The organism is Pseudoalteromonas porphyrae (assembly GCF_001298125.1).
Classification (GTDB): Bacteria; Pseudomonadota; Gammaproteobacteria; order Enterobacterales; family Alteromonadaceae; genus Pseudoalteromonas; species Pseudoalteromonas neustonica.
The window spans coordinates 1-57,671 of sequence record NZ_LHPH01000009.1; the positions used below are offsets into that span (position 1 = coordinate 1).

Sequence of the window (57,671 nt, forward strand, 5' to 3'; positions counted from 1 at the left end):
AACGCTTGATTGGCTTGGATAACCAAAGAGTGGTAGAAGGTATTTACCATATCCAAACACTTAATAATTATATGATGCGCTGGAAGGCATGGTTAAGACGTTTTAATGGCATTGGTACAGACTACATTGAGAATTATTTAAGCTGGTTTAGGTTTATGGAAGATAACACTGAGTATTCAGATCAAACATGGATAAAAGAGGCATTATGATATGAATTTTTAATACCCACACTCAACTACAACATAGCCTATTACATACAGTTCAACTAAGGTTGATATTTTATGACTCGCGCAAGAAAAAAGCTGATTGATTTAGCATCGACATCTTATTATCACTTAATCTCACGATGCGTGAGACGTGCATTCTTGTGTGGTGATGATAAATACACAGGTAAAAACTTTGATCACCGTAGGGCGTGGTTGGTAGAGCGAATTAAGTTATTAAGTAGCGTGTTCGCTATTGAGATTGCCGCCTACGCGATTATGAGCAATCACTACCACCTTGTTGTGAACGTCAATAGACGTCAAGCACTTGATTGGTCAGATGATGAAGTAATTGAACGCTGGTATCAACTTTATAACGGCCATGTTTTAGTCGACCGCCATTTAAATGGTGAGCAGTTAGATAAGCCGAGTTTGCTCTTTTTCAATGAGATCATCGCTAAATGGCGCGCAAGGCTTTATGACATCAGCTGGTATATGAAAAACCTCAATGAGTACATTGCCCGCGAAGCCAATAAAGAAGATAACTGCACGGGCAAGTACTGGGAAGGGCGCTATAAGTCACAGGCATTATTAGATGAAACCGCAGTACTCAGTTGCATGGCCTACGTTGATTTGAATCCTATCAGAGCAAACATAGCCGATACGCTTGAAGACAGTGATTTTACCTCAATTCAAGAGCGTATAGCACATTTCAAAGCCTTTACCACAGACACGGTCAAATCAAATAACCCCCTCAAACAAAAAGATACTGTTCAACATGAAAGTCAACCAGCGCAGTTAAAGCCATTTGGTGGTAATCATATTAAAGGCACGATCCCCTTTGCCTTACTGGATTACATTGAATTAGTCGACTGGAGTGGCCGCCAGATAGATCCAAAGAAAAAAGGGCATATCAACAAAAGCATTCCAAAAGTGCTCCTAACGTTGAATATAGAAGAACCGCAATGGCTTGAATCCATTCAACGTTTCAGGCAGCAGTACTCAAATTTTGCAGGCAGCAAACAACGGTTAAAGCAGCAAGCCGCCAGCAACGATGTAAAATGGTACAAAGGCGCAGGCTGAACAGTTGCATCTTTATTGGTTTGTTTAAAAAACACCTTATTAAACAAAGTGATGATCTAGCTTTGCCTTTATTTACCCAAAATTCCTTCAAATCAACTCAATTCTAAGTTCTGTAACTAATAGTGTGGAAAAAAGAATGATTCGGTTACCTACGATGGTAGAGGTGCAAAATTTTCTGGCAAAATATATGCCTGTCCTTTTTTACTCCGTGAGAAAAATATCCTTGCTTAACGGTTAAACATTAGGTTTAATGAATAGATAATAAACGCTGAGCAATGCAGGGATAGCTTAGATACGATAGACACGCCAATGAAATTGGTTTGATATCGCTTAGGCCATAAAAAACCTTTCTTTATAAGTTAAGTCCATAGCATAAACAACACCAACTCTATACACCGAGCAGGTAGCGCCTCAGTCCAACAAGCGATTATGCAACACAAACTGCGTGTTGCATAAATACTCAAATGTTATATGCAACATGGAGAGTTTTGTATTGAATCATCTACCTTTAAAAGAAAAGCTAGCATTCATTTTATGTATTAGTTTTGCTACTTTAATCCTAATTACTGGTATTTACGATTTTTTGATTGTCGAATTCATAGCTAGGGATCTAGTAATGACTATTGGCGTATTTCTTATGCTGTTAAGCGCAGGCTTAATGCCGAAATTATTCTTCTCGCCATTAACTAATATTTTAAAATCAGAAAGCATCCCAACGATAGGGAATCCAAGAGTCCAACAGTGGCTTTCATTGTCAGGAGTATTTATCTGTTCACTCGGTTTGGTTTGGCGATTGTTGCTATAACACATATGAGCCTTAACTCTGTCAATAGGCATTAGTGTTCTTTTTGACCGTTTTTATACAGTGACGGTCAACTTCAAATCAATAAACAAATTCGTTTACTTCGTCTGTCGATGCGGCTGTTAAGCAAGTTGCTTACGGCAAACACATATAGAGGCTCTCTTATTGCGATCTCATCGCAGCCTATTTTTTTCCATATCCTTATGGATTTGTAGGGGCACTACGACTAAATGGATTTAGAAGGTAGAGCGAAGCAGGATGCCAGAGCCGAGACACTCATCGGTTAACCTAATCATGGCACTATTCAAGGCGGCTGGTTTCATCATTATGATCCAGTTAGTTTCAGGCTCAAGTCAGGTGTAAGCGACTTTGTTTATTGTATTAATGCACGCATACTGAGCGTCTAATCAAGGCAAGTGGCTTAGGTCTGTAGGTATATAATCAGGTTAAACCTTGTTGGTTATTAACTCACCCAATTAATTGATGCTCAGCCTTAAATCCAGTTAGATGTTCAGCTCACTCAGTACCGTGACTAACTCTTTAAGAATTTTGCTTCATCGAATACCGTCTCTTTTTTAAGCATATAATAAACACAGCGACCAAGCTTATGCGCAAGCGCTGACAGTGCTTTGGCTTTGCTCATTCGTTTTTGTAGTTTTTCAAGGTATTTATTGGCGTTGTGATTGTGACGCAGCAGTAATACGGCAGCTTCCGAGAAAGCCCATTTGAGATGTGCATTGCCAATTTTATTACCTTGGGTGCCGTAGGTTTTGCCGGCAGACTCTGCTTTGCATTTGACTAACCGACTATATGAAGCGAACTTTTGTACGCTTGAAAAGCGATTGATGTCACCAATTTCGTAAATAATGGTGAGTGCAAGAATGCGGCCTATACCATTAATTGTTTGCAAAATATTAAGGTGAACAGGGTTGTGCTGTTTAGCCATTTGTTCAATACAATGCTCTAAAGGCTTAAGTTCCTTGTGATAGCAATCGAGTATGGCCATGTTTAAATTAATAGAGCGTTGTACAACGGGGTCAGGAAAGTAGTAGCGCATCTTTTCTCTGTCGCAGACGTTCTTTAAATTGACATTGTGGGCAGGTAAATTGTGCTGGCTGTCTAGTTTATTGTCTGTTTATTTCAATTATGAGTTTCGTAAAGCTATTTACTACTAACACCTAAAAACAAAGCTCTGAGAATTATTTACACTGTTATTCGTAAAAGTTGCAATTAATTGATTTTTGTGTGCAGTTTTACATACTGATATATTAGTTTATATTTTTTAAGTTGTTGATTTTATAATATTAGTTCTGTTTTTTCATTTCTGGTTCAACATTTGCTTCTAATAAGTTCATACACAATGTTTAAACTTAAAAAGGAGTTATTATGAGTAATGTTATAACGGGTTTATTTGAGAATGCTTCAAAAGCAACATTAGCAATCTATAGATTAGAGGCGCTAGGTGTTTTAAATTCAGAAATTAGCATTGTTGCCAACGATTCTTACACAAAAGATGATTTTGCTGTTGATGAAGGCACAAAAGCTGCTGAAGGCGGCATAATTGGAGCTGCATCAGGCGGCGTATTAGCGGCAATTGTTGGTGGTTTGACTGCTGTTGGTGTTGTGGCTAGTGGCGGAACTGGATTGATCGTTACTGGTCCTGTAGTGGCGGCTCTTGCTGCTGGCGGTGCTGGTGCCGCTGCCGGTGGTACAGTAGGTGCTATCATTGGTGCTTTTATACCTGAGCATGAAATCAAATATTATGAAGATGCCATTGCCAAGGGATCAGTTCTATTAGGTGTTAAATATACCAGTGAGAACAAGAGTGATATTGAGGACGCGCTTAAAAATGCAGGTGCTGAAAACGTATCTACAGCATAAGGTAAGTACATTTTTTGCGTGCGAATAGCGTGCATATTACCTAAGGATGCGGAGGAGCTAGTTATAGCTCCTCCGCTTTTTTTATTGTTTATAAAAAATAGAGTAACGATATAAAAAGAGCATGTTGACTCTCCCATCTAATGTTACCTCACCATTGGATGATATTTACGCTTATTATTTGATTGCAAAAAAAAATTTACATAAGTTAATCTGTTAGGGTGGTTTATTTTAGATTGATTTATTTAATGCAATTATCTATATTGGTCCGGTAAGTGTTACATAAAATAATAAAAGTAAGCTAAAGCAATTTGGCATATCTAATCAATGAGTAACAAAGCCCATGGATACTAATACTTCACTTTCGCAGTCCGCCAAGCATTTGAAAAAAGTTATTCCTATGATGTCGAGCTTTAAAATACCGTTTACCCCAGTCAATTATGCGATTTGGTATTGTTATGTATTAGGCCGTAACTTAGAGTTTAACTTACGCCTTGATAATATATTAAAAAGCTACAAAACCTGCCCAGCAGATAAAGCTCGCGCATTATTTGATGAGTTTTTATCAGATAAAGATCTCGCTTTGTTTTATGAGATCTCTACGAGCTTTCAAGACACTATTGAAGATGTAAAAGAAGACATTGATAAAACACTTGCAACTTCTCAAGGGTTTTCGGCATTTCTATACCAGTGTAATTCGGGACTGCAGGGCATTAAGAATAATAGTGTTGAGTCATATGATGAAGTGCTTGGTATTGTCGATCAACTCACGGAAGAATCAGTGCTTATGCAACAAAATGCGTATTCATTTCAGAAAAAGTTAGAAAGTGCCTACGCAGAGATATCAAATTTAAAACAAACACTTTTAAGTACTCAAGAGGCTGCTAATACTGACTCGTTAACGGGGTTGTATAACCGAGGTCGATTTGACCTTGATATCGCTCATTTTTGTAATGAGGAAGCGCCATTAGGAATGAACCATGCATTGATATTTATAGATATTGATCATTTTAAAAAATTTAATGATGATTTTGGACATCAAAAAGGTGACGATGTACTCAAAGTCGTTGCTAATAAAGTACTTAATGCATGCGGTGATTCGTTTAAAGGATATCGATATGGTGGTGAGGAATTTTGCATTTTAGGTGATTTTTCAGGTATTTCAAATGCATTAAACTTTGCGGAAAGACTTCGTAAATCAATTGCAAAGCTCTGTGTTAAAAGTAAGAAAAGTGATAAAAAACAGCGAGCTATATCAGCCAGTTTTGGTATTGCATTGTTCGAGGAGGGTAATACTACACCGGCTTTTATTGAGCGTGCGGATAAAGCATTATATTTAGCCAAAGCATACGGAAGAAACCGTGTAGAAATAGCATAAAATAGTTGTTGCCTTAACTCAATGTGAGTCAAATACTATTACATAAGCGAGGGGAATTTTGATTACTTTGGCAAATATTCAAAATGGCGGAGTACCGTCTTGTTAGAGTAAATAAAAGCATTAACTCAACGTCACATCTGATTATTAATTTATTACAGTGATTTCCAATTAATGGCTTCATTAAGAGATTGAGTCAAAATTGGTGATCAGTTATGGTTGATACATCAATAAAAATAAATTTTAAATGAGTAACTCTGTAGGCTCGTTAAATAACTCAAGGAAGGTTGACTATGTTTCAAGGTTTTTTCAAAAGACGTAAAATCAAAAAATACGCTAGAAGCCTGCCTTTAGTCTTGAAGGCACAATACGGATATAAAAAATATTATACTCAAGCGCAGGTAGATAGTGTTATCAAACGAAAGAGAATTGGTAATCACAGTAGTACGGATGTGATCGATAACTGCTATGCATATGCAATGTATTGTTCCCCAGCAGAATTTAAAAATATTTATGATAGTGCTGGCGAGTCTTGCGATTATATTGCTATGCGTAGTGATGTATCTGATACTTTATTTAACGGAGTATCTGATTTTTCATTCGCCACACTTTTAGCCGAATCATCAAATTCAGCGTTAAATTCTTCGGGGAGTTTTGGAGGCGGAGATGGCGGTACAGATGGCGGCGGGGGAGGTGGTGATTAGTCGTCACTCAGTAATATACCCAAGCCACCTCAAGATGCAGTTTCAGTTGGAGTTAAAAGCGATTTAGGCAAGGCATTGATTGCAAATAATGGTTGTTCCCTTGTTAAAATCAATAACGCTGTATAAATCGCTTTTAAACCAACCCGTTGGGCGTTTCACAGGCGCTTACTCTCAGCGTTGTTACTTTTTAAAAGGGATGACCATTGTTGCAAAGTAACGCCTTGATATTAAACACCTGTGAAACGCTGAAGTCTGTATCTTGAGGCGGCTTGGGTATATGATACTCCTTGTTTTTTAAGGAGTTGGTACTTCGGGCTTTCGGGTTCGTAAGCCCAAATCTCATGCTACTTTTTATAGCGACAAAAAATGGCTCTGCGTAGTCTAAGTCAATAGTAATTATTACACTCCATAGGTAGGAGCAAGTTTTGTCTAAATTATATTTATTTTTAACGGTGCTTGGCATTGCTATTCCTTTTGGTGCATTTATTCCTTGGTTGGTAAATAATGGGTTAGATTTTACGGCTTTATTTTATGCTGCAGTCATTAACCCAATTAGCATTTTTGCTTGGTTAGATGTGTTAGTTGCTGCTTTGGTATTATTAATATTTATCGCTGTAGATGGTAAAAGAAACAAAGTTAAATACCGCTGGTTGGCAATTCTTGGAACGTTATCTATTGGCGTGTCATTTGGCTTTCCTTTGTATTTATATTTAAAAGAAAAGCAGTATTTAGATTTAAAAAAGGCCTAAGTAGGTGTGGGGGGGTAGTTGGGTGAGTTTTTATATTTTTACTCCACAGGTAAGCAAACCTCTTAACCTGAAATTAGGCTGAGAGGTTTGTATTATTAAATTAGCGCCCGCCGGCATCTAACCTTGAGCGTTCGGTATTTTCTACTAAAACACCAGCCCCTAGTTTATTTATTTTTTGCCATGTACTTTCATCTATCTCAATACCAAAATCGACTGATTTTTCTTTGTTTTTTTCAATTTGCTTAGGTGTAATAATCAAGCTATCACTGCTTTGCAACGACGAGGTTAGGTCAACACGTGAGCTGCATATAATGGTGAGTGCTTGCTTATCTTCACCATTGGTTATGAGATTAGTAACTGCTTGACTATAACTTGGGTAGCGTTTGCCTGAGCAAATAGCTGCGGTGTGCTCGGTGACGGTATCGCTGCCATTTTTCCAATAAGCGGCTGCGCTGATCCCTCTACGACCTCGGTCTGTTAGTGCTTTGAGAACAAACATCCGGTTATGGCAGTTATGTACTGTGACTGTTGCAATTCCTACCTCAAGTGCTTTTGCATGAGCAAGATCAACGGCGGCGGCAATGCAATTAAGTGCGCTGCGGTGATGAGCATCGATGATGGCTGAGGTGCTATCTTCGTAAATTACATTGCTTAATGGTTTGTCAAAATCATTACAAATGTAGGGGAGCGCATGTTTAAGTTCAGTTAAACCATTTAAACCATGTTTTTCTAGCCATAGCACCATGTTTGCAGCGTCTTCGTAATTGCCAACAAAATAGCCGCTTGCTTCAAAGCACCTGCGTAAAGAGGCTTTAAATTCATTCATTGAAATATTCACAGTATTTTCCTCATTGCTTTGGGATCAATGGCATAAACCAATCATCACTAAATGGTTTACCGATGTCTTCAAGTAATGGTGCACCTTGAAACATAGTGTTTCTAACCCATAATCGTGAACGAGGGTCAAACTTACTTACACCAAAAAAAGCGAGTTTGCAGCGCAGTAAATGCATTGGCAGTACGTTTTTATCAAGTAAATTTGCCTGGATATCACCATACACACAACGGTCCATACCTTGAATGCGTCTAACAATTCCGCGTAATTTTGGGTGAGCAACCATGAAGCGGGCGGTTATCTGACTTGGGTTTGCTGCAATGTAGTCAACCAAGATGTTATAGCATTTTCGTACAGCGTAACCGACGGCTAATGCCATGGCTTTCTTTTTACCTTCTACGTCAGCAATACTGCCTAGGCGCGGCTCCATTTTTTCTTCTGATCGATACCAGTAGGTTTCGCGCGCGCCTTCTGCGTCAAAGTCAATCGCCAACGCCCAGTCATAACGGCGTTCAATTACCGCTTTTAATTGGTGTAGTGGCATCAGTGGATCTAAATCAAGGTTTTCATCAGCGCAGTGAAAATCTTCTAGATCATCAACCAGTTCAGGGTAAAGTTCGAGCATAACTGAGACAAGGATTTCTTGGCTTTGCAGCGAGCAGTGCTGCTCACTAAAGGCAATTAATTCATTCCAGCTAGTAAAATTAGTGACTACCTGCTCAGTTAGCTTATTCATTTCTTGGGCGAGTATGATGTTGTGTTGAGTTTGCTGCTTATCTTCGGTGATTGTTTCATGTGTATGTTGCGCACAACGTTTTAGTAGTTCAAGCAGTGTTGTTTTGATTTGTGATGTAATAGCACCGAGTGAGCGAATACGGGCGAGTGCTAATTCGCGCATTTCAATCCATTGGTTAATTAACACAGGATGATTAACTAAGTAGGGTGCCATGCCAAGGCCAGTTGAGTTACCTATGCCAAAGTAACGTTTAATATCGGCGCGCATTGGTGTGAATGTTTGTTCGTTACGGTGACGTGCAATATGCTCCACTTGTAGCAAACTAAAGTTACGTAGCATAAAGCAAACAAACATTTCACTGGCAAATGGACGTGCGAAATCGCGATGTTTTTGTTGTACTTTTTCCCAATCAGCCATACCTAGCTTACCACTACCGTATACGGCTGTAGTACGATAGAGATAACCCACTTCGGCAATTTTACTTACATCGGGTTGTTGTCCTGTAGCCAATTGATTTACTACGTAATCAAAATTGCGAGCGCTGCGGTTTGCACGTGATAATACAAATACACGGGAGTCTACGCGTCCAGCCTCTTGTTTTGGTACATTTTCTTTTAACTTTGCAATGTACTCAGGATTAACACGGCCTTCAACTAACGCCATGGTTAAATCCCACTTCGTTGCAATTACGCGGTCGTTGCGTTCTTCAGGTAATAATAAGTCTGAGAATAATACAAAACTAAACAGCCCATCAGGCGCGTTCACTTCATAAACAACAGTACCAAACCCGTCGTTGTTAAGCTCAAAAGTGGCCAATTCAATCTTCCACCGTTCACGAAAAATTCTACGTACTAAAGTACGCATAAAACTTAACCGGCTTTGGTGCAAAGAACCCAATCGTTCAAGGTTCATTACTTGGCTTGGGGGGCGAAGTGGTAGTGCGTTATCACCCCAAAGTGAGGCGCGGATATCTGCATGTTTAGTCATGTTAATGATCTCTTTTATACAGTTTTAATACCTAAAATCTTTTTATAATAGCAACTCAGTTATGGCTGTTAACCACCTTCGTTTTTATTTATTAAAATGTTTAGGCAATGTGTGTTCAAAACTGGTTTTTATATAAGTGGTTCTTCATTTTTGAACCAAAATTTACATTGTTACAAGTCAAAAAAGTCTATCTGTTGATAAGTAAAACTTATTGCTTGAATTCAAGTCTTGCTAAAACACATTAGGGCGTGTTGATCTTTCGTGATTAATTTTGCAGCCGTATGTTTGGTATTTAGGCAAGGTATAGCCTATGTAGTGTGGTTGTTCCCCATAAATAGGCGGTAACGCAGTATAAATGCCAAACATGCGCTGCCCAAAGGGTTCTTCCTAGGGGCGATTGACTCTTTGTTGATCGATTTTTACTTAGCCCGCTAGGTTACAAACCTCGCGCCGCGATTAAATCGCCCCTAGATTGAACAAATTTCAATCCACAAAGGTCAACACGCCCTAGCATATAGCCTATAAAATGGAATTTGATAGGCCTGCTTTATTGTTGCGCCGCCCCCTGTTTTAAAATGAAATCAGCGAATGCTTGAGCTGCTGGTGAAAGTGATGAGTTTTTAAGTTGCACGATACCAATTTGACGTATCACATGAGGTGTTTTTAAGGGAATAAAACACAGTGTTTTATTGTGCTCTGGAAACGCAAAGCGTGGCAATGTTGTAATACCAATACCTGCTTCGAGCATGGCGATTAACGAGAGCATATTGGAAATATAAAATTGTGAACCGTCAAGTAAAGGAGCTGCTTCGGTTTCTTCTAACAAGCGCGATGTGCCATTACTAATTAAGCGTTGATCATGTAAATCCTGCCAGTGCAGCTCGCTATTATTCGCAAGTGGGTTTTCGTTGTGGCATACCACGCCAATCTCGTCCTGCCAAATTGGAGTAAATAAAATATTATTATGTTCGTGACCATGAGGGAGGCTGGCAATACCAATATCCACTTGTTGCTTTTCAATTTTTCTTAGTACTGCTTCTGAGTTGTCATCGTAAAAACTGATATGAAGATCCGGTGAATCAGCAACAAATTTAGACAATAAATTAGGCAAGAGCCGACATGCAATAGAAGGTACAGAGGCGAGCCGTAAATGCCCTGATTTATTGTTTCGCATTAACATCATGTCTTGCGAAATGCTGTCGTGATGAGCAATTAGCTCCTTTGCTTTAGGTAAAAAATGTTTACCAAAAGGGGTTAACTCCGTCATCGTACTTTTAGTGCTACGCTTTTCAAAAACGTCGGCGCCTAATTTATTTTCAAGGTCGCGTATTGATAAGGAGATAGCAGGCTGCGTACGACACGCCTTTTGCGCAGCATAATGAAACCCTTTTAATTCAGCAACCCAGACGAAGTGACGAAGTTGAGCAATCTTAAATTCAGGTAACACGATAAGTTTTCCTTATCAAAAGATATTAATTATTAATTTTAGTTATTAAAGCATGCTTCTTATACTGAATCCAATTAATTAATGGAGGTATTTATGTCATCAGTTTCAGTTTTTTGTAATTACATCGCAGGTCAATGGGTTGAAGGTGCAAGCTCTATTGCTAATGTTAGCCCAGCAGATTTAAGCGACACGATTGGACATTATGCCCAAGCCGATAAAGCCCAAACCGAGGCTGCCCTTGATGCCGCAGTCGCTGCTCAGCCTAAATGGCAAGAAAGTGGCCTTGAAGAACGCTACCGCGTATTAATGGCAATTGGTGATGAGTTAATCGCTCGTAAAGATGAATTAGGTAAGTTACTAGCACGAGAAGAAGGTAAAACATTGGCTGAAGGTGTTGGTGAAACCTATCGTTCAGGGCAGTTTTTTCATTACTATGCAGCAGAAGTGTTGCGTCAAATGGGCGAAACTGCTGACTCGGTTCGCCCTGGTGTTGAAATTCAAACGCACCGTGAACCCGTGGGCGTTGTGGGTATTATTACACCATGGAACTTTCCAACGGCAACCGGAGCATGGAAAATTGCGCCTGCATTAGCATTTGGTAATGCGATTATATTTAAACCTGCAAATCAAGTGCCTGCAAGTGCCTGGGCGCTAACTGAGATTATTTCTCGCCAAGGTTTACCATCAGGTACATTTAATTTAGTAATGGGCCCAGGTGCTGAGGTGGGTGATTTACTTATTCATTCCAAAAAAATTAATGCTTTAACATTTACCGGCTCTTTGGAAACTGGCCGAAAAGTAGCAGCGGCAACCGCAGTCAACTTAGTCAAGTGTCAGCTCGAAATGGGCAGTAAAAATGCATTAGTAATATTGGATGATGCAGATTTAGACAATGCTGTGGAATGTGCAGTTGGCGGCGCTTTCTTTGGTACAGGGCAAAAGTGCACCGCGTCTTCACGATTAATTGTAACTGAAGGGATCCATGACCGCTTTGTAGCGGCTGTTATCAAAAGAATGGAACAGTTGGTTGTTGGCCACCCACTTAAAGAGGGCGTGCATATTGGCGCGGTAGCCGATGCCCGCCAAATGGAGCAGAACCTTCGCTATTTAGACATTGCTAAAAATGAAGGTGCTACCTTGGCTATTGGCGGTGAAGTTGTGACAGAGGATACCGAAGGTTACTACCTAAAACCGGCATTATTTATTAATACTACAAATGATATGACCATCAACCGTGAAGAAGCATTTGCGCCTATTGCTTGTGTGATCAAGGTTAAAGACTATGAAGAAGCGCTTGCGACCTTAAACGATACAAACTACGGCTTAACCGGTGGAATTTGTACTCAGTCTCTTAAATATGCGACCGATTTTAAGCGTCGCGCACAAACAGGATGTGTAATGATCAATTTACCCACTGCGGGTACTGATTACCATGTGCCCTTTGGTGGCCGTAAAGAATCTAGCTTTGGGGCACGCGAGCAAGGCACGTACGCTAAAGAATTTTACACTGTGGTTAAAACCACTTATATCCGTTCATAACCAAGGAAAGTGCTATGCATGACAACCTAATAGTTATTGATGGCTTGCAATATTCTAATTGGAATAGGGCTATCTTTGAACAGTTAAAAAGTGGCGGTGTAACAATGGTCCACGTGACCATTGTTTACCACGAGCAAATTCGCGAAACATTGCTTCGAATAGGGCAGTGGAACCGTCTTTTTGAGCTGCACCACGATTTAATTATGCCGGTTAAAAGCACGGCTGATATCTACTTAGCAAAAAAGCTAGGCAAAGTAGGCATTATGTTTGGTGCACAAAACTGCTCTGCGATTGAAGACGATATTGCAATGATTGAGATCATGCGTGAGCTAAACTTGATGATTATGCAGTTAACTTACAACAATCAAAGTTTATTAGCTTGTGGTTGTTACGAAGCCGTTGATAGTGGTGTTACGCGCTTTGGCCGGCAGGTTATTAAAGAGATGAACCGCGTAGGGATGATTGTTGATATGAGCCACAGCGGTGAGCGTAGTACGCTTGATGCGATTGAAATATCGCAGCGACCAATTGTTATTTCGCATGCAAACCCCAGTAGTTTTCATGCTGCAAAGCGTAATAAATCAGACGAGGTATTAAAAGCATTGGGAGAGTCTGGTGGGTTACTGGGCTTTAGTTTGTATCCGTTTCATTTAAAAAATGGCCCAGATTGCACTCTCGATGAGTTTTGCGACATGGTGGCTAATACCGCTGATCTAATGGGGATTGATCATATTGGAATTGGCACCGATTTATGCCAAGAACAACCGATCTCGATTTTGCAGTGGATGCGCAACGGTCGCTGGTCAAAAGAAATGGATTATGGGGAAGGGTCTAAATCAGATGCTGATTGGCCAAAACCTTTGTCTTGGTTTAAAGATAGTCGCGACTTTCCTAATATCACTCAAGGTTTACAGGCGCGTGGCTTTCATGATGAAGAGGTAGCAAAAATAATGGGCTTGAATTGGTTGAATTTCCTTGACCAAGGGCTACAGGCACAAAAGGTATAAAACGGATTTGGTGTAAGGAGCAATAGCATAGTATCAACGTAACATCTTGATAAATTATAACTAAAAGAGATCCATCAGGAGACGATAATGAATACCTCTAAAACAGCAATAGAACAGAGTGAGGAAGATAAAACCAAAATTAAGTTTTTGGCGAGTGTCGATATGCCCGTGTTTTTAATTAGCGGCGGGGTGTTGGTGCTGTTTGCAGCGTTAGCACTTTACGATATTCAGCTTATGTCGGGTTGGATCAACGCGGCTTTTACTTTTTCTACTCAGACCTTTGGTGCTTTTTGGCAAGTACTTTTACTTTTAACTTTTGTGATTGGTATTTTCTTAGCCGTAGGTCGAACGGGATCAGTTGTTTTAGGGGGATTAAAAGCGCCTGAAATTTCTACTTTTAAATGGATTTGCATCATTATGTGCACACTTTTGGCTGGTGGCGGTGTATTTTGGGCTGCCGCCGAACCCATGGCACATTTTACTTCGCCGCCACCACATTTTGGCGGTGAAACAGGCACCAAAGAAGCTGCTTATAATGCGTTAGCGCAAAGCTTTATGCATTGGGGGTTTTTAGCGTGGGCAATTCTAGGGAGTTTGACTGGTATAGTTTATATGCATTTACATTATGAGAAAGGCTTACCGCTAAAGCCACGCACTTTATTATACCCGGTGTTTGGTGATCGCGTAATGACAGGTCCTTTTGGCGCTATTGTTGATTCGTGCTGTGTGTTAGCGGTTGTTGCGGGCACTGTTGGGCCGATTGGCTTTCTTGGTCTACAGGTGAGCTTTGGTTTAGAAAAGTTATTTGGAATACCTAACACTTATACAACGCAAGTTGCTATTTTATTTAGCTTAATCGGTATTTACACTTTATCGGCAGTCAGTGGTGTTACTAAAGGTATTCAATTATTGAGCCGTTTTAATGTGATTCTAGCTGTGGCGCTAATGGTGTTTATTCTTGTGATGGGACCAACCGCTTTTATTGTTGATAGTTACTTGCATTCTTTTGGTCTGTATCTAAATGAATTTATCCCTATGGCGACCTTTCGTGCTGATAAAGGCTGGTTAGACTGGTGGACAGTGTTCTTTTGGGGTTGGTTTTTAGGGTATGGCCCTTTAATGGCGATGTTTGTTGCACGGATCTCTCGTGGCCGAACGATTCGTGAAATGATCTTATTGATTTCTGTTGTAGCCCCTGTGATCACGTGTTTTTGGTTTACTATAGTGGGTGGTTCAGGCTTGTTTTTTGAGCTGACTAACCCTGGTGTTATTTCTGTGCCGTTTACTGGTTTTAATCTACCTGCCGCCTTATTAGCAATCACAGAGCAGCTACCCATGGGCTTTGTTATCTCGGTATTATTTTTAATACTCACCACTATCTTTGTTGCCACAACGGGCGATTCGATGACGTATTCGGTGTCAATGGTTATGACAGGCACAGATCACCCGCAAACCTCAATTCGCGTATTTTGGGGAATTATGATGGGGGTAATGGCAGCCTTATTAATTTCAATTGGCTCAGGCGGTATTTCTGCATTGCAGTCTTTTATTGTGGTCACGGCGGTGCCAGTGTCGTTTGTACTATTACCGTCACTTTGGACAGCGCCACAAATTGCTAAAAAAATGGCGGATGAACAAGGCTTATAAACTCAAATAAAAGAGGCAAATATAACGGCCTCTTTTATTAATTAAATAATTACAAAGTCCTATGTTGTCCTAACAGCATGGGCAAATAACCAACCACAACCAACTGTAATGTTAATTACTTACTTAAATAACCAGAGCAGAAATTAAAATGAAAACACCTGTTAAAACTAATTTATTTGCATCAAAGGCGCCGTTAGAGTGGGCTATTATTGCAAATGGCACATTATCGACGGCGCAAATCCCGATTGATTCACAAGGCAACGTTGTCGATGGCGGTATTACAGCACAAGCCCGCCAAACAATGGAGAACTTTAAGCATACAATTGAAGCCGCAGAGTTGACGATGAATGATGTAACGCAAGTACTTATTTATGTTACTGACCGTTCACAACTGCCAGCGTTTAATGCGGTTTATGCTGAGTATTTCCAAGCGCCATACCCAAACCGCGCCGCAATGATTGTGGCAGGTTTAGCGCGTGAAGAAATGTTATGTGAAATTGTTGCCTACGCAGCTGTTCCTTAAAACGCATAATTAGGCCTGCCCCTACAGGCCTAATACCTACAGAACGTCAAAGTACAGTACTCCCCCGTCTTACTTGCTCAATCAGCAAATTTTTTAAAAGGATAATGCATGCGAACCACGTTTATATCTTTCTCGCTTTGTTTACTAGCTGCTTTATCTTGTTATTAGGGAATGGTTTGATCAATGTGCTATTGCCTGTTCGAATAGGGCTTGATGGTGTTGATTTAGACACAATTGGTATGGTGCTGTCGCTTTATTTTGTTGGGTTGTTAGTGGTCGCTATTTACAGCACTAATTTAATTCGCCGTGTGGGACACATTCGTATGTTTGCCGGATGTGTTGCATTAGGGGCTGTGAGTATTCTTATTTGCAGTATTTACCCAAGGCAGCGCCTATGGTGTGCGGTTGCTCCCCATAAATAGGCGATAACGCAGTATAAATTCCAAACATACGCTGCTATTTCAACCATTATTGACTTTGATCTTCGGATTAACCATGTAGAGGAAAAAATAAAATAAAACTAATTATTTTTATTTAAATGTAAATTATTTAATTTAATCTAATATATTATATTTCTGGTTTTATTAATAAGGATTACTTATTAATTTATTAAATTTATTGATTTCACTATTTGTCTTGTTGTTCTTATTATAATCAACGTAATTAATAATAAAAATGAATGGTTGAAACCAGCTTGACTAAGTCTTGTTTGGAAAATAATTTTAACACTGGGGAAATATTATGAAATTAGTAACACAACTTCTATTAGTAGCAACACTTGTAACACCCGCAGTAGCAAAGGCAAATAGTGACCTATTCAATTGGTACGGTAGTATTCGTGTACAAATACAAGACACTAATAAAGGCAATGTAGAATATAAAGACAATTATTCTCGTTTAGGTGCGTTTGGTAGCGCTGAAATTATGGATGGTATAAAGGCTACGTACAACTTTGAATTTAGGCTGTTTACAGATGATGGTTCATTTGCTGGAAATGATACACGGGCTCGTCTTGCTAACGTGGGTTTAGAAGGTAAGTTTGGTTCTATTTTAATAGGTAAGCAATATTCACCGCATTGGAATTTTACAGATAATGCCATTGATGTTTTTGCAGATATTGACGAATCAGCAGGATGCACAAACGAATCAACAGGCGTTATTTGTCATACTCATCGCTATGGTTTGTGGGCCGTAGATGCCGCTGGAAATGGGCATTATATCGAATATTTGCGCCCTGATCGTGCTGTTACGTACATGACACCTGATATGAATGGCTTTCAAGCAGCACTCATGGTGGTTACTAATAATGGTGACGTAAAGGCAAACCTTGCAGGTGATAAAGATGAAAGTATCGTTGGTTACAATTTAGCAGCTAAATATATTATAGGCGATTTCACTGTTTCAGCATCGCGTTATGACCTAACAGGTATGGTAGGAGATAATAAAGTAGATGCAGTTCAAGTTGCTTACAATCGTGGCTCGTTGAGCCTAGCTGCCCGCTATCAGGACTCCAGTGATGTTCGTTTTTACGCTGGTTTAAAAGCAACGGGTGAAATTGTTAACGAAAAAGTGATAGAGGTATATTCGGGTTATAAAATAGGGGATTTTCAGCTTCAAGCAACGTATGCCGATGTAGCAATGGACTCTGTTAGTGGTTTAACAGTCGATACTAATCAAGCCATCTTTGATGTGATATATAATCATAAAGCGGGGAGTTTTTATATTGAATATAGTATATGGGGAGATGAAGCTGAAAAGGTCTATGAAGCTGAAGATAAAATTTTAATAGGTTATAGGTTTGACTTTTAATATTCTTAATAATTTAAAATGGCAAGTCACCGCTTAAATAAGTGGTGATTTTTATTAATGAAATCAATAAAAACGATAAAGATCACGGGTTTTTTCAATCCTTTTTTATTGGTTTAATTATGAAAATTGATCTTAAACATAATTGTTACACTTTTTTACTTTTTTGTTCTTGTTAAAGGTAAGTTTAAATGTAAACTCTGCAAAAATGTTAACTGTTGGTATATTTATAATGATGAAATTTAATGTAAGTTTAATTTTTTTAGGGTTGTTAGTAAGTGGTTGTACAAGCGAAACTGAATCTGATCTTTTAAAAACAAAGGCAATTCAGGCTGAGTATCGAATTAGCTCTGATGGTGAGCGCACTAAAATAAACGCGGAGCTAAATACAGGTAACTCATTTGGGTCTAATATCCGCTTGTCAAATGGTGATAAGTTATATGCTGAAGCCGCAGGTAAACGCATTACGCTTACAGAAGACACCGACTTATTAGATATTGATTACGAAGGGAAGTTTGATATAACGCAAGGGAATACAAAATTTAGTATCGATTTGGTTAGAAAAGATGAGAAAAATGCGGAGTCTGAGGTTGAGTTACCACTTAATTTTATCATCCTAGCACCGAGTAATGGTATATCAATTAAGTACAATCAACGTGTAACTGTTCAATTAGATGGTTTAGATCCGGCCAGTAAAACAGAGCTTGTTTTAAACTACGGGTGTGATGATTCAAATGGCGGCACGTTTACAGGATCTGCAAGTACCACAATTGCAAATGTTGCCAGCTTTGACTTTAATTTAAGTGAAAAAGACATTTTAGATGCGAATGCGCAAAACAGTTACAAAAACTGTGAGGTAGATGTTGTCGTAAATAGATACAGAGAAGGCACAATATCAAAAGAACTTGCAGACTCAAGTTTTATTAGCGCCTATCAAGTAAGAGAAATAAAAGATATTAAATTCACCTTTTAATTCATTATTAGGGCGTGTTGATATTTCGTGATTGATTTTACAGCAGTCTATTTGGTATTTAAGCAAGGCAGCGCCTGGTGTGTGGTCTGTTCCCCATAAATAGGCGATAACGCAGTATAAATGCCAAACATGGGCTGCCCTTTTAGTTCTGCCTCGAGGATACCTACATGAATGTAGGCAAGGGGCGTGATCAGGACACACAAGCTTTGCCTCGTTTTTACTTATTCTCACATGGATGTGAGCCAGTAGAATAACGCAGGACTAGTTATCGAGCCCACTCGGTTACAAACCTCGTGCCGCGATTAAACCGCCCCTAGATTGAATAAGTTTCAATCCACAAAGGTCAACACGCCCTGTGATACTTGTTTAATATACTCACTAAATTTTTGAATATAATAGGCTTACTTAAGAAGTCGTTCATGCCTGCATCAAAGCAACGTTGACGATCTTCTTCCATAACATTGGCTGTGATAGCTATTATAGGTGTGTGTGTGTATGCAGCAAGTAAGCGAATAAGATGTGTAGCTGTGATGCCATCCATTACGGGCATTTGCATATCCATCAAGACTATATCGTAGTGGTTAGTTTTACAGTTGTTGAGTGCTATTTCACCATTCTCAGCGGTTTCTATATTTTTAATGTTTAACTCAGCCAACAAGCCCTTTAGTACAATTTGATTTATAGGACTATCTTCAACAATCAGAATCGTAATATTATCTGGATCAAAATTTAGCTTAATATTAGTGTCACTTTTCTTAAAAGGCTCTGCTTTTGATGCGAGGTCACACGTAATATTAAAATAAAAAGTAGACCCTTTATTGATTTCACTATTGACCTCTAAAGTGCTGCCCATCAAGCTCAGGAGCTTGTTTGAGATTGTCAGGCCAAGCCCGGTTCCACCAAAGCGACGGGTTATGGAAGAGTCAGCTTGTGAAAAAGCATCAAATAATGAACTGATATTGTCAGGCGCAATACCTATACCGGTATCAGAAATGCTAAAAATGAGGTTAACACTTGATGTGCTTTTGCTTTTTAGTTCAATTGCTAAGCTAACATATCCAGATTCAGTAAATTTAACGGCATTACTAAGTAAATTGATTAAAACTTGTTTTAAGCGCGTTTCATCGCCATTAAGAAAGTCGAAGGAGTTATCAATAGATTTTGGTATAAGCAGCTTAATTTGCTTTGAATGTACAAGCGGATTAAACATTTGCTCTAGTTCATTTAATATTGAACTTAATTGAAAAGTGCTTTTTTCTAGCTTGATATTACCAGAATCAATTTTACTCAGATCAAGTATGTCATTTAAAATAACGAGTAAACTTTTACTGGAGGAGTTGACTAAATTAAGCATTTTTTGTTGTTCAGGCATTAATTCTGTGTTTTCAAGTAACCGTACCATGCCCAATATGCCATTCATTGGGGTGCGTATTTCATGACTCATGTTTGCTAAAAACTCAGACTTTATGCGTGATGTTTCTTCGGCTTCTTTTTTTGCTAACAGCAAGTTTTCGTTTAATACCCTAAATTGGTTGGCCGCTTCAGCTAATACGCCAATTTCATCATTACGGTGTGTTTCTGATATATTGATCGATAAGTCGCCCTGAAGTAAGCTTTTAAAATCGTTTGTTAGTCCTTTTATTGCTCTTATGATGTGTAAGTGAAAAAATAGAGCAAAAATAAGAAACAGTACAATAGACAAAAACAATGATCCTTTAATTATACTCTCAGCTTGAGTGATACTTGATTCGCTGGTATTTTTAATCTCCCTTAATAGATTTATTGACTCTTCCCTTAATTGCGCAGCTAAAGCGCTAAACTCCATGGTGTCTCCAGCAATTACAACATTTACTAATGTGAGATAGTTACGGTTTGCTTGAATACTTTTAGTGAAGGTTTTACTAAATTGTACTTTAAGCTCGCTGATCTGCGTTAATACCTGCTGGTTTTGCAATGTGATTGTCTTTAATTGCACTAATAAGAGATCAATATTTTTGAGATTTTTTACCACTTCTTGGCGTTTCTGATATTCCCTATTATTCAAAAAAAGAAACGCATTTCTATTAAGCGTATGCCATGCGTTGGTTAAATTAGCGACGAGTAATTTACTTTGTGTTGTTGTACTTTCAGCCATAACTTGAGTTAGTGTATTGATTGCTAATTCATAAATCGCTGGTAGGTCTTGATCGATCAACGTTGCTTTTTCATTGTAGCGCAGATTAACAACATCTAAACTTTTTCCAAAGTGTACGACTAATGCCTGCATTGATGATAGCAAAGAGGTGATTTTTTCATTTTCGACTTGTAGCTGTGTACTTGCAAGTCGTTGTTTAATGATGGCGTAATTTTTTTCGATTTTATCGAAGATAACTTGGTTACCAGAACTACCAAAAACGGATGTATCGCGTTGTATTTCTAAAATGTCTTTGTTGATCTCAAAAACGTTGATTGAAAGGTTGGTAAGATTAAATATTTCGTCAACAGACTTATCGACAATTGCGATACGTTTTGTGATAACAATATATACAACTAACTGAATTATAATAAATAAAGCTAAAACTGAAAGTACTTTAGCCGCGATAGAGTTAGTCAATTTTGATAGCATGAATATCCCTTATGCATTAAGTAGTTCATACCATTTATCAAGGCTATAGTCATAGTTATCCATAACGGTATTCCATACTGCAATATTCGAGAAACGTTTTTCGTAACTGCCGCCATCACGCAATTGACCTTGTTTAACTGAGACTTTACCATCAGTGCCTAATAAGTCTGATGTAGCTTCTTTTCCTTGGTACCAGTAATCCCATTCAGGCTTACTCATTAACTCTTTACTTCGTTCAGGGTTAGAGATGTAATAACCTTGCCTAGCTATAAACGCACCAGGCCAGCCTGAAAGCCACCAATTCATATAATCGTAAGCAGCATCTTTAACATGCCCCGTTGTATTTGCTGATAGGCACATAACGCCGTGCCATGCCCTATACCCCTCTTTAGGAGATGCATACACAATTGGTAGCCCTTTGCTTCTACAAGCACTTACACCGGGCGAAAACATGCTTTGAAGGTGCACTCGTTTATCTACCATATAATCAACAGATTGTGGTACTGAGGTCCAAAACCCTGCGAAATGTCCGGACTGTTTTTTGCTGATAAGTATTTTAAACAGGGTATCTATTTCGGCTATTGTCATATTGCCTATATTTTTGAAGGTCATTAAGCCTTGTGCTTGTGCGGCTAGCGCGGCATCAAAAAGACCTATAGTTGGTGCATTAACAAGTGCAACACGCCCTTTATTTTTATCATCTAATAACCACCCCCATGATTCAGTTTGATAGGGGACTCCTTGGGCTATAAAGTTAGTGTTATAACCAAAAGAATCTACATTATGCACATAAGGCATAAAACTGATTTGTGATGTGGGCGTTGTGCCTAGGCTGCCATCACTTTGGACAAAGAGAATTTTATTAGGTGCATCACCTGCGCCTATGTTTGCGTCAGGGGTTAATTTCCCTGTTTTAGTCAAAGAATTAATTTCATTCCAGTACTTTAATCTATCAATCTCTAAAGGCTGTATTGCCCCAGCTTGCCATAAAATATTGATAGAGTCTGACCACTGCTCATATAAATCGAAAGAAGATGGATCCGCGGCAGCTTTTTGTAAAACCGCAGCACTGCCTTTTGGTGTAAATTCAAGATTTATCCCCAGTTCCTGCATGGCTTTTAGGCGTAACTCCTCTTGCAAGGTGACATGTGTGCCCATTACGCGCAGAGTTATAGGCTTTTTAGCAAAAACATAAGGGGCTTTAAAAGCAAGTGCGGTTGTTGCTGCACCAACGGTCAGCGTGTTAAGAAAGTGCCGGCGAGTAATTTTTTGTTTAGTCATGTTTTCGCTCAGTAGTTATGTTTTTTTAAGTATAGTTAACATTAGATATTAATGAGATAATTTAATAGTAATAACCATATGAAATGAGGTTGTTTTATATGGACTTTGAGAGTTATTGACTAAACAAACAATGCAGTGGACTTTAATTGCATGACGTTTACGTATATACCCAAGTGACCTCAAGATGCAGGATTCAGCGTTTTACAGGGGCTTAATATCAAGGCGTTACTTCGCAATAATGGCGGTCCCTTTTAAGGAGTAACAACGCAGAGAGTAAGTGCCTGTGAAACGCCCAGAGGGTTGGTTTAAAAGCTATTTATACTGCGTTATTGATTTTGATAAGGGAATTACCATTGCCTGCAATCAATGCCTTGTCTAAATCGCTTTTAATTCCAACTGAAACTCACATCTTGAGGTGACTTGGGTATATTTAGTTAATTTATATACAATTCATTGCATAGACTCATTATGACAGCTAATCTTCTAGGTATCCAAGCAAGACAGATATAATAGGGCTTATAGATGAGTGAATCAATAGATTGCAATAGGGAATGTTGCAATAATTGTAGTGATATTAACGATTTAGACTTTGATTTTACAATGGCTTTTCAGCCTATTGTTAACTGTAAAACTAAGCGTGTTTTTGGTTATGAAGCGCTTGCTCGTGGTTTAAATAATGAGTCAGCTTATTCTGTTATTTCTAAAGTTAATGACGATAACCGTTATTTATTTGATCAGCTTTGTAGAGTGAAAGCAATCGCACTTGCCGCTGAACTTAAACTTGATGGCATGTTGAGCATCAATTTTTTACCAAATGCAATTTACAAACCTGAGCGTTGTATAAGAACGACACTTGAAGCCGCTAAAAAACATAATTTCCCTACTCAGAACATCATGTTCGAATTTACTGAAGTTGAAAAAATTGAAGATACTAATCATGTAAAACGTGTGGTTGAATACTATCAATCACTTGGGTTTAAAACAGCAACCGATGATTTTGGTGCTGGGTATTCGGGTATTAATTTATTAGCAGATTTTCAAACTGATATTGTTAAGTTAGACATGGGGTTGATTAGGGGCATAGATAAAGACCACAAGCGGCAAATTGTTGTTAGGCATTGCTTAAATATGTTAACTGAATTGAATATTTTAGTTTTGGCGGAGGGGATCGAAACGATTGAGGAGTATCAATGGCTAAGTAATGCTGGGGTGGAATTAATGCAAGGGTATTTCTTTGCAAAACCCGGCTTTGAAAGTTTACCTTCAGTGAGTTTTAGTTAAGTTTTAGGTCGAATCAATTTTTTTATACCAAGGTTTAATGACTGTGCAGGCAGCTCCTGATGTTATAGTTTATTACAAGGGCATGCCATTATTGGTACAATGAATTAACATCATTCACTTACGAGTAGCCAGCAGGGCGGCTATCTTGCATTAATAGGTCTAGTTTTTTTTGCGCTTTTTTATAGTTTTCTAAATCGACAATTTCAATCATTTCACATTCATCTCTTACCATTTCAGCAATGAGGCTAGGGTAATGGCGGCAATCTTCAGGCCTATCTAAATAAATGCTGCAGGTGTACTTGTTAGGTGCAGTTGCATTTTTTTTTGGTTCAACCTCAAGGAAAGGGCATTTTGATAATTTTTCGCCTGATTTAGGGTCAAACCATATCTCGTCACCTTTGACGAACTCAAAAATATCAGGATTAAATATTTCCCAAAGATCGATTTCTTCTTTTGTCGCACACAAATCTCCACCGCCGTATTTTATACAACATTTACCGCATTGGTTACAGTCTTTCATAGTTCACTGATTATCAGGCTATACAAATACACATATTAGCATTGATAGTCTTTATTTAGCATTACTGAATCACTTGACTAGCTCCAGCTTAGGTTGTAGCAAGGACTGGCGATTTTGATACTTTGGTATATTGTTAATGCAGGGTTTGGTTATATTAACCTAAAGTATCAATTTTATTCTCGATAAATGGAAATTAAAGGTCACTTATGAGGCTTGTTTTTTGGTTGTTTTTTGTTTTTAATTGTAGTGCTTTTGCGCAAGATCATATTGAAAAACTTGGCGTGTTTAATATCTATCATGATTCAGACTATTCCACCCACAACCCATCCGCAGTTGCTATGCAGATGGGTTTTATGACAGCACTTAATGAAGTTGGCAATACAGTTAACGGCTATCAAATTAATTTTTTAGAAAAAGATAATCGTGGGAATAGTAACCGTAGCTTTTTGACGATGAAACGTTTTTTAAACGACCCCAAAGGCCTCGCTATTCTTGGAGGCTTACATTCCCCACCATATATAAAATATAGAGATTTTATTAATGAAAATGGGTTGTTGCTACTTGTACCGTGGGCTGCGGGAGGGCCAATTACTCGCTATCCAGACGTTAAAAATTGGGTATTTAGATTATCACTAGATGACACTAAAGCTGGCATGAAAATGGTAGAGTACGCAACGCAAATATTAAAGTGTAACTCAGTTGATTTACTTTTAGAAAATACACCATGGGGGATATCTAATCATAAAACCATGACGAATGCCTTGGGCAGTGCGATACCTAATAACGTTTATTGGTTTAATTGGAATGTAAAATTATCTCAGGCCAGCATTTTACTAAAAGAAATTGAGCAATCAAAAAGCGACTGTGTGCTGTTCGTTGGCAATGCTGTTGAAGGAAAGTATTTCGTTAAGGCAATGGCAAATCTACCAAAAGAAAAACAAAAGCCGATAGTAAGCCACTGGGGTATCACAGGCGGTGATTTTTTTAACTCAGTCAGTGGTGAATTAAATAATGGGTTACCGTTATATTTTTTACAAAGTTGCTTTGATTTAAATCGACCCGATTTGGACCTACATACACAGCAGGTGTTAGACATAGCTGCAAAGTTATTCCCTGATGAATTTAAACAAAAAAAGCATTTATTAGCGCCCGCAGGCTTTGTACATGGCTACGATATAGGCAAAATATTGATAGCAGCGATGAGTGATGTTGATTTGGTTGCACAGGTAAATACCGTAAGAGATAGAGTTAGAAAGAAGCTGGAAGAGTTAGATAAACCCATTACAGGATTAATGAAAGTTTATCAGAGGCCTTATTCAATATGGAGCGAGGACAATCCTGATGCGCACGAAGCACTCGGTGCAGAAGATATCTGTATGGCGCAATTTAATAACACCGGACAAATACACATCATTACCCCACAGCGTGAACTATAAAGTATGCTGGTGGCTATAAAAAAAATAATGACTATGTCATCAAATAAATCATTTTATGCTTTTTTAATTACTAGTTTATTACTGTCTATTTTAGTTAGTACTTACTTAGTTGGAAGCAGAGCTGAAGATTCAGTCAATAAGCTGTATAGCAAAGCCAATCAAGTTGAGTCAGAGTTAGCAGTTAGTTATCTACGGCAGTTTTTAGATACCCGCCAGCAAATACTACAGGATTTATCTCGCCATCCGATTTTATCAAACAGTGTAATGGGGACAGATCTATCTCAAGCATCCGTGGCTGATTTTTTGAATGACTACAAAATATTGGGCAATACAGAATCAATAAAGCTTATTAATATATTAAGAGTGCCTATTTATGAAAACTTTCCCGCGATAGATATAACGGAAACTGAGGACGAAAATAGCTGGGTTCAAAAAATACTCGATGAAAAAGCAGATCAAGCGATTATATTGTCAACGCGCAACAACGAAAATTTCTTTAAAATTGCAGTGTCAGTTAAATACAGTGACTTTACTGAAGGGGTCTTATTGGTCGAGTTTAGCACAAGCTTAGAGGAGCTTTTATCTTCAGCAATTGAGAGTAATGCTTATGGTTTAACCTTGCAGGGACCATTGGTTTTATACTCGAACTTAGATGCTAATAAAGAATATTTGAGCATTAATAAGCAATACATAGGTGACACCGGGATTCAATTAGAATATTTAATCAGCACAAGCGTTTTAGAAGAAAAAGTATCAGGCTTTACGCGAGATATTTTTTTAGCTGTGATTGTTAGCCTCATATTATCCTTTGCAATTTTATTGATATTTGGTAAGCAACTTTTACTTAATCCATTTAAACGCTTGGAGCGATCGCAGCAAGTCTTAGCCGAAAGTGAAGAGCGGTATAAGTTATCAATCAGTGGCACTACAGACGGAATTTGGGATTGGGATATAGCCAATAAAACGGTTTATTACTCCCCCCGCTTTCGAGAACTATTAGGCTATCAACATCATGATATCGAAGGGTTTCCAAATAAACTAAAAAGTTTTAAACAAAAAATACATGAATTAGATAAGAGCAGGGTGTTAGATGTTTTTACTTTGCATTTAGAGAATAATCAACCATGTGACATTGAGTTGAAATTGTACACAAAAACACGTGAAATAAGACACTTTAGGCTTAAAGGCATTGCGTTAAAGAACGATAAAAACAACGCTATTCGTATGGCGGGTTCACTTACTGACATAACAGAACAAAAGACTGGGCAAGAGGCATTAAAGGCTGCAAAAGAGCAAAATGATTTATTAGCGAATGCGATCGAATCATGCAATGTGGGAATTTGCATAGCCGATGCAACTTTAGAGGGCTCACCGCTTGTATTCATTAACAGTGCGTTTTCTCGGATCACGGGCTATGGTGATGAAATTTTAGGACAAAGTTGTCGATTTCTCCAAGGAGTCGACACTTGTGCTGAAACGATTAAAGAAATCAAAGAGGCGCTGCAAGCTAAAAAAATTCATCGTGTAGAGATTTTAAATTATACAAAAGAAAATAAACCATTTTGGAATGACTTACAAATATCTCCCGTATTTAGCAATGAAGGTGTACTTAGTGCATTTGTTGGAATACAGCAAGACATTACTGAAAAAGTAGAAGCTGAAAAAGAACTTGTTGAAGCTAAAGGGCAGGCTGAGTTGGCTAATGTGACAAAGAGTGAGTTTTTAGCAGCAATGAGTCATGAAATACGAACACCGATGAATGGTGTACTCGGCATGTTAAACTTATTGAAACACTCAAAGCTGAATGAAGATCAATATTATAAAGTAAAGGTTGCTTCCAGTAGCGCGAATTCTTTACTGACTTTGATAAATGATATTTTAGACTTTTCTAAGGTTGATGCAGGAAAACTTGAACTAGAGATATTAGAGTTTGATATTCGAGATATGTTAGGTGAGTTTGCTCAGTCTGCGGCGGTGCCCGCACATGATAAAGGTCTTGAATTTATTTTAGATATGACTCAGGTAAATGTTTCGTGTGTTCAAGGTGATCCAGGGCGGTTACGACAAATATTAACTAACTTAGTCAGTAATGCAGTTAAATTTACTGCTTCAGGGGAGGTATTAGTTGAGGTCATACTAAGTGAAGTGGATATAGAAAACTGGCAACTCAGATGCAATATTAAAGATACTGGCATAGGCATAACGCAGGATCAGCAAAGTAAGTTATTCAAATCATTTTCACAGGTTGATGCATCAACAACGCGAAAATTTGGTGGTACAGGGCTCGGCTTAGCGATCGTTAAAAAATTATGTGTGCTTATGAATGGGGATGTGAGTGTTGAAAGCGATGATGGAAAAGGTAGTTGTTTTAGTTTTTATGTACAACTTTCAAAATCTGATAAGGCACAGCCCATAATACCTAATGTGGATATCAGCAAATTAAATATACTGGTAGTTGATGATAATTGCACGCACCTTAATGTATTAAGCTCACAGCTTAAACATTGGGGGGCGAATGTTAAGGTGGCGATGTCTTCAGCTGATGCATTCACGGTCGCAAATACCTTCTATGAAAAAAATAAGCGTACTTTTGATATTGGTTTTCTAGATATGGATATGCCGGGTATGAATGGTATTGAATTAGCAAAAGGGTTGCTTGCTAATGAGAGTCACAAAAGTATTCAATTGATTGTTATGACGACAATAAATGATAAGGGCGATGATGCATACTTTGAAAAAATGGGTTTTTCAGGTAGCTTTAAAAAGCCAGCAATAACATCTGATTTATTTGCGGTATTTGCGAGCACGGTAGGCAGCGGAGCTTACTCTGATAGAGCGAGCCAGTTGTCACAACAATTCACAAAAACACTGCGCAGCAATGGCGCTGTGGAAAATATAATATGGGAACCTTCAATTCGAATTTTACTTGCTGAAGATAATCAAGTTAATCAGATTGTTGCAATAAGTATGTTGAACAAACTAGGATTACATCAAATAGATGTAGCAGCAAATGGCGAAGAAGTGATTAGTTATCTAAAAAACGCCCAGCGATTTGAACAATATACCGCAGTGATTATGGATTGTCAGATGCCAGTAATGGATGGTTACGAGGCTACGCGGCAAATTAGAGAACTAAAGTGTGGAGAAATATACGCAAAAGTTCCAATAATCGCGATGACAGCAAATGCCATGGTAGGTGATAAAAGAAAGTGCATTGAAGCTGGGATGGATGATTATGTGCCCAAACCCATTATGCAAGATAACTTACTCGAAAAACTGCTTTTATGGTTACCCCATTCCTTAAAATGAAAATAAGGTAAGCTAACATACAAGCAGTGCTTGAGCTGATTTTTGAACGCCCTCGTTTAGAATACATTCTGTATTTAAATGTTGATTTATTTATATGCAATTTAGTTATTTAGCGCTAAGTTTATAGAGTCAGATCACACGCTATGGCACTTTTTATATTTTTTATTGCTACCACATGGACACTCATCATTACGATTTACTTTTATATCAGTAACAGGGAAAATTTCGCCATCTAAATAGCGCCACAGCTTATTTTCTTTGATAAATTGTGATTTTTCATGTAATTGACAATACAAATTTTGATAAAAATAACTAGCGCAAAATTCAACATAGCCTGTTTCTTCGTTGTGGTCAGTACTAATGACGCTTAATGATATAAAGCGACAACTATTAGCAAAGTCAGCAATTTCTATTACAGGGTTTTCGGCTTGTTTTTCTTGTGCATAAGTTTGGTAAACATATTTTGCGTTTTTTAGGGCATATGCAACAAAGCGAGAGCGCATTAGCTGTTCTGGGCTAGTTGCTTGTATTGTTCCTAAGTGTAATTTTTCACAGCAGTCTTGGTAGCTTTGAAGGCTCCCACACAAGCAAGTTTTGTCAGTATGTGTAGTCATAGTTCAAATATGTTTATTCAAAAACGGCATTTTAGCAGTTTATTGAGCTAATGCTATCTCTGTCATGTTTTGTGTCTTAGTAAAGCAATATAGCTTTGCGCTAGCTTGGTCTAATTTTAGTGAGAGATTACTAATTTGATTATCTTTTACGATATCAGTCCATGTTATCACCGCTGCAAAATTACCATTATGTAATGCAGAATTTAAAACATATTCTAAATTTACAAGATGCTTTTGTCTTATTACTAAGAGCTTACTTGTATCAATTGAGCATGAATCCAGCAGAGCTTTACTTGGTACATGATCTGGTGCTATTAATAATGTCCATGCATTTTTATTATTATAATGATGTAGAACCTTTAGTAGTTCAAAAGTAGCTGATATCTCATCCTCAATTTGAATTAAATTTACTGACGAGCTTAGGTTATCTTGTTGATAGCTTTTAACGGTTCTAACAGTAATTGGCTGTAACATAGGTTCTACTCACTGGTTGTTTATACAGTATGTGTATACAGTAGTTTATACAGTGTTTGTGTGCAAGCGTTTTTTGCCAATTTTTTATACGATTACTGCCTTTAATTTTTTTTAATAGATCAAATGCGGAAGTGAAAAAGTTTAAATCTTTTAAATTTCAAATATTTATTTTTTAGTGAATTAAAAAATCGTTTAATTCCTTTGGCTAGGATTGTGATGGGATTAGGTGAGAAAACTGTTGTTGATGAATTTGTTCATACAATGATGCTGCATAACATTGTGCATCTTTAAAGCGACGTGTTGTTATGTGTTTACGTAAATCTGCTAATGTGATCGTTGCAGGTTCATAGCCTTGGCTGCTGGCTAAAGTTAACCATACCGCACCATGAAAAATGCTACTGGGTACGCCTTGGCCTTTAATAAAAAATAAGCCCAGATAAAACTGTGCCTTGTGATTGCCTGCCATCGCAGCTAGGCGCATCCATTTAGCGGCCAGAGGGACTTGTTCATTTTTTAAATAGTAAAGTGCTTTCGTTACTGTTTTGTCCGATGTTTCAGGTGTGGGGTCTTTATTCTCAACTGTTGTTGGTTGAGTTATAAATGACAACACGTTTTCAAGTTGTTGTTCAAGATCAAGGCCAATTGGAGATGTATCAGTCATAATGCCACGCATGTTATTTTTTTTATACACTACGTAAGTTTAGTCTAAGACCGGGTGATTTGTCCTATTATTCTTTTAATCTGTGATAAAATTACGAAATTATTCCCCTGTGAAAATGAATTATCATTATGCTTGATGCGTTATTTAAAATTAGCGCGCACAATTCGACTGTGCGCCGTGAATGTATTGCTGGTTTAACGACCTTTATCACCATGGTTTATATTGTTTTTGTTAATCCGGCCATGTTAGCTGAGGCCGGTATGGATCAAGGTGCGGCTTTTGTTGCTACTTGTATCGCAGCTGCAATTGGTTGCTTTATTATGGGCTTTTGGGCTAATTATCCATTAGCGTTAGCGCCAGGTATGGGATTGAATGCGTTTTTTACGTATGGTGTGGTGCTTGGTATGGGCCATACTTGGCAGGCTGCGTTAGGTGCCGTGTTTATATCGGGCTGCATTTTTTTGCTTTTAAGTTTATTTAAAGTGAGGGAGTGGATAATTAACGCGATTCCGCTTGTTCTTAAACAAGCTATAGCGACAGGCATTGGTGCTTTTTTAGCGCTTATTGCGTTAAAGAATGCTGGAATTATTGTCGCGAGTCCAGCCACGTTAGTTCAGCTTGGAGATATAACTTCTGCGGGTCCATTACTTGCAATTTTAAGCTTTTTTGTCATCGCGGCGTTATTATTTCGTGATTTCAAAAGTGGTGTATTGATCAGTATTTTATTAGTGACATTGATTTCTCTGAGTTTAGGCTTAGTGCAATACCAAGGCGTAATTTCTATGCCGCCTTCACTTGCTCCTACATTTATGCAATTGGATTTTGCTGCTGCGTTTGAGCTTTCTATGCTCAGTGTTATTTTTGCTTTTTTGTTTGTTGATTTATTTGATACCTCAGGTACTTTAGTTGCTGTAACTCAAAAAGCAGGTTTAGCCGATGAAAAAGGCAATATGCCTCGCTTAGGACGAGCATTAAGTGCTGATAGTACGGCAACAATTGCAGGCTCAGTACTTGGCACATCTACGACAACGTCATATATAGAATCGGTGGCGGGTGTGTCTGTTGGAGGGCGTACTGGTTTAACCGCTGTTGTGGTCGGGCTGTGTTTTTTATTGATGATGTTTTTTGCACCGCTTGCGAAAATGGTCCCTGCTTATGCTACCGCTGGTGCAATTTTATATGTTGCAGTTTTAATGCTGCAAAATTTAAAGTTTGTAAATTGGGATGATATGACAGATGCCATTCCGGTCAGTGTAGTGCTGTTAATGACACCTTTAACGTTTTCAATCGCGCATGGGATTGCACTTGGTTTTATTTCTTATACGGCTGTTAAAGTATTATGTGGTAAACGTGATGAAGTTAGTATCAGTGTATGGATACTTACAGCGATGTTTGTTATTAAATTTGCATTTTTGTCCTAATAAGATAAAACGAAGAAAAAGTGATCACCACTTTTTCTTCGGTGCAAATAAAATATCTAAGTCGTCTTGTTCTTCTTCGTTTTTCTTTTTTAATGCCGTTGCATTTGAAGCTTTAAGTTCAGTACTAATTGTTTCCAGGTAACCTTCCAGCTCAGCCCGTTTGGTTGTTACATACTCATCGGTGTAGGAAATTGCAGAAATAGTCGCATAAGCTTTTTCAAAGTATTGCCTAGCTGAGCCGACCATATTAGCTGAACGTGCTGATAAACCTCGCTTTATTTGACTTTCTATATTTATTTTTAGTTGGAGTTTTTCTAGGCGTTTGTCTTCGGCAACGAATACTTGGCTATCTACTTTCCCTTTTCCATGTTCAGAACGTAGTATCACTCTTAATTTTTTTATACCTTGGATCAATGCAATGAGTTGCTTGTCGTTATCCGGTAACGCTAAGTTCTCACCGTTTGTCCCTTCAGGCTTGTTTGCTAGACGTTCTTTTGATTCTTTTAGGCGGTTTTTTAGTTCTTTTGAAGTGGGGGATAATTGTACCATTGAAGATAGCGCGTCATAAATACGACGCTGAATAACATATAAAATGTGATCTGACATGGGGATATTGGCGCTATTAAGAAGCACATCTTCAGACTCTTCGATGATCTTTTTTTGTTTTGTAAGGTCTTTACGACGCTCAGTCTCTTGTTTCTCTTTATGTTGTTGTACAGCACTAACCCAAAGGGCAATGACGATCAGCGCAACAATTAACATAATAATAATAGAAACGATCATGGTTTTGGTCTCTGGTTTCTCAAACTAATAATTTTTATCTTACATTAAATATATGCTAACTGGGTAGTTTTGCGCAGCTTATACAAAATAAAATTAGCATTGTGGTTATTTATTACTATTAATTGCACGTTCATAATATTTTCCAATTTGAATACCAGTCAAATGATGGCTACCTCAAGGCGTAGGATTATGCTAGCCTTGATGCATTAGTCTTATAAATGTACCTGTGGCTGTATTTATTTTCTTTAAGAAGAAATAAAGCTTGGCTTGAAGCGGTGTAACATTTATAAATAAGCAGTATAACAACACTAAAAATGCAGCCATGAAATTACAACAACTCAGATACATCGTCGAAGTTCAAAACCATAAGCTTAATGTATCAGCAACAGCTGAAAGTTTATTTACCTCACAACCAGGCATCTCTAAACAAGTTCGTATGTTGGAGGATGAACTCGGCGTGCAAATTTTTGGACGAAGTGGCAAACATTTAACTCATGTGACCAGTGCTGGGACTGAAATTATTAATATTTCACGCGAGATTCTTTCTAAAGTCGAAGGAATTAAAGCGGTCGCAAATGAGCACACATTGCCAGATCAAGGTAAGCTGAATATTGCTACAACGCATACGCAAGCACGTTATGCGCTGCCTAGTGTTATTCAAGGCTTTATGAAGAAGTACCCTGCAGTATCGTTGCATATGCATCAAGGAACGCCGCAGCAGATTTCTGACGCTGCAGCTAGAGGGGATGCGGATTTTGCAATCGCAACTGAAGCATTGCATTTATATTCAGATTTAGTGATGTTACCGTGTTACCACTGGAATCGCAGTATTGTAGTTGCAAAAGATCACCCGCTAGCTAAAAAAGCAGATTCACTTACCGTAGCTGATATTGCAAAGTACCCATTAATTACGTATGTATTTGGTTTTACTGGGCGTTCAGAGCTTGATAAAGCATTTAATGCACAAGGGCTTGACCCCCATATTGTTTTTACAGCAACGGATGCCGATGTGATTAAAACTTATGTGCGCCTTGGGCTAGGGGTCGGTGTAGTTGCATCAATGGCAATAGATCAAGTCTCAGATACTGATTTGGTGTGTATTGATGCGAGTCATTTATTTGAAGCCAGTACGACTAAAATAGGCTTCAGAAAAGGCAGTTTTTTACGCAGTTATATGTATGATTTTATAGAGCGCTTTGCACCTCACTTAACAAAAGAGCGTGTTGAACGGGCGAGCTTATTACGAAATCAAGATGATGTAGACAAATTGTTTGAAGGTATAGATTTACCTGTTAAGTGATGAAGTATTAAAAAAGCCGCAAAAGCGGCTTTTTTAATACGTAAAACTTAACACTCGATAATATTGACAGCTAAGCCACCACGTGCAGTTTCTTTGTATTTTGTTTTCATGTCGTTACCAGTATCAAGCATCGTTTTAATAACCTTATCCAATGATACTTTTTGTTCGCCACTGCCGCGGATTGCTAAACGGGAGGCATTAATCGCTTTAATTGCGCCCATTGCATTACGTTCAATACATGGCACTTGAACAAGCCCACCTACAGGATCGCAGGTTAAACCTAAGTTATGTTCCATGCCAATTTCAGCCGCATTTTCAACTTGTAATACATTACCACCAACAATTTCAGTAAGTGCACCTGCGGCCATTGAACAGGCAACGCCTACTTCGCCCTGACAGCCAACTTCAGCACCTGAAATTGATGCATTCTTTTTATAAAGTATGCCAATAGCAGCAGCAGTCAACAAGTAGCGAGTCGCGATATCGCGATCCACCTCTTTAATAAATGTATGGTAGTACATTAATACTGCAGGTAATATACCCGCTGCCCCGTTAGTAGGAGCGGTTACTACACGACCACCTGCGGCGTTTTCTTCATTGACGGCTAAGGCAAATAAATCAACCCAATCCATCGCGCGAAGTGGATCATTACTGACTTCAATATTGAGTTTTAAATACAGACTAGGTGCGCGGCGCTTTACTTTTAAACCACCCGGTAATATACCTTCAGTACGCATGCCGCGTTCAATACACGCTTTCATTACTTGCCAAATATTGAATAATTCATCTTTTATGGCATCTTCAGTGCGAAGTGTTTTTTCATTTTTCATCATTAAGCTTGATACGCTATACCCGGAGTCTTTACACATTTCGAGTAATTCTTTAGCGCTGCCAAATGGAAAAGGTGCAGGATTTTCTTCGCGAATATCAAGTGCAGCTTGTTTTTCGTTATCAAACTCTTCATCGGTGACAATAAAGCCACCGCCGATTGAATAATAAACTTTACTGTGGAGTTTATCGCTTCCTTCAAATGCAATAATTTCCATTGCATTTGAATGCTTTGGTAAGGTTTTACGACGATGAAATACGATTGCACCTTGTTTCGGGAATTTGGCTTGATGTACTTGATTTAAGTGGATGACTTGTTCATTTTCGATTTTAGTGAGAATATCATCGACTAAATCGGCATCGATCGTTTCTGGGTCATAACCCGCAAGACCTAGAATAACGGCTTTACCTGAACCATGACCAATACCTGTTTGTCCTAATGAGCCATACAGCTCGACTTTAACGCTGGTGACATCGGTTAATAAGTTTTGTTCTTGTAGTTCGTTAACAAATAAACGCGATGCGCGCATTGGGCCGACGGTGTGAGATGATGACGGGCCGATGCCAATACTAAACATATCAAATGCACTGATCATAATTACTTTACTCTACTTTTTACTCAGCACGATTGCTGCCTTTGAACGGTCGCACATAATAACGCGTAATTATACCCTTGTAACCATTTGCAACAGAGTTTTAAACTGGTATGGCGAGCTGTTTTGTAAAGTTTTTTATAATGCTTGCAGTTGCGCCCCATAGTAATCCATAAGGGGTTGAAAACCCTTGTAAAGTGATTATCTTACCAAAACGCTCAAAATTTATAGGATGCCAATTATTTACATTAGCGAGTGCACTAACTTGCAGCAAAAAACTTGCAGCGACTTCATTTTTATCAGCTTGCCAAAATGTATTGGGTGCTAACAGGCCTACATAGGGCGTAATCGTGAAACCTGTGAGGGTGGAGTAATCTGCTAATTGACCAACGATAGTCACATTCGATGGGGCAATATTAAGCTCTTCATTTAGCTCCCGCAGTGCGGTATGGCGTAAGTTTGTATCGGTTAATTCATGTTTACCGCCAGGTAAGCAAATTTCACCCGGGTGATGATTTAAAAAAGTAGGGCGCTTGCATAATAATATATGTGCGCTGTTGTCTATATCAATTAATGGCAACATGACTGCACTGGCCCGTTGTGGACGTTTAGAGCGTATACTCTGAATTTGCTGCGCATGCTCATTAATAGGCGCGCTTAGCTGAAAACGCGCCATAAGCTGTTGACTATTCACACAGGTTACTTCAATAAAGGTAGAATTTTATTTACTTTATCGTAAGTTTCTTGGTATTCCAAATCAACGTGAGAATCAGCGACAATTCCGCCGCCAGCCCAACAATAAATATGTTGTTTATGACATACTAAAGTACGAATAGTGATACTGGTATCCATATTGCCACAGGCGCTTAAATAACCAATTGAACCACAGTAAATACTGCGACGATGTGGTTCTAGTTCTTCAATAATTTCCATCGCTCGAATTTTGGGAGCCCCAGTGATTGAACCTCCGGGAAATGCCGCATGAAGTTGATCAACGGCTGTTTTATCATCAGCTAATTGCGCAGTGACTGTACTGACTAAGTGATGCACTGCGGGGAAACTTTCAATAGCAAATAGAGAGGGTACCTGCACTGTGCCAGGCTTTGCGACCTTGCCTAAATCGTTGCGCAGCAAGTCAACTATCATGACATTTTCAGCGCGGTCTTTGGATGATTTTTGTAAGCGCGTTGCTTGTTGAACATCTGTTACTTCATCAAGGCAGCGTGGTAGCGTGCCCTTGATTGGTTTGGTTTCTATGTGCCCGTCAGTGATGGCAATAAAACGTTCTGGGGAAATAGATAAAATAGCGCCATCAGGGTGATTGATAAAACTTGAAAACGGCGCTTTATTGGCTTCTCTTAATAGGCAGTAAGCTTCCCATGGTGATCCTTGGTATTGCGCTTCGAAACGTTGAGCAAGATTTATTTGATAGCAATCGCCACTTTTTAAATAAGCTTGAATTTTTGAAAATTTAGCGCCGTATTGATCTCGGCTCATATTAGATAACCAGTCACGGGTTATTTTAAATGCTTGCTGTTGTGTTGGTACATCATTTAAAGGCGTTAAATACAGAGCAAGTCTGTCGGTATCAGGCTGGGCGACATAAAACCAGCTGTTGCGTTGTTTGTCGTAAATAAGCGCATCTGGGTAGAGTCCAAGGCTAAGCTGTGGCATATGAATATCGTTAATGGCTTGCTCAGGAACTTGTTCAATAACTCGGCCAAAGTCATAACCAAAATAGCCAAGCCAACCACCGCTAAAAGGTAAGGCGGGTTGAATTTTGCTGCTATCTAATTTATTAAGCTCTTGCTGCATAATAGCAAAGCTGTCTTGAGACGTTACTTGGCCATCAATATAAGTGAGGTTATTTTTAACCTCTAAGCGTATTTTTGGTGCGATAGCTATAATATCATAGCGACTGTTCACATGATGGCTATTGGCCGAATCTAATAGTATTGCGTAGGGTAAATGAGCAAAATAGGTGAAAAGCTCTATGCAGTTGAGCGAAATGTCTAATTGAATGCAGGTTTTTTGTTGGTTTATCATCTATTTTTTACCCTGTAAAACTGGCTCGAAACGGGCTGGGAGGGTATCATAAGTTATAATTTTTTGGCAGCGTTTCGTGACGTCGCCTATGCGCTATACAAACCACCGTCACCGGTTTGACCAAGGTTGCGTGTTTACACGTAACGGTAATTTAAGGAACCCCTATGAGTACTATTCGTCAGCAAGATTTTATTGATAGCATTGAAGATGCTTTGCAATATATTTCGTTTTATCATCCACTTGACTTTGTTCAAGCGCTTGAAAAAGCTTATCACAAAGAGCAAAGTAAAGCGGCTAAAGATGCGATTGCACAAATACTTATTAATTCGCGTATGTCGGCAGAAGGTAAGCGTCCACTGTGTCAAGACACCGGCATTATTACGTGTTTTGTAAAAGTAGGTATGGATGTTAAATGGGATAAAACAGATTTGACTGTACAGCAAATGGTTGACGAAGGGACGCGTCGTGCTTATTTGAATCCAGATAACCCGTTACGCGCATCGATTGTTGCAGATCCTGCTGGTAGCCGTAAAAACACAAAAGATAATACGCCATCAGTTGTGCACATTGATCTAGTGGCAGGCGGTAATATTGAAGTGATGGTTGCAGCAAAAGGCGGCGGCTCTGAAAATAAAACCAAAATGGTGATGTTAAACCCATCTGATGATGTGGCTGAATGGGTTGAAAAAACCTTACCAACCATGGGCGCGGGTTGGTGCCCACCAGGCATGCTAGGTATAGGTATTGGCGGTACAGCCGAAAAAGCAGCCGTACTGGCAAAAGAATCGTTAATGGATCCGGTTGATATTCATGAACTTATAGAGCGTGGTGCTGAAACGACCGAAGAGAAAATGCGTTTAGATATTTTTGAACGTGCCAATAAACTAGGTATCGGTGCACAAGGTTTGGGTGGTTTAACAACCGTTGTTGATGTGAAAATTAAAACAGCACCAACCCATGCAGCTTCTAAGCCTGTGGTTATGATCCCAAATTGTGCTGCAACTCGCCATGTACATTTTACTCTTGATGGCTCAGGCCCAGCTAACCTAAAAGCGCCGAAGCTTGAAGATTGGCCTGAAGTAACATTTGAAGTAGGTGAAGGCACACGCCGTGTTGATTTAAATACGTTGACTAAAGAAGACACGCGCGAGTGGAAAATGGGTGAAACAGTATTGCTATCAGGTACTATTTTGACTGGCCGTGATGCTGCGCATAAGCGCCTGCAGGATATGATCAATTCAGGTGAAGGTTTACCTGCAGGTGTTGATTTTGATAATAAATTTATTTATTACGTTGGCCCTGTTGATGCAGTACGCGATGAAGCGGTAGGCCCAGCAGGCCCAACAACAGCAACACGCATGGATAAATTTACTGACATGATGTTAGAGAAAACTGGCATTATTGGCATGATTGGTAAAGCGGAACGTGGCCCTGCTACCGTAGAGTCTATTAAAAATAATAAATCGGTTTATTTAATGGCTGTAGGTGGCGCTGCTTACTTAGTGTCTAAAGCAATCAAAAAAGCCCGTGTTGTGGCATTTGAAGATTTAGGTATGGAAGCTATCTATGAGTTTGAAGTTGAAGATATGCCAGTAACAGTGGCAGTCGACAGTGAAGGCGCTAATGCGCATACGCAAGGTCCAGCAATTTGGAAAGCTAAAATAGAAGAGCTGAACTCTAAACTACAGTAATATTTGAGTTATATTTGGCGGTATTTAAATACTTTTGAATACCGTCTTCACATCTGACCAGTTGGATGTAAGCTTTCGAACTTCTCGCAACTATTTAAAATCCCTCGATTATTCCAGATCTGACCTTGTAATTTTTACTTTACAATAATATTTAAGTTGACGTTCACGTCAACAGTTTCATGCTTCAACATTAAATAAGTTAATTAATTATTCCATATACTGTTAATTTTTGAATTTAATATGCTATTTGTGAGGTGTATTTAATGTTTTTATTGTATTGGTATATCTAGATTGGGTTTATCATCTCATATAGTGGCAAGCACTAATATGAAGTGATAGAGTCTCGACAATTTCAGCGCGCATACCCTCTCACGGGTTACAAATTTCGGAGTAAGATAAAGTGGCTGTGTTTAATCAAGTTGATTTTGATAACCATGAGCAAGTGGTTTTTTGTTCGGATAAAGAATCAGGCCTTCGTGCAATTATTGCCGTTCATAATACTAATTTAGGCCCTGCTGTAGGTGGTTGCAGAATGTGGGATTACGCAAGTGACGATGACGCTGTCGTTGATGCACTGCGCTTATCAAAAGGTATGACCTACAAAAATGCAGTAGCACGCTTACCGTTTGGTGGTGGAAAGTCTGTAATTATTGGCAACGCGAAAGAAATAAAATCAGAACAATTATTTCGTGCTTTTGGTCGCCAATTAGAGCGCTTAAATGGTAGTTATTATTCTGCAGAAGATGTAAACATTACCTGCGGTGATGTGGCTATTATGAATAAAGAAACTAACTATGTATTAGGCCTAGAAGGTAAAAGCGGTAACCCATCACCGTTCACTGCGTATGGTACATTTTTAGGTATTAAAGCGGCTTTACAGCATCAACGTGGTCATCAAGATTTAACGGGCATTAAAGTGGCGGTACAAGGTTTAGGTGCTGTGGCTTATAGTCTATGTAAATATTTACATGAAGCCGGTGCAACATTGTTTGTAACTGATATAAACCAAGTCGCCATTGACCGTGTAGTCAATGATTTTGCTGCAACAGCAGTGAGCATTGATGAGATATATGATCTTGATGTGGATGTATACGCACCGTGTGCACTTGGTGCAACAGTTAATGATGCGACAATTGCACGCATTAAAGCGACAATTATTGCTGGTTGTGCAAATAATCAATTAGCTGAATCTCGCCATGGTGAGATCATCCGTAAAAAAGGTATTTTATACGCGCCAGATTACGTGATAAATGCTGGTGGTATTATCAATGTTTATTATGAAACAGCACCTGAAGGTTACAGCGCAGAAGCGTCAAATAAACATGTTGAGGGAATTTTTAATACCTTGACTGAAATTTTTGCGCGCAGTGAAAAAGAGCAAAAATCAACGCATTTAATTGCGGATGAATTAGCGCAAGAAATTATTAAAAACGGTTTATAACAAATCGAGCTTTGGGCGTGCTCTGCACGCCTTTACTTTATTAAACAAATCCCTCACGATACAATTATCTCTGACTTGTATAGTAATTTGTAATGACACCTATCGACTTAACCACTTGGCCGCGGCAACAGCACTTTTCACTGTTTAAAGACTTTACTCAACCGTATTTTAATGTCTGTGTGCAACTAGATATGCAGCCACTTTATAACTACTGCAAAGCACAGCAAATTTCTTTTTTTCAATCTTATATTTATTTAACACTACAAGCTTGTCATAGATATCAACCTATGTTGCAGCGAGTTATTAATGATGCACCTTGGCAACTAAACACGGCGCGTGCAAGCGTAGTCGAACTGGCGCAAGACGACACATTTAGATTTAGTTATTTTACACAACAAGATAGTTTTTTTGCTTTTCAAACCCATGCAACACACGTAAGTACAGCGGCAAAATTGCAGCCGTTATTTTCACATGCTTTTTCACAGACTGAAGGGCAAGCTGATTTAATTCATATCTCAGTATTGCCATGGCTCGATTTTATGAGCTTTTCTCATGCTTTTACGCAAGGGACGAATTTAGGTATTCCAAAATTGGTATTTGGAAAGTTAAATAAATTAACGGGGAAAATGCCGTTATCAATTGATGTGCACCATGCACTAATGGATGGTTTACACGTTGCAAAGTTTATTAATGAACTGCAAGTTGCGATTACACAGTTTATAAACACGAATTAGTAAATAAAGTTATTAATTAAATTAATGAAAGTAAAATAAGTGGTATGTTAATATAATTCTTATACAGAAAAATAATGATCCATAAGCGTTTACAAATCATTATCAATAACTTTACGGCTGCAAACAAAGTAGTCATTCATGGATTCGAAGGCGTTGAGTAAAATGATACGAGTGTGTTTATTCTTATTGATGTTGATAACGCCCCAATGCGCAACTGCGCAAGCAACTCGTTTGCCTCTTAATGACTATTTTTCTGAAACGTGGAATACACGTTCAGGATTACCTCACAACAGTATCAACAGTATTGTACAGACAAAAGATGGTTATATATGGATAGCAACGTGGGAAGGGCTTGCTCGCTTCAATGGCCGAGAGTTTAAACTATTCACCCGTTCAGAAATTACAGGATTACCAGACTCAGGGCTTCGAAGTTTAGTTCCTCAAGCTGATGGTAGCCTCTACATTAGCGGCGCACGTGGTGGCATTAGCCATCTACGCAAAGGGCATTGGTCTGCACAGAAAAATGCCTCAGCAATGGTTAATCATGTTTTAAAAACAAGTGATAACAAAATATGGTTAGCCTTAGAGGGCGATGGAGTGGCTTATCGTGATGAGAATGAAGAAGATAAAAGTGTATTAATTAATTTAAGTGCTTATCGATTGGTTGAAGATGGCGAGGGCGTTATTTGGGCTGGAACCAGTGATGGTTTATATCAAATAAAAAATAAAGTAGCCAAATTAATTACTCCTAAGAGTGGTTTACCTACAGGGCCAATATATACATTATTTATGTCTCAAGAAGGGCAATTAATCGTCGCTGGAGAAAAGGGGGCATGGCGATATGTGAGTAACCGGTTTGTTAGTATTGATGAACAGCTGGATGGCATTGCTATTTCAAGTGTATTGCAAGATAACCACAATGCTCTGTGGTTTGGGACTATTAATAAAGGTGTATTTCGACTCAGTGAACTGGGATTAGAACGACTTGATTCAGGCGCAGGTTTGCCCGCTAACCGTATTTTATCGTTACTTCAAGATCGTGAAAACAGTATTTGGATCGGGACTAATGGTGGTGTACACCGTTTACGTGAAGCGCCATTTTCAGCATGGACAAAAAAGCGTGGGCTAAGTGGTGATTATGTCAGAACGGTATTGCCTCACTCAGATGGCAGTGTTTGGATTGGCAGTAGCACAGGATTAAACCGAATCCTGGGTGATAAGGTTGAATCAATTTCACTTGCGAATAAGGGCGACCCTTTATCTATTTTAAGTTTGGCTGAAGATCAACACGGACATGTTTGGATAGGCACTTATACCAGCGGCTTAATGCGGGTAATTGATGGCAAGATTTACCCGGTTAAGAGTCGTGATAATGGCTTATCAAGTAACGAAGTTAGGGCTTTATTATTTGATAAGCAACAGCGCCTGTGGGTGGGGACTGCGACAGGGCTTAGCCGGATTGATCCCGATGGAACAACACTGCAATATACCACTAAGCAAGGTTTGCCCGGTGAGTTTATAATTGCTTTAGCTTTGGATGGGCTTGGGAATGTTTGGGCCGGAACGGGTGTGGGCGCTGCTATGTTTAATAACGTATTAGGTCAGTTTAAAGAGCAAGCATTTCCTAAGCAATTTAACGCTCAATATGCATTCGGGTTTTATGCCCAGAACGATTTAATGTGGATGGCCACTGATAGGGGGTTAGTACGGTTTAATATTGTTACTGGCGATATCGCTATTCTAGGACGCGAACAAGGTCTACCGGTTGATAAACTTTTCCAGTTAGTTGCGCAAGGGGATTCGTTTTGGTTATCGAGTAATCGCGGTATTCTTGAGGTTAAACAACAACAAGTTAACGAGTTACTTGATAACCCCCAAAATAGTAAAAATAAACGACTTCAGTATCAACTATATGATGAAGGTGATGGCATGCTCAGCGCCCAAGCTAATGGGGGATCAAACCCGGCAGCTGCATTTCACCAAGATGGCAGTATTTGGTTTGCAACCGCGCATGGTGTAAGCACTGTTATGCCTGAACGGTTAAAAAAAGCAGCGCAAATATCATTACCAACAGTCATAGAAAGCTTGTATGTTGATGGTAAAAGTACACCATTGGCTTTTGATGGTAAGGACATAATACTACCGCCAGGGGCTTCAAGGTTATCGTTTAATTATGCTGGTTTGAGCTTTATTATGCCGCAGCGGTTAAACTTTCAGACTAAACTACTCGGCTACAATGACACATGGGTAAACCGCCAGCAGTTAACAATTACCGAATACACCAATTTAGCACCGGGCAAATATACTTTTATTGTCCGTGCAGGTTACCCTAATGGGCAGTGGCAAAATAATTCTAAGAGTATTACATTTGTAATTCAGTCCTATTTTTGGCAAAAGTTAAGCTTTAAAGTTATGCTTTTTTTAGCGCTGGTTATTTTGTCTTTTGCATTATACAAATACCGCCTATATCACTTTAAAAAAATTGAAAAAGAACTTACCCTGCGAGTAATACAGCAAACTAAAGATCTACAGCAGCAAGCTGATGCGTTTGCACATCAGGCCACACATGATCAGTTAACGGACTTACCAAATCGTCGCGCATTTGATACTTGGTTGGCAGATAATTTTTCGGATTTCAAGCAGCAATCTTTACCTTTGGCTATTGCGATAATGGATATTGATCATTTTAAACGCATAAATGATGGCTGGTCACATATTATTGGTGATCGTGTAATTTGCGTCGTTGCTCATCTATTGAGTGAATGTAGTGAGGTTGATACGAGCCAGATAGCTCGATGGGGAGGTGAAGAGTTTACATTATTCTTCCCTAATAAAACTGCACAGCAAGCTGCTCTAGTTTGTGAAGAGCTACGGATGAAAATTGCAAACTACGACCTTTCAAATATTGCCAGTGATTTAACAGTCACAGTGAGTTTTGGTGTTGCAGATTCATTAACTGTTAATGATTATGACCGCTTGCTTGCGCAGGCAGATCAGGCGCTTTATCAAGCAAAAAATCACGGCCGTAACCGTGTCGAAGTTAATAATAGTTAACGCTCAAAACTCATTGGTTTTTACATTTTATCAATAATTTAATTTTAGTTTATTTTTTGTACAAATTATTGGAGTGAAAAACAACCTACACACGAGGTTATATAAGGGACATAAATTTTATTAATACAAACATAAAAACATATAATTAACCACTTATTAACATTGGTGCTATATCTTTTGTTCCCTCTTTGGGATCTTTTTACTATATAAAAGGAAATGAAAGATGAAAAATCAAATAATGAATATCGCATTAGTGAGTGTTTTAGGTATCTCGTCTGTAGTATCAGCAAAAGGCCACGGACATGCAGATTTTAGCTTTTCAGAACAATCAATTAAATCGCTAAAGTTAAACTCTTTGGTGGCTGTCGACGATACTCAATTTGTATTTAATAACACCCTATTAAATGAAGATTGGGATAGTTTCTTTACCCTGTATGCGCCAGCGCTTAACGAAAAAAAAGAGCTCATATTACATTGGGCTGGTTATGCGAGCATTAATCCTAAAATTATTTTAGCCTTGATTGAGCAGCAAAGTGGCTTACTTTCTAACCTAGATGCAGATATCAATAAGCCATTAAGAGGCTTATCAGATAAACAAGGGTTTGATGCACAAATAGAAGACGTGGTAACTAAATTAGCTCAACGTTTCTACGCGTATAAACAATGGCAAGATGTGCAATCTACAGGTATTGAAATCACTCGCAACGCGAGCATAAGTAGCAGTACTGCTGCCACTGCAGCGTTAGTGAGTGTGTTAGCAAAACGTTCAAAATTGACGTTGGATAAAGATGAAGTAAGCAATTCGAAAAGTGCAATCACGGTATTTTTAACTACTTTTGATAGTTTATTTCCAGATAGTTACGCGCAATTACAAACCCCTTCAATACACGCAGTACAAAATAATGATACACGGTTAGCAGCAGCGAGTTTTTCAATGAACCTCCCTTGGCCATCTGGTTATTGGTACAGTGGTGGAGCACATTCAAATACCGGTTCTGGGTATCCATACTCGTCCCTTGATTTTAATAATGGCTCAGGTGGTTGGGGTAGCAATACACCATATGTGCAGGCGGCTCATGGTGGTACCGTTACGCGTTTTTCCTCTTGTAATATCCGTGTGACGCATTCAAGTGGCTATTCAACTAGTTATTATCATATGTCGAATTTGCAATACAACAGCGGCGATTATGTTCAGCCAGGCGCATGGCTTGGCCGTTATGCTAATAGTAAGGGGCAGGCATTGTGCGAAGGAGGACAGTCATCCGGCCCTCATGTGCACTTCACTTTATTATACAATGGCCAGCAAGTATCATTGCATAATCAATATATAAGTGGTCATCGTATTGATGTTGGTAACAGCAATTATGATAGCAATTGCAACAATTTCTATTTTGAGCGCTATGGTTATCGCACGTGTGCATGGCAACCGTTATATCGTTAAGTTTATGGGTTTAGCGCAATAATCGACAGACCGCTTATAGTTCTTGGGCGGTTTTTATGTAACTGCTATGAAATGATTGAATTTTGCCCTAAGCGGACATATTAATAGTTTATCTCTGTTAATAGGACCCTTTAATGGTAAACGGATTGTTAGTACTCGCACTGGTAGCGTTTGTGGTTATTTATTGGCGTTGGCCAGTAATTCAAAATCGCTTGTGGCAAAAAAAATATCAAGATTATCATTTAGATGAAAAACAAAAAGCGCTGTTGTTACGCTGTATGCCTATTTATCAAAAGATGACAGATGCTGACCGTGAGAAACTAGAGCGCCATATTGTTTGGTTTTTGAATGAAAAACGTTTCATAGGTTGTGATGGTTTAAAACTCAATGAGGGTATGAAATTAATTGTTGCTGCTGATGCATGTTTATTAGTATTAAATAAACCGTGGCCACTTTATCAAAACGTTAAAGAAATTTTGCTTTATCCCAGCGCTTATTATGCACCACAAACATCCCGGGATAGCGCAGGCTTAGTCAGCTACCATAATACTATTCGTCAAGGAGAGTCTTGGCCTGGTGGCACGTTAGTGCTTAGTTGGCACGACGTACTTGAGGGTAATAGATTACCAAACGATGGGCATAATCTTGTGTTTCATGAGTTTGCTCATCAGCTTGATCAAGAAACAGGTAAAACCACCGGCACTCCGTTACTCACTAAAGAGTCAGACTATAAAGAGTGGGGGCGCATTTTTAGCCGTGCTTTTAATCAATTAAAAACACACGTTGCCTATAGTATGCCTCATGTTATCCATAGTTATGGTGCAACAAATGAAGCGGAGTTTTTTGCTGTGATCACTGAAACCTTTTTAGAAAAGCCAAGTGAACTTCGACACTACGATCCAGAAATTTACAGCTTATTAGTTGGCTACTATCAATTTGACCCAATTAAATGGCATTAACCGCCAAATTAAGGCGCTTTATCAGATATCGCTGGTAAGTTGCTATCGTTTTTGTTGCAATCAATATTAATAAACAACAAGAACAAGCGAGATAGCAATGAAAGCAATGCTCCATACAACAATGGCTGTAGCAATGTCATTGGCCCTTTATGGTCAAGCACAGGCCCAAGAAAGTACTGATGATAAAAAGTGGCAAGTTGATGCACCACAAGGGCAATTTGTCGATGCGACTATCAGTGTGTCACAAGGCACATGGATGAATATTGATGTGAGCCCAGATGGTAAAACCATTGTGTTTGATTTGCTCGGTGATATTTATACTATGGCGATGTCGGGCGGTAAGGCGACTCAATTAACAACTGATATTGCATGGCAAATGCAGCCACGCTTTAGCCCAGATGGTAAACATATTGCGTTTACCTCGGATCAAGGTGGCGGCGATAACATTTGGCTAATGGATTTAAACGGTGAAAACCAAACAGCAGTAACGAACGAAACTTTTCGTCTTCTTAATAGTCCTGCTTGGAGCCCTGATGGCGACTATTTAGTTGCACGTAAGCACTTTACGGCAAGTCGTTCATTAGGTGCGGGTGAAGTATGGCTTTATCACAAAGCAGGTGGTAAAGGTGTACAGTTAACTAAGCGTGCTGACGATCAAAAAGATTTAGGTGAGCCGATGTTTTCGCCTGATGGCCGTTACGTTTATTTCTCGCATGATTCGACTCCAGGTAAAACGTTTCATTATTCAAAAGACTCGGTTGCGGGTATCTACAAAATTAAACGTTATGATCGTCAAACAGGTGAGATCGAAACAATTATAAGTGGTATGGGCGGGGCGATTCGTCCAACACCGTCACCTGATGGTAAAAAACTTGCCTATATTAAGCGAGATGATTTTCAAACGAGCCTTTACATATATGATTTAACGTCGGGTCAGCACACAAAGTTGTACGATAAACTTGAGCGTGACATGCAAGAAACATGGGCTATCCATGGCGTTTATCCAACAATTGCTTGGACACCAGATAATGAAGAGCTGGTATTTTGGGCGGGTGGTACAATCCATAAGCTTGATGTGAAAGATGGCGATGTTGAGACGGTACCATTTGAAGTACAAACAAGTAAAAAAATTCAAAAAGCGGTGCGTTTTACACAAAATATTGATGCCGATGAATTTGATGTAAAAATGCTGCGCAATGTACAGGTATCTCCAGATGGCGAAACCGCTATTTTTGAAGCGCTTGGGCATATTTATAAACGTGATTTAGCGTCAGGTAAAATAAAGCGTTTAACGAAACAAGATGATCATTTTGAGTTATTTGCGCAGTTTTCTCGCGATGGTAAAAAAATAGTTTATGTAACATGGGACGATAATGAGCAGGGTGCTGTTCGTGTTGTATCTGCTCGCAGCGGGCGTGGCGATGACATAACCACTGAACCGGGCAAATATGTAGAGCCAACATTTAGCCCAGATGGCAAAACTGTTGTGTATAGAAAAGCATCGGGTGGCGGCATATTAAACCCTGATTGGTCGTTACACACAGGCATTTACGCGGTGAGCACAAAAGGCGGCAAAGCTGAGCTAATTACAAAAAGTGGCTACCAACCACAATTTGGTGCGCAAAACGACCGTGTATTCATTATGAGTCCATGGCCAAAGCCAACATTAAGTGTTGTTGAACTTGATTCTAAGAAAGTCAGTAAACTGTATGAATCTGAGCATGCAACTGAATTTAGAGTATCGCCTGATGGAAAATACCTTGCGTTTGCTGAGCGTTTTAAAGTATTTGTTACGCCGCTAGTTGAAAGCGGTAAAACCATTAATATAGGCCCTAAAGATAGTCAATTTCCGATTGAACAGCTCTCAGTACGTGCGGGTGAAAGCATCAGTTGGAGTGCAAATAGCAATAAACTATATTGGACACTCGGCCCTGAGCTTTACCACGCAAGCTTAGCTGGGTTGTTTGATATTAATAAAGCTGATGACGCTGATTTTAAAGTTAAAAGCGGCGATAACATCAGTTTTACTCGCAAAATAGCTGAGCCGAAAGGCATGATAGCCCTAACGGGTGCACGTATTATCACCATGAAAGGTGAGCAAGTTATCGAAAACGGTGTGTTGCTAACTGATGGTAAGCATATTAAAGCACTGGGCAGTGTAGCAGATGTGAGCATTCCAAAAGGTGCAAAAATCATTGATGTAACTGGTAAAACAATTATGCCAGGGCTTGTTGATGCGCATGCTCACGGCTCGCAAGCGAGTAATGAAATTATTCCAGAGCAAAACTGGAAGAACCTAGCTGGTTTATCATTAGGTGTAACAACCATTCATGATCCTTCTAATGATACCACTGAAATTTTTGCTGCAAGTGAAATGCAAAAATCAGGGGCTATTGTAGGCCCGCGTATTTTCTCTACCGGGACTATTTTATATGGCGCCAATATGCCAGGGTATACGTCGCATATTGATTCGTTAGATGATGCTAAATTTCATTTAGAGCGTTTAAAGAAAGTGGGGGCGTTTAGTGTTAAATCATATAACCAACCCCGTCGTGAGCAACGCCAGCAAGTGATAGAAGCTGGTCGAGAGCTGGAAATGATGGTTGTGCCAGAAGGCGGATCGTTATTACAACATAACTTAACCATGGTGGTTGATGGCCATACAGGTATTGAGCACTCACTTCCTGTTGCAAACATTTATGACGATATTAAGCAGCTTTGGTCACAAAGTGATGTAGGTTATACGCCTACTCTTGGTGTTGCGTATGGTGGTATTTGGGGTGAAAACTACTGGTACGATAAAACGGACGTATGGAATCATCCACGCTTAAGTAAATTCGTACCTAAAAATCAATTGTTACCGCGTTCAATGCGTCGAGTTAAAGCGCCCGATCATCACTACAATCACTTTAATAATGCCCGTGTAGCAAAAGAGCTACAAGATTTAGGTGTACTAGTTAATTTAGGTGCGCATGGGCAACGTGAAGGGTTGGCTGCACATTGGGAGATTTGGATGTTTGCCCAAGGTGGAATGACCCCACTGCAAGCAATTCGCGCCGCGACGCTTGATCCGGCCAAATACATAGGCCTTGATCAAAATATTGGTTCGTTAGAAGTAGGCAAATTAGCCGATTTAATGATCATCGACGGTAATCCGCTGACGAATATTCGTGATACAGATAAAGTTGATTACACCATGATCAACGGTCGTTTATTTGATGCGGCAACAATGAATGAAGTTGGTAAAAAAGAACGCGATAAACTTTACTTTGAAGATAAGTAATTATTAGCGTTATAGACTAATTAAAAGCGGCTAAATAGCCGCTTTATTTTTTTAACAACAAAGTAACGCCTTGATATTAAGTCCCTATGAAACGCTGAAGTCTGCATCTTGAAGCGGTTTGGGTATATAGCTTTGCACAAGTTGTCGTAGTAATAATGGGTCTTGCAATAGTTGGTTGCTAGAATGCATGACTCTTGCTTGGCAGATCATACCTTCTTTTAATGTCATTAATAATTGTGCTAACTGCTTGGCTTTTTCTGACTTGCTTTTAAGTTGTGTTGTTTGCGATAGCTTGTCGAACAGCAATTGTAAAACAGCTTTTTTGTGTGCACTGCAAAGTATTGCAATAGGGTGGTCGCTGTGTGGAAATTCAGCCGCAGTATTAATAAAAAAACAACCATTAAAGTCGCCAAGCTCTATGGCCTTATTATCTATCCAAATTGAGAGTGAACCAAACAGCGCTGATGCGATTTCAAAAGGAGTATCACAGTTTTTTAACCGATCGTTGAGCCAATGATTAAAGCGTTTATCCCTGGCTTCAAGGCAGGCGCAAATCAACTCATCTTTACTGACAAAGTGGTTATAAAGAGTTTTTTTTGCAACGCCAGACTCTTTTAGTATTTCATTAATACCTACCGCATGAATCCCTTTTTGATAGAAGGCTGTCAGTGCAGTATTAATAATATGGGTGCGCTTATCCATGATGGCTCCTTGTAAAAAAGTAAGCTTGACATGAGTAGACCGACTTGTCTATCATTTGCGTGTAGACAAGTCGGTCTACTTTTGGTTGGGAGTTATATTTATGAATGATGGATCGTATCAAGCTGTCATTGCAGGGGTGTTTTCAACGCTTACATTGTTGGTTTTAGCGTATTTAGAAAGTGTAAATAATTATGGGGTCTGGCTTATGGCACCTTTTGGCGCCACGGCAGTATTAGTTTTTGGAATACCAGATAGCCCTTTGGCAAAAGCTAAAAATGTGATTGCAGGCCATTTGATCACTGCTTTTATCGCGGTCGTGTTTGTCACTTATATAGGCTCAGATCCTATTAGTATTGCCATAGCGACGGGTCTTGCAATAACGGCGATGATGCTAACTAAAACAGTTCACCCAGCAGCAGGGGCCAACCCTATTTTAATTATAAGCAGCGGGCAAAGTTGGGACTTTTTAATTATGCCAGTATTGATTGGCACCGTATTTATTGTCGTGTGTGGCTATTTGAGTACGTGGTTGATAGTTAAAGTGACTCTTTATTGTGAGCACAAAAAAACCGCTTAAGAGCGGTTTTTTTGTTTGCTTAGCTGTAAATTACATAACACCGCGTGGAAGGCGGCAGTCATGTTCTTTTCTCGCTAAGTACACAATCCAAAACTCTTCAGCTGTGTAGCCATCTTCATTTTCTGTAGTAACAGTAAATGCTGCTTTTTTAACGGCTGGAACAGTCGTTTTTGTTTTGGTTTTTTTAGCAGGCGCTTTTTTTACTGTTTTTTCAGACGAACCGCCTGAAGTTAACTGCTCAGTTAATTCAGCAACTTCTGCAAGGCGCAAATTTTTGCCGCCATCGATGCTGTACCAACCAGGTTTGGTGGTGATTTCAGGTTTATTACCATTGGCTGCTTCATATGCTGCTTCAAAGGCATTTAACACTTCTGTTTTGTCTAGTTTGCTCATCAGAGACCCTATACGTTGTAAACACAGATTAAGAATACCTATTTATACCTATTTTTGGGCTACTTTTCAATTTTTTGCGATTTCCCTTCCATTTTGAATAGATAACCGCCAAAATTTGCACAAAATCTAACGTTTATGTGGAATATGAAATGCAACGTCGAGAATTTAACCAGTTATTAAATGCGATCTTAAAGCCTGACTCAATTAAGGATTTTTGCCCAAATGGGTTACAAGTTGAGGGGCGAGAACGGATTCAAAAAATAGTAACAGGTGTAACCGCCAGCCAAGCGTTGATTGATGCTGCAATTGCCCTAGGTGCAGATACTATTTTAGTGCACCATGGCTATTTTTGGAAAGGCGAAGCACAGCCTATCACGGGTATTAAAAAGCGCCGTATTGGTGCGTTACTGGATCATGATATTAATTTATTTGCATATCATTTGCCGTTAGATGTGCATCCTGAGATTGGCAATAACGCACAATTAGCTAAATTACTCGATTTAGAAATGACAGACGGCTTAGAGCCGATAGCAAATAGTGTTGCAGTAAAAGGGCGATTAAAAACGCCTATGACGGGTGAACAGTTCGCGCAAAAAATAGCTGAGGTACTCAATCGAGAACCCTTAGTGAGTTTAGTGCGTGATGAACCAATTGAAACCATAGGGTGGTGTACAGGTGGTGGGCAAGGTTATATTGACTTAGCTGCTAACCAAGGACTCGATGCTTATTTAACGGGTGAGGCATCAGAGCAAACAATTCACAGTTCACGAGAACAAAACATTGATTTTTTTGCCGCGGGTCATCATGCGACCGAACGCTATGGGATCCAAGCGCTCGGTGAGCTATTAGCACAACAACATGGATTTGACGTTACCTTTATTGATATAGATAACCCAGTTTGAAAATAAGTCAAATTCTGTTGATTGAAAACTACAGCGCCTCTGGATCAATCCAACGGCGCACTGCAATCCAACCACGGCCAATTACTTCGTGCCATTGACGTGTTACAGCTAAGAGTACATTTACATTAGGGACATACTGTTTATGGACAGGCCAAGCAGAGTAATCATAAAAGTCAGTCGCAGCGGGTATTACATCAACCCCTTGTGCGTTAAATAAATCTTTTGCACGGCGCATATGGCTCGATGATGTGACTAACGCAACTTTAAAATCCACAAGTGCAGGCGCTAAAAATTTAGCTTCGTCGGCGGTGTCCATGGCTGCTGGGTTTTGCTTTATACGGTTAGCTTTTACTCCAAGGCTAATCGCTGTTTGCTGCATTAAATGACTATTGGTGACTTTGCCGTAGCCCCCACCTGAAACAATAAGCTGTGCGTGTGGATAAAGATACGCAAGCCTTATGCCTTCTACTAAACGACTTTTTGCACAATTACCCAGCTGGCTATTCGCACTGAGGTTTGGGTTTGGTATTAGATCGCAGCCAAGTACCACTATCTTGTCTATTTTTGAATGATTTTTAGAATTAAATACATATTGAAGTTGCGTGGAAGGATCGACTATTTTTTGGCCCATAAACGGTGTGCTGATCAGCATTAGCGCGCAAGTAACGAGTAAGCCAGAAAATGCGGCGACTTTGTTGTTACGCAAAGCTATCAAAAAGCACAAAGCACATATTAGGCCGAACAAGGGCAGTGGCATGAGCATTGCGCCGAGGATTTTTTTAAGTTCAAACATCACAGTAGCATCAGTAAAAGAGTTTTACGTATGCTACTGGGTTCGCTTGATTTTATCGACCGTTATTTAACTTGCAGGTATTTAAAAAGTGGCGATAAACCGGGTTATCCCGCATATTCTTTTTCATTGCAAGGTACATGGGGCGAGTGAGCCCTAATGCGCCAAGGGGAATCGATTTGATTAAACCTTGGCTCTCATAAGGCGTTACTAGCCAATCTGGTAATGCCGCAACGCCCATACCCGCACTGACAAGTTGAAAAATAAGTAAGCCTTGCTCTACGTTTTTTAAGGTGCCGTCAAAACGTGCATTTTGAATAAAGTGCTTAAATATATCTTGGCGTTCGCGTGGAATTGGGTATGAAATAATGGTTTCGTTTTTCAAATCCAGTGCAGTAACGTACGCTTTTTTTGCCAGCTCATGATCGGGGGCAACAATCAGCTTAAGTTTAAAGTCAAATAAATGTGCGTATTCAAGTTTATCGGGTTCACGGATATCAGAGGTAAGCACTAGATCCAACTCGTCGCTTAATAGATCAGGGATTGCGTCGTAGCTAAAGCCACGTTCATAATCTACTTTAATATCAGGCCAAAAGTTATTAAATTCTTTAATCGTGGGTAATAGCCAATGAAAACAAGCATGGCATTCAACACTTAATCTTAACTGCGAAATCGGCTGGTTAAGGCTTTCCTTTAGTCGGCATTTTGTCGCTTCAACGCGGGGTAGTACTTCACTCGCTAGTTCAAGCAATAGCATACCTTGGGGTGTAAACCGCACAGGCTGAGTTTTACGTTCAAATAACTGGCAATCAAGCTTGTTTTCTAAATCTTTAATCTGATGAGATAAAGCTGATTGAGTTAAAAATAGTTCGCGGGCGGTATTCACCAAAGAGCCGGTTTCTTTTAAGGTCGCAATGGTCTTTAAATGTTTTACATCAATCATCTTTAATAATTCTCATGGTATAAGTGAGGTTAACTCAGATTGCAGACATAATACGCCTTTATTGAAGATGCTTCAACGTCTAGATGGCTAAATAATGTCATTTGTTTTACTTAACGTTTACAACTTCACTATAGCATCAAATTTGACAGCGTTGTCATTATATTTATTCTGATTTATAAAAATATTTATATGAAATTACCTCAAGTTAAATAGGAGGAAGCATCAATTGTGTAATGTAAGGGAGAGGTGTAAGTTTTTAGCCATCTAAATAGCTAAATGGAGTTTTTAACATGGCACAATTACATAACTTAGGTTTTCCTCGTATAGGCACAAAACGCGAGCTTAAATTTGCAGTCGAATCATATTGGGCAGGTAAAATCAGCCAAGCAGAGTTACTTGAGAAAGGTAAAACGATCCGCGCAAAAAACTGGGCGCTACAAGCCGATGCAGGCATTGAGTTATTACCAGTTGGCGACTTTGCTTGGTATGACCATGTGTTGTCAACCTCATTACTCATCGGCGCTGTACCTAAGCGGCATCAAAAAACAGACGGTAGCGTTGATCTTGATACGTTATTTCGCATCGGCCGTGGTCGAGCGCCAACCGGTTGTTCATGTGCAGCCAGTGAAATGACGAAATGGTTTAATACGAATTATCACTATATAGTGCCAGAGCTTAGCAGTGATCAGCAGTTTGAATTAGCCTGGACTGAGTTATTTGAGCAAGTTACCCATGCACACGCATTAGGCCATAATGCAAAAGTGGTGTTAGTTGGCCCTGTAACTTACCTTTACTTAGCAAAATGTGTGGGCAGAGAATTTGATAAATTAAGCCTACTTGAAAAACTGTTGCCAGTGTATCAACAAGTCCTAGTAAAGCTAGCGCGCCAAGGTGTTCAGTGGGTACAAATAGATGAACCTATTCTTGCTCTTGAGTTGTCTGATGATTACCGCCATGCATTAAAAGCAAGTTTTAACACACTTGCAGGTCAAGGTGTAAAGTTGTTACTGGCTAGTTATTTTGACTCTGTGAGTGCTTACTATGATGATATAGCTGCTTATCCAGTTGACGGTGTACATTTTGATTGTGTTGCAGCTAAAGTCGATTTTACACAGATTGATTCGTTATTGAGCGCTGATCAAGTTCTATCATTAGGTGTAGTTAATGGCCGTAATATTTGGCGTGCAGACCTCGATGCGGTATTTTCCACGATAAAAGACATTGCAACAAAGCGTGGCGATAATTTATGGCTTGCTCCGTCATGTTCTTTATTACACACGCCAGTTGATTTAGAGCAAGAAGAAAAGCTTGATGATGAGTTACGCTCCTGGCTTGCTTTCGCAAAACAAAAAGGCCAAGAGCTGTCATTGTTAAAAGCAGCACTTGAGATCAATGATAACCGTGATTTAGTTACTTACTCAGCGCCTGTAAAAGCACGTTTAACATCAACACGTGTCAATAATGCAGTAGTGCAGCAACGAGTAAGTGCGTTAACCGTAAAAGAGGGGAAGCGTGAGAATGTATTTGCTCAGCGAATTGAAAAACAACATGGAGCACTTAACTTACCATTATTACCGACAACCACGATAGGTTCATTCCCACAAACACAGGCTATCCGTAAAGCGCGTCGTGATTTTAAAGCCGGTGAATTATCTGCCACTGACTATCAAAATCAAATGGAAGCCGAAATCCGCTACGCAGTAGAAGAGCAAGAAGCGCTTGATTTAGATGTATTAGTACATGGTGAAGCTGAGCGTAATGACATGGTTGAATATTTTGGTGAACTGCTTGAAGGTTTTGCTTTTACCCAGTTTGGTTGGGTGCAAAGCTATGGCTCTCGCTGTGTGAAGCCGCCGGTTATCTGGGGAGATGTCTCACGCGAAAAAGCAATGACGGTTCAGTGGACTCAATACGCGCAGTCGCTTACCAGTAAAAAAATGAAAGGCATGCTAACAGGCCCTGTCACTATTTTGTTTTGGTCATTTATTCGTGATGATTTAGATAAACCAAGCATTGCAAATCAAATAGCACTTGCGCTGCGTGATGAAGTGGTGGATTTACAAAATGCGGGCATTGAGATAATTCAAATTGATGAACCTGCATTTCGTGAAGGTATGCCACTCAAAGCCACCCAATGGCAAGACTATTTAGAGTGGGCAGCGTATGCATTTAGAGTGTCAGCCAGTGGTGTGAAAAACGAAACACAAATTCATACGCACATGTGTTACGCGGAATTTAACGGTATTATTGCCGCTATTGCGGATATGGATGCCGATGTGATCACTATTGAAACATCACGCTCAAACATGGAGCTACTAGATGCATTTGAAAACTTTGATTACCCAAATGATATAGGCCCTGGTGTATACGATATTCACACACCAAACGTGCCAGATACTGCATGGATCAAAGCGTTAATCCACAAAGCCGCGCGTAAAATACCCGTTGAGCGTTTGTGGGTGAATCCAGATTGTGGTTTAAAAACACGTGGATGGGAAGAAACCCGCCAAGCACTTGATAACATGGTTAAAGCGACTAAAGAACTGCGTGAAGAACTAAAGTAAACGCTTAAAGTAAACCTCTTTACGCTGTTAAGCCCTAGGGCTTTTTGTTTAGTTTTATGTGTAGTTGTCGTTTCTATCTAACATTATGATAGTAAAGAATTTAATTTATTGGTGCCTGATTGGCATTAATTATGTTCACTATTGTGTCTTTTTATTCTCTTAGTGAGCAAGTAAATTAGCATATCAGAATTATTAAGGGTCTAATCAACATGAAATTACTTAGCCGCGGTTTGCTTTTACTGACTTTACTTTTTAGCGTTTCTTTGATGGCTCAGACGCAAACAGCAAAAGATCCACAGCAATTATTAGTCTCTATTGGGGATCAGTTATTTAGTGATATAGGTAAAGTTAATAGCCAAGGTAATGCGTCAAAGCATGAGATGTCAGCCATTGTAAGTAAGCATTTAATGCCGCATATAGATGTGAAGTTTGTTTCATACAAATTGTTAGGTAAGCATATTAAAGGCATAAAGCGGGCGCAAGCTACAGGGTTTATTAGTGCGGTTGAGCACTATTTGACAATGACATACGCCAGTGCACTGATGAAATATACCGGGCAAGAGATCAAATTTGAAAAAAATAATGATGTCACCAGCGGGGATTTTACAACAGTAAAAACACAAATTATAGATTCACAAGCCCCAACAATAGACCTGCACTTTAAACTTCGCCACGGTAAAGATGGTAGCTGGAAAGTATATGATATCGTTGCTGAAGGTATTTCCTTATTGAGTGCTAAACAAAAAGAAGT

The 57,671-nt window shown here is 39.2% G+C and carries 45 protein-coding genes and 2 pseudogenes (1 of these 47 running past the window's edge); 29 read left to right on the plus strand and 18 right to left on the minus strand.

Features of this window, described 5'->3' with window-relative positions; translation table 11 throughout:
• Both ADS77_RS22365 and ADS77_RS09615 read left to right on the plus strand, forming a co-directional pair.
• Positions 1 to 209: pseudogene (locus ADS77_RS22365) on the plus strand (IS1595 family transposase); the annotation flags it as partial.
• A 72-nt stretch (positions 210 to 281) separates the two neighbouring features.
• Positions 282 to 1,286 (plus strand): transposase, encoded by a 1,005-nt coding sequence (locus ADS77_RS09615; protein WP_235575753.1) that lies wholly within the window; start codon positions 282 to 284, stop codon positions 1,284 to 1,286.
• Between the two features lie 1,334 nt (positions 1,287 to 2,620).
• Here ADS77_RS09615 and ADS77_RS09625 read toward each other — a convergent pair.
• Positions 2,621 to 3,208: pseudogene (locus tag ADS77_RS09625) on the minus strand (transposase); the annotation flags it as partial.
• Positions 3,209 to 3,474: 266 nt separating this feature from the next.
• Between ADS77_RS09625 and ADS77_RS09630 the strand changes: the two are divergent.
• The 4 genes from ADS77_RS09630 to ADS77_RS09650 all read left to right on the plus strand — a co-directional run bounded on the left by ADS77_RS09630 (position 3,475) and on the right by ADS77_RS09650 (position 6,794).
• On the plus strand, positions 3,475 to 3,969 hold the full coding sequence (locus ADS77_RS09630) for a hypothetical protein (RefSeq protein ID WP_054206938.1): 495 nt from the start codon (positions 3,475 to 3,477) through the stop codon (positions 3,967 to 3,969).
• A 340-nt stretch (positions 3,970 to 4,309) separates the two neighbouring features.
• Positions 4,310 to 5,344 (plus strand): GGDEF domain-containing protein, encoded by a 1,035-nt coding sequence (locus ADS77_RS09635; RefSeq protein WP_054454124.1) that lies wholly within the window; start codon positions 4,310 to 4,312, stop codon positions 5,342 to 5,344.
• 290 nt (positions 5,345 to 5,634) lie between these two features.
• Positions 5,635 to 6,045 (plus strand): DUF6559 family protein, encoded by a 411-nt coding sequence (locus tag ADS77_RS09640; RefSeq protein WP_054454125.1) that lies wholly within the window; start codon positions 5,635 to 5,637, stop codon positions 6,043 to 6,045.
• Positions 6,046 to 6,470: 425 nt separating this feature from the next.
• Positions 6,471 to 6,794, plus strand: coding sequence for a DUF2834 domain-containing protein (locus ADS77_RS09650; RefSeq protein ID WP_054205522.1), 324 nt, complete (start codon positions 6,471 to 6,473; stop codon positions 6,792 to 6,794).
• 100 nt (positions 6,795 to 6,894) lie between these two features.
• On the opposite strand, the gene ADS77_RS09655 is transcribed toward ADS77_RS09650, so the two are convergent.
• From ADS77_RS09655 to ADS77_RS09665, 3 genes are all read right to left on the minus strand, one after another.
• Positions 6,895 to 7,632: a DUF3726 domain-containing protein gene (locus ADS77_RS09655; protein WP_054205521.1), complete on the minus strand. Its 738-nt coding sequence runs from the start codon at positions 7,630 to 7,632 to the stop codon at positions 6,895 to 6,897.
• A gap of 10 nt (positions 7,633 to 7,642) precedes the next feature.
• Complete coding sequence (locus ADS77_RS09660) at positions 7,643 to 9,352, minus strand: hypothetical protein (protein ID WP_054454130.1); 1,710 nt, start codon at positions 9,350 to 9,352, stop codon at positions 7,643 to 7,645.
• 547 nt (positions 9,353 to 9,899) lie between these two features.
• The gene (locus tag ADS77_RS09665; RefSeq protein ID WP_054205519.1) at positions 9,900 to 10,799 is read right to left on the minus strand and encodes a LysR family transcriptional regulator; all 900 of its coding nucleotides are present in this window, start codon (positions 10,797 to 10,799) and stop codon (positions 9,900 to 9,902) included.
• A 93-nt stretch (positions 10,800 to 10,892) separates the two neighbouring features.
• Here ADS77_RS09665 and ADS77_RS09670 point away from each other — a divergent pair, with 93 nt between their 5' ends.
• From ADS77_RS09670 to ADS77_RS09700, 7 genes are all read left to right on the plus strand, one after another.
• Positions 10,893 to 12,338 carry an aldehyde dehydrogenase family protein gene (locus ADS77_RS09670; RefSeq protein ID WP_054454132.1) on the plus strand — a complete coding sequence of 482 codons (1,446 nt, stop codon included), beginning with the start codon at positions 10,893 to 10,895 and terminating at the stop codon, positions 12,336 to 12,338.
• 14 nt (positions 12,339 to 12,352) lie between these two features.
• Complete coding sequence (locus ADS77_RS09675; RefSeq protein ID WP_054205517.1) at positions 12,353 to 13,345, plus strand: dipeptidase; 993 nt, start codon at positions 12,353 to 12,355, stop codon at positions 13,343 to 13,345.
• Between the two features lie 87 nt (positions 13,346 to 13,432).
• The gene (locus ADS77_RS09680; RefSeq protein ID WP_054454133.1) at positions 13,433 to 14,992 is read left to right on the plus strand and encodes a BCCT family transporter; all 1,560 of its coding nucleotides are present in this window, start codon (positions 13,433 to 13,435) and stop codon (positions 14,990 to 14,992) included.
• Positions 14,993 to 15,140: 148 nt separating this feature from the next.
• On the plus strand, positions 15,141 to 15,515 hold the full coding sequence (locus ADS77_RS09685; RefSeq protein WP_054205515.1) for a RidA family protein: 375 nt from the start codon (positions 15,141 to 15,143) through the stop codon (positions 15,513 to 15,515).
• A gap of 104 nt (positions 15,516 to 15,619) precedes the next feature.
• Positions 15,620 to 15,937 (plus strand): hypothetical protein, encoded by a 318-nt coding sequence (locus tag ADS77_RS09690; RefSeq protein WP_054454136.1) that lies wholly within the window; start codon positions 15,620 to 15,622, stop codon positions 15,935 to 15,937.
• Positions 15,938 to 16,256: 319 nt separating this feature from the next.
• On the plus strand, positions 16,257 to 17,324 hold the full coding sequence (locus ADS77_RS09695; RefSeq protein ID WP_054454137.1) for a porin: 1,068 nt from the start codon (positions 16,257 to 16,259) through the stop codon (positions 17,322 to 17,324).
• A gap of 229 nt (positions 17,325 to 17,553) precedes the next feature.
• Entirely contained in the window at positions 17,554 to 18,294 is a 741-nt protein-coding gene (locus tag ADS77_RS09700) for a hypothetical protein (protein WP_064436010.1), read from the plus strand.
• Between the two features lie 343 nt (positions 18,295 to 18,637).
• Here the strand turns inward: ADS77_RS09700 and ADS77_RS09705 are convergent, their stop codons facing one another.
• Together ADS77_RS09705 and ADS77_RS09710 are read right to left on the minus strand one after the other, a co-directional pair.
• A complete protein-coding gene (locus tag ADS77_RS09705; protein ID WP_054454140.1) occupies positions 18,638 to 20,899 on the minus strand; it encodes a response regulator in 2,262 nt (753 codons plus the stop codon).
• Positions 20,900 to 20,908: 9 nt separating this feature from the next.
• Positions 20,909 to 22,180 (minus strand): PotD/PotF family extracellular solute-binding protein, encoded by a 1,272-nt coding sequence (locus ADS77_RS09710; RefSeq protein WP_054454142.1) that lies wholly within the window; start codon positions 22,178 to 22,180, stop codon positions 20,909 to 20,911.
• A 522-nt stretch (positions 22,181 to 22,702) separates the two neighbouring features.
• Between ADS77_RS09710 and ADS77_RS09715 the strand changes: the two genes are divergently transcribed.
• Positions 22,703 to 23,461: an EAL domain-containing protein gene (locus ADS77_RS09715; protein ID WP_054454144.1), complete on the plus strand. Its 759-nt coding sequence runs from the start codon at positions 22,703 to 22,705 to the stop codon at positions 23,459 to 23,461.
• A gap of 118 nt (positions 23,462 to 23,579) precedes the next feature.
• Here the strand turns inward: ADS77_RS09715 and ADS77_RS09720 are convergent, their stop codons facing one another.
• Positions 23,580 to 23,981: a YkgJ family cysteine cluster protein gene (locus ADS77_RS09720; RefSeq protein WP_054205505.1), complete on the minus strand. Its 402-nt coding sequence runs from the start codon at positions 23,979 to 23,981 to the stop codon at positions 23,580 to 23,582.
• 206 nt (positions 23,982 to 24,187) lie between these two features.
• Here ADS77_RS09720 and ADS77_RS09725 point away from each other — a divergent pair, with 206 nt between their 5' ends.
• Together ADS77_RS09725 and ADS77_RS09730 are read left to right on the plus strand one after the other, a co-directional pair.
• Positions 24,188 to 25,417 (plus strand): ABC transporter substrate-binding protein, encoded by a 1,230-nt coding sequence (locus tag ADS77_RS09725; protein ID WP_082355651.1) that lies wholly within the window; start codon positions 24,188 to 24,190, stop codon positions 25,415 to 25,417.
• 33 nt (positions 25,418 to 25,450) lie between these two features.
• A complete protein-coding gene (locus tag ADS77_RS09730) occupies positions 25,451 to 28,726 on the plus strand; it encodes a PAS domain-containing hybrid sensor histidine kinase/response regulator (RefSeq protein ID WP_235575756.1) in 3,276 nt (1,091 codons plus the stop codon).
• A 134-nt stretch (positions 28,727 to 28,860) separates the two neighbouring features.
• Here ADS77_RS09730 and ADS77_RS09735 read toward each other — a convergent pair whose 3' ends face one another.
• The 3 genes from ADS77_RS09735 to ADS77_RS09745 form a co-directional block, all read right to left on the minus strand.
• Positions 28,861 to 29,340 carry a YchJ family protein gene (locus ADS77_RS09735; RefSeq protein ID WP_054205503.1) on the minus strand — a complete coding sequence of 160 codons (480 nt, stop codon included), beginning with the start codon at positions 29,338 to 29,340 and terminating at the stop codon, positions 28,861 to 28,863.
• A gap of 39 nt (positions 29,341 to 29,379) precedes the next feature.
• Positions 29,380 to 29,814, minus strand: a complete 435-nt coding sequence (locus ADS77_RS09740; RefSeq protein ID WP_054205502.1) for a SulA-like leucine-rich domain-containing protein — start codon at positions 29,812 to 29,814, stop codon at positions 29,380 to 29,382.
• 205 nt (positions 29,815 to 30,019) lie between these two features.
• Positions 30,020 to 30,475, minus strand: a complete 456-nt coding sequence (locus tag ADS77_RS09745; protein ID WP_054205530.1) for a tetratricopeptide repeat protein — start codon at positions 30,473 to 30,475, stop codon at positions 30,020 to 30,022.
• 128 nt (positions 30,476 to 30,603) lie between these two features.
• On the opposite strand from ADS77_RS09745, the gene ADS77_RS09750 reads away from it, so the two are divergent.
• On the plus strand, positions 30,604 to 31,896 hold the full coding sequence (locus ADS77_RS09750; protein ID WP_054205501.1) for an NCS2 family permease: 1,293 nt from the start codon (positions 30,604 to 30,606) through the stop codon (positions 31,894 to 31,896).
• Positions 31,897 to 31,920: 24 nt separating this feature from the next.
• Here the strand turns inward: ADS77_RS09750 and ADS77_RS09755 are convergent, their stop codons facing one another.
• On the minus strand, positions 31,921 to 32,679 hold the full coding sequence (locus ADS77_RS09755; RefSeq protein WP_054205500.1) for a hypothetical protein: 759 nt from the start codon (positions 32,677 to 32,679) through the stop codon (positions 31,921 to 31,923).
• A gap of 322 nt (positions 32,680 to 33,001) precedes the next feature.
• Here ADS77_RS09755 and cysB point away from each other — a divergent pair, with 322 nt between their 5' ends.
• Entirely contained in the window at positions 33,002 to 33,979 is a 978-nt protein-coding gene (cysB, locus tag ADS77_RS09760; RefSeq protein WP_054205499.1) for an HTH-type transcriptional regulator CysB, read from the plus strand.
• Positions 33,980 to 34,026: 47 nt separating this feature from the next.
• On the opposite strand, the gene ADS77_RS09765 is transcribed toward cysB, so the two are convergent.
• The 3 genes from ADS77_RS09765 to pabB form a co-directional block, all read right to left on the minus strand.
• The gene (locus tag ADS77_RS09765) at positions 34,027 to 35,403 is read right to left on the minus strand and encodes an L-serine ammonia-lyase (protein WP_054454147.1); all 1,377 of its coding nucleotides are present in this window, start codon (positions 35,401 to 35,403) and stop codon (positions 34,027 to 34,029) included.
• 100 nt (positions 35,404 to 35,503) lie between these two features.
• Positions 35,504 to 36,094 (minus strand): NUDIX hydrolase, encoded by a 591-nt coding sequence (locus tag ADS77_RS09770; protein ID WP_054205497.1) that lies wholly within the window; start codon positions 36,092 to 36,094, stop codon positions 35,504 to 35,506.
• Between the two features lie 5 nt (positions 36,095 to 36,099).
• Positions 36,100 to 37,446, minus strand: a complete 1,347-nt coding sequence (gene pabB / locus ADS77_RS09775) for an aminodeoxychorismate synthase component I (protein WP_054454149.1) — start codon at positions 37,444 to 37,446, stop codon at positions 36,100 to 36,102.
• Between the two features lie 164 nt (positions 37,447 to 37,610).
• On the opposite strand from pabB, the gene ADS77_RS09780 reads away from it, so the two are divergent.
• From ADS77_RS09780 to ADS77_RS09810, 7 genes are all read left to right on the plus strand, one after another.
• Entirely contained in the window at positions 37,611 to 39,137 is a 1,527-nt protein-coding gene (locus ADS77_RS09780; protein ID WP_054205495.1) for a fumarate hydratase, read from the plus strand.
• A gap of 400 nt (positions 39,138 to 39,537) precedes the next feature.
• Positions 39,538 to 40,578, plus strand: a complete 1,041-nt coding sequence (locus ADS77_RS09785; RefSeq protein ID WP_054205494.1) for a Leu/Phe/Val dehydrogenase — start codon at positions 39,538 to 39,540, stop codon at positions 40,576 to 40,578.
• A 92-nt stretch (positions 40,579 to 40,670) separates the two neighbouring features.
• Entirely contained in the window at positions 40,671 to 41,312 is a 642-nt protein-coding gene (locus ADS77_RS09790) for a CatA-like O-acetyltransferase (RefSeq protein WP_054454151.1), read from the plus strand.
• 162 nt (positions 41,313 to 41,474) lie between these two features.
• Complete coding sequence (locus tag ADS77_RS09795) at positions 41,475 to 44,366, plus strand: ligand-binding sensor domain-containing diguanylate cyclase (RefSeq protein ID WP_082355652.1); 2,892 nt, start codon at positions 41,475 to 41,477, stop codon at positions 44,364 to 44,366.
• A 223-nt stretch (positions 44,367 to 44,589) separates the two neighbouring features.
• A complete protein-coding gene (locus ADS77_RS09800; protein ID WP_054454153.1) occupies positions 44,590 to 45,807 on the plus strand; it encodes a M23 family metallopeptidase in 1,218 nt (405 codons plus the stop codon).
• 134 nt (positions 45,808 to 45,941) lie between these two features.
• The gene (locus ADS77_RS09805; RefSeq protein WP_054454154.1) at positions 45,942 to 46,766 is read left to right on the plus strand and encodes a M90 family metallopeptidase; all 825 of its coding nucleotides are present in this window, start codon (positions 45,942 to 45,944) and stop codon (positions 46,764 to 46,766) included.
• A 97-nt stretch (positions 46,767 to 46,863) separates the two neighbouring features.
• The gene (locus tag ADS77_RS09810; protein WP_054454156.1) at positions 46,864 to 50,049 is read left to right on the plus strand and encodes an amidohydrolase family protein; all 3,186 of its coding nucleotides are present in this window, start codon (positions 46,864 to 46,866) and stop codon (positions 50,047 to 50,049) included.
• A gap of 84 nt (positions 50,050 to 50,133) precedes the next feature.
• Here the strand turns inward: ADS77_RS09810 and ADS77_RS09815 are convergent, their stop codons facing one another.
• On the minus strand, positions 50,134 to 50,751 hold the full coding sequence (locus ADS77_RS09815) for a TetR/AcrR family transcriptional regulator (protein ID WP_054454158.1): 618 nt from the start codon (positions 50,749 to 50,751) through the stop codon (positions 50,134 to 50,136).
• Between the two features lie 100 nt (positions 50,752 to 50,851).
• Here ADS77_RS09815 and ADS77_RS09820 point away from each other — a divergent pair, with 100 nt between their 5' ends.
• Positions 50,852 to 51,328 carry an HPP family protein gene (locus ADS77_RS09820; RefSeq protein ID WP_054454160.1) on the plus strand — a complete coding sequence of 159 codons (477 nt, stop codon included), beginning with the start codon at positions 50,852 to 50,854 and terminating at the stop codon, positions 51,326 to 51,328.
• Between the two features lie 30 nt (positions 51,329 to 51,358).
• On the opposite strand, the gene ADS77_RS09825 is transcribed toward ADS77_RS09820, so the two are convergent.
• Positions 51,359 to 51,721 (minus strand): hypothetical protein, encoded by a 363-nt coding sequence (locus tag ADS77_RS09825; RefSeq protein ID WP_054454163.1) that lies wholly within the window; start codon positions 51,719 to 51,721, stop codon positions 51,359 to 51,361.
• A 149-nt stretch (positions 51,722 to 51,870) separates the two neighbouring features.
• Between ADS77_RS09825 and ADS77_RS09830 the strand changes: the two genes are divergently transcribed.
• A complete protein-coding gene (locus tag ADS77_RS09830; protein WP_054454164.1) occupies positions 51,871 to 52,623 on the plus strand; it encodes a Nif3-like dinuclear metal center hexameric protein in 753 nt (250 codons plus the stop codon).
• Between the two features lie 28 nt (positions 52,624 to 52,651).
• Here ADS77_RS09830 and ADS77_RS09835 read toward each other — a convergent pair whose 3' ends face one another.
• Together ADS77_RS09835 and ADS77_RS09840 are read right to left on the minus strand one after the other, a co-directional pair.
• Complete coding sequence (locus ADS77_RS09835) at positions 52,652 to 53,416, minus strand: YdcF family protein (protein WP_054454166.1); 765 nt, start codon at positions 53,414 to 53,416, stop codon at positions 52,652 to 52,654.
• Positions 53,417 to 53,468: 52 nt separating this feature from the next.
• Complete coding sequence (locus ADS77_RS09840; protein ID WP_054205483.1) at positions 53,469 to 54,356, minus strand: LysR family transcriptional regulator; 888 nt, start codon at positions 54,354 to 54,356, stop codon at positions 53,469 to 53,471.
• 290 nt (positions 54,357 to 54,646) lie between these two features.
• On the opposite strand from ADS77_RS09840, the gene metE reads away from it, so the two are divergent.
• Together metE and ADS77_RS09850 are read left to right on the plus strand one after the other, a co-directional pair.
• Positions 54,647 to 56,920 (plus strand): 5-methyltetrahydropteroyltriglutamate--homocysteine S-methyltransferase, encoded by a 2,274-nt coding sequence (gene metE, locus ADS77_RS09845; RefSeq protein WP_054454168.1) that lies wholly within the window; start codon positions 54,647 to 54,649, stop codon positions 56,918 to 56,920.
• A gap of 209 nt (positions 56,921 to 57,129) precedes the next feature.
• Positions 57,130 to 57,671, plus strand: the 5' portion of a protein-coding gene (locus ADS77_RS09850) for a phospholipid-binding protein MlaC (RefSeq protein ID WP_054454170.1). 61 nt of this gene lie beyond the right edge of the window; the window shows 542 of its 603 coding nt (coding positions 1–542); it begins with the start codon at positions 57,130 to 57,132; the stop codon falls past the right edge of the window.

What these genes read in the sequence shown, in the direction of transcription:
- ADS77_RS09615 (WP_235575753.1), top strand. Translation starts at nt 282, where the DNA reads ATGACTCGCGCAAGAAAAAAGCTGATTGATTTAGCATCGACATCTTAT.
- ADS77_RS09630 (WP_054206938.1), top strand. Translation starts at nt 3,475, where the DNA reads ATGAGTAATGTTATAACGGGTTTATTTGAGAATGCTTCAAAAGCAACA.
- ADS77_RS09635 (WP_054454124.1), top strand. Translation starts at nt 4,310, where the DNA reads ATGGATACTAATACTTCACTTTCGCAGTCCGCCAAGCATTTGAAAAAA.
- ADS77_RS09640 (WP_054454125.1), top strand. Translation starts at nt 5,635, where the DNA reads ATGTTTCAAGGTTTTTTCAAAAGACGTAAAATCAAAAAATACGCTAGA.
- ADS77_RS09660 (WP_054454130.1), bottom strand. Translation starts at nt 9,352, where the DNA reads ATGACTAAACATGCAGATATCCGCGCCTCACTTTGGGGTGATAACGCA.
- ADS77_RS09670 (WP_054454132.1), top strand. Translation starts at nt 10,893, where the DNA reads ATGTCATCAGTTTCAGTTTTTTGTAATTACATCGCAGGTCAATGGGTT.
- ADS77_RS09675 (WP_054205517.1), top strand. Translation starts at nt 12,353, where the DNA reads ATGCATGACAACCTAATAGTTATTGATGGCTTGCAATATTCTAATTGG.
- ADS77_RS09680 (WP_054454133.1), top strand. Translation starts at nt 13,433, where the DNA reads ATGAATACCTCTAAAACAGCAATAGAACAGAGTGAGGAAGATAAAACC.
- ADS77_RS09685 (WP_054205515.1), top strand. Translation starts at nt 15,141, where the DNA reads ATGAAAACACCTGTTAAAACTAATTTATTTGCATCAAAGGCGCCGTTA.
- ADS77_RS09690 (WP_054454136.1), top strand. Translation starts at nt 15,620, where the DNA reads ATGCATGCGAACCACGTTTATATCTTTCTCGCTTTGTTTACTAGCTGC.
- ADS77_RS09695 (WP_054454137.1), top strand. Translation starts at nt 16,257, where the DNA reads ATGAAATTAGTAACACAACTTCTATTAGTAGCAACACTTGTAACACCC.
- ADS77_RS09700 (WP_064436010.1), top strand. Translation starts at nt 17,554, where the DNA reads ATGATGAAATTTAATGTAAGTTTAATTTTTTTAGGGTTGTTAGTAAGT.
- ADS77_RS09705 (WP_054454140.1), bottom strand. Translation starts at nt 20,899, where the DNA reads ATGCTATCAAAATTGACTAACTCTATCGCGGCTAAAGTACTTTCAGTT.
- ADS77_RS09710 (WP_054454142.1), bottom strand. Translation starts at nt 22,180, where the DNA reads ATGACTAAACAAAAAATTACTCGCCGGCACTTTCTTAACACGCTGACC.
- ADS77_RS09715 (WP_054454144.1), top strand. Translation starts at nt 22,703, where the DNA reads ATGAGTGAATCAATAGATTGCAATAGGGAATGTTGCAATAATTGTAGT.
- ADS77_RS09720 (WP_054205505.1), bottom strand. Translation starts at nt 23,981, where the DNA reads ATGAAAGACTGTAACCAATGCGGTAAATGTTGTATAAAATACGGCGGT.
- ADS77_RS09725 (WP_082355651.1), top strand. Translation starts at nt 24,188, where the DNA reads ATGAGGCTTGTTTTTTGGTTGTTTTTTGTTTTTAATTGTAGTGCTTTT.
- ADS77_RS09730 (WP_235575756.1), top strand. Translation starts at nt 25,451, where the DNA reads ATGTCATCAAATAAATCATTTTATGCTTTTTTAATTACTAGTTTATTA.
- ADS77_RS09735 (WP_054205503.1), bottom strand. Translation starts at nt 29,340, where the DNA reads ATGACTACACATACTGACAAAACTTGCTTGTGTGGGAGCCTTCAAAGC.
- ADS77_RS09740 (WP_054205502.1), bottom strand. Translation starts at nt 29,814, where the DNA reads ATGTTACAGCCAATTACTGTTAGAACCGTTAAAAGCTATCAACAAGAT.
- ADS77_RS09745 (WP_054205530.1), bottom strand. Translation starts at nt 30,475, where the DNA reads ATGACTGATACATCTCCAATTGGCCTTGATCTTGAACAACAACTTGAA.
- ADS77_RS09750 (WP_054205501.1), top strand. Translation starts at nt 30,604, where the DNA reads ATGCTTGATGCGTTATTTAAAATTAGCGCGCACAATTCGACTGTGCGC.
- ADS77_RS09755 (WP_054205500.1), bottom strand. Translation starts at nt 32,679, where the DNA reads ATGATCGTTTCTATTATTATTATGTTAATTGTTGCGCTGATCGTCATT.
- cysB (WP_054205499.1), top strand. Translation starts at nt 33,002, where the DNA reads ATGAAATTACAACAACTCAGATACATCGTCGAAGTTCAAAACCATAAG.
- ADS77_RS09765 (WP_054454147.1), bottom strand. Translation starts at nt 35,403, where the DNA reads ATGATCAGTGCATTTGATATGTTTAGTATTGGCATCGGCCCGTCATCA.
- pabB (WP_054454149.1), bottom strand. Translation starts at nt 37,446, where the DNA reads ATGATAAACCAACAAAAAACCTGCATTCAATTAGACATTTCGCTCAAC.
- ADS77_RS09780 (WP_054205495.1), top strand. Translation starts at nt 37,611, where the DNA reads ATGAGTACTATTCGTCAGCAAGATTTTATTGATAGCATTGAAGATGCT.
- ADS77_RS09790 (WP_054454151.1), top strand. Translation starts at nt 40,671, where the DNA reads ATGACACCTATCGACTTAACCACTTGGCCGCGGCAACAGCACTTTTCA.
- ADS77_RS09795 (WP_082355652.1), top strand. Translation starts at nt 41,475, where the DNA reads ATGATACGAGTGTGTTTATTCTTATTGATGTTGATAACGCCCCAATGC.
- ADS77_RS09800 (WP_054454153.1), top strand. Translation starts at nt 44,590, where the DNA reads ATGAAAAATCAAATAATGAATATCGCATTAGTGAGTGTTTTAGGTATC.
- ADS77_RS09805 (WP_054454154.1), top strand. Translation starts at nt 45,942, where the DNA reads ATGGTAAACGGATTGTTAGTACTCGCACTGGTAGCGTTTGTGGTTATT.
- ADS77_RS09810 (WP_054454156.1), top strand. Translation starts at nt 46,864, where the DNA reads ATGAAAGCAATGCTCCATACAACAATGGCTGTAGCAATGTCATTGGCC.
- ADS77_RS09815 (WP_054454158.1), bottom strand. Translation starts at nt 50,751, where the DNA reads ATGGATAAGCGCACCCATATTATTAATACTGCACTGACAGCCTTCTAT.
- ADS77_RS09820 (WP_054454160.1), top strand. Translation starts at nt 50,852, where the DNA reads ATGAATGATGGATCGTATCAAGCTGTCATTGCAGGGGTGTTTTCAACG.
- ADS77_RS09825 (WP_054454163.1), bottom strand. Translation starts at nt 51,721, where the DNA reads ATGAGCAAACTAGACAAAACAGAAGTGTTAAATGCCTTTGAAGCAGCA.
- ADS77_RS09830 (WP_054454164.1), top strand. Translation starts at nt 51,871, where the DNA reads ATGCAACGTCGAGAATTTAACCAGTTATTAAATGCGATCTTAAAGCCT.
- ADS77_RS09835 (WP_054454166.1), bottom strand. Translation starts at nt 53,416, where the DNA reads ATGTTTGAACTTAAAAAAATCCTCGGCGCAATGCTCATGCCACTGCCC.
- ADS77_RS09840 (WP_054205483.1), bottom strand. Translation starts at nt 54,356, where the DNA reads ATGATTGATGTAAAACATTTAAAGACCATTGCGACCTTAAAAGAAACC.
- metE (WP_054454168.1), top strand. Translation starts at nt 54,647, where the DNA reads ATGGCACAATTACATAACTTAGGTTTTCCTCGTATAGGCACAAAACGC.